At 49.4% G+C, this 57,671-nt stretch carries 48 protein-coding genes (1 of these 48 only partly in view); 20 read left to right on the forward strand and 28 right to left on the reverse strand.

Features of this window, described 5'->3' with window-relative positions; genetic code table 11:
* The 4 genes from P2W84_RS02590 to P2W84_RS02605 form a co-directional block, all read left to right on the forward strand.
* Window positions 1-1,717 (forward strand): plastocyanin/azurin family copper-binding protein (locus tag P2W84_RS02590; protein WP_276088540.1); only part of this gene is annotated, 1,717 nt, incomplete at its 5' end.
* Between the two features lie 42 nt (window positions 1,718-1,759).
* Window positions 1,760-3,304: an MFS transporter gene (locus P2W84_RS02595; protein ID WP_276088541.1), complete on the forward strand. Its 1,545-nt coding sequence runs from the start codon at window positions 1,760-1,762 to the stop codon at window positions 3,302-3,304.
* 12 nt (window positions 3,305-3,316) lie between these two features.
* Window positions 3,317-4,180 (forward strand): sugar phosphate isomerase/epimerase family protein, encoded by an 864-nt coding sequence (locus P2W84_RS02600; protein ID WP_276088542.1) that lies wholly within the window; start codon window positions 3,317-3,319, stop codon window positions 4,178-4,180.
* A 14-nt stretch (window positions 4,181-4,194) separates the two neighbouring features.
* A complete protein-coding gene (locus tag P2W84_RS02605) occupies window positions 4,195-5,307 on the forward strand; it encodes a Gfo/Idh/MocA family oxidoreductase (RefSeq protein ID WP_276088543.1) in 1,113 nt (370 codons plus the stop codon).
* Between the two features lie 37 nt (window positions 5,308-5,344).
* Here P2W84_RS02605 and P2W84_RS02610 read toward each other — a convergent pair whose 3' ends face one another.
* Window positions 5,345-8,158: a family 78 glycoside hydrolase catalytic domain gene (locus P2W84_RS02610; RefSeq protein WP_276088544.1), complete on the reverse strand. Its 2,814-nt coding sequence runs from the start codon at window positions 8,156-8,158 to the stop codon at window positions 5,345-5,347.
* A gap of 142 nt (window positions 8,159-8,300) precedes the next feature.
* Between P2W84_RS02610 and P2W84_RS02615 the strand changes: the two genes are divergently transcribed.
* Window positions 8,301-8,747 carry a 3-hydroxyacyl-ACP dehydratase FabZ family protein gene (locus P2W84_RS02615; protein WP_276088545.1) on the forward strand — a complete coding sequence of 149 codons (447 nt, stop codon included), beginning with the start codon at window positions 8,301-8,303 and terminating at the stop codon, window positions 8,745-8,747.
* 10 nt (window positions 8,748-8,757) lie between these two features.
* Here P2W84_RS02615 and P2W84_RS02620 read toward each other — a convergent pair whose 3' ends face one another.
* The 3 genes from P2W84_RS02620 to P2W84_RS02630 form a co-directional block, all read right to left on the reverse strand.
* A complete protein-coding gene (locus P2W84_RS02620; RefSeq protein WP_276088546.1) occupies window positions 8,758-9,639 on the reverse strand; it encodes an exopolyphosphatase in 882 nt (293 codons plus the stop codon).
* Window positions 9,640-11,694, reverse strand: coding sequence for a polyphosphate kinase 1 (gene ppk1 / locus P2W84_RS02625; RefSeq protein WP_276088547.1), 2,055 nt, complete (start codon window positions 11,692-11,694; stop codon window positions 9,640-9,642).
* Window positions 11,695-11,777: 83 nt separating this feature from the next.
* Entirely contained in the window at window positions 11,778-12,182 is a 405-nt protein-coding gene (locus tag P2W84_RS02630; protein WP_276088548.1) for a hypothetical protein, read from the reverse strand.
* Window positions 12,183-12,321: 139 nt separating this feature from the next.
* Between P2W84_RS02630 and P2W84_RS02635 the strand changes: the two genes are divergently transcribed.
* Together P2W84_RS02635 and P2W84_RS02640 are read left to right on the forward strand one after the other, a co-directional pair.
* On the forward strand, window positions 12,322-12,813 hold the full coding sequence (locus tag P2W84_RS02635; RefSeq protein ID WP_276088549.1) for a YajQ family cyclic di-GMP-binding protein: 492 nt from the start codon (window positions 12,322-12,324) through the stop codon (window positions 12,811-12,813).
* Complete coding sequence (locus P2W84_RS02640; RefSeq protein ID WP_276088550.1) at window positions 12,813-13,256, forward strand: GNAT family N-acetyltransferase; 444 nt, start codon at window positions 12,813-12,815, stop codon at window positions 13,254-13,256. Before P2W84_RS02635 ends, P2W84_RS02640 begins: the two co-directional genes overlap by 1 nt.
* On the opposite strand, the gene P2W84_RS02645 is transcribed toward P2W84_RS02640, so the two are convergent.
* On the reverse strand, window positions 13,253-14,563 hold the full coding sequence (locus tag P2W84_RS02645) for a nicotinamide mononucleotide adenylyltransferase (RefSeq protein ID WP_276088551.1): 1,311 nt from the start codon (window positions 14,561-14,563) through the stop codon (window positions 13,253-13,255). The two genes, P2W84_RS02640 and P2W84_RS02645, sit on opposite strands and share 4 nt — an antisense overlap.
* A gap of 68 nt (window positions 14,564-14,631) precedes the next feature.
* On the opposite strand from P2W84_RS02645, the gene P2W84_RS02650 reads away from it, so the two are divergent.
* Entirely contained in the window at window positions 14,632-16,353 is a 1,722-nt protein-coding gene (locus P2W84_RS02650; RefSeq protein WP_276088552.1) for an ABC transporter ATP-binding protein, read from the forward strand.
* Here the strand turns inward: P2W84_RS02650 and P2W84_RS02655 are convergent.
* On the reverse strand, window positions 16,347-17,258 hold the full coding sequence (locus P2W84_RS02655; RefSeq protein WP_276088553.1) for a mechanosensitive ion channel domain-containing protein: 912 nt from the start codon (window positions 17,256-17,258) through the stop codon (window positions 16,347-16,349). The two genes, P2W84_RS02650 and P2W84_RS02655, sit on opposite strands and share 7 nt — an antisense overlap.
* 68 nt (window positions 17,259-17,326) lie before the next feature.
* Between P2W84_RS02655 and rnr the strand changes: the two genes are divergently transcribed.
* Complete coding sequence (gene rnr, locus P2W84_RS02660) at window positions 17,327-19,459, forward strand: ribonuclease R (protein WP_276088554.1); 2,133 nt, start codon at window positions 17,327-17,329, stop codon at window positions 19,457-19,459.
* Window positions 19,460-19,516: 57 nt separating this feature from the next.
* Window positions 19,517-20,482 (forward strand): polyprenyl synthetase family protein, encoded by a 966-nt coding sequence (locus P2W84_RS02665; protein WP_276088555.1) that lies wholly within the window; start codon window positions 19,517-19,519, stop codon window positions 20,480-20,482.
* Between the two features lie 59 nt (window positions 20,483-20,541).
* On the opposite strand, the gene rpmA is transcribed toward P2W84_RS02665, so the two are convergent.
* From rpmA to P2W84_RS02685, 4 genes are all read right to left on the reverse strand, one after another.
* Window positions 20,542-20,961 (reverse strand): 50S ribosomal protein L27, encoded by a 420-nt coding sequence (gene rpmA / locus P2W84_RS02670; RefSeq protein ID WP_276088556.1) that lies wholly within the window; start codon window positions 20,959-20,961, stop codon window positions 20,542-20,544.
* 52 nt (window positions 20,962-21,013) lie between these two features.
* Window positions 21,014-21,325, reverse strand: coding sequence for a 50S ribosomal protein L21 (gene rplU, locus P2W84_RS02675; protein WP_276088557.1), 312 nt, complete (start codon window positions 21,323-21,325; stop codon window positions 21,014-21,016).
* Window positions 21,326-21,415: 90 nt separating this feature from the next.
* On the reverse strand, window positions 21,416-21,925 hold the full coding sequence (locus P2W84_RS02680) for a hypothetical protein (protein ID WP_276088558.1): 510 nt from the start codon (window positions 21,923-21,925) through the stop codon (window positions 21,416-21,418).
* 9 nt (window positions 21,926-21,934) lie between these two features.
* Window positions 21,935-23,335: a dicarboxylate/amino acid:cation symporter gene (locus tag P2W84_RS02685; protein ID WP_276088559.1), complete on the reverse strand. Its 1,401-nt coding sequence runs from the start codon at window positions 23,333-23,335 to the stop codon at window positions 21,935-21,937.
* An 88-nt stretch (window positions 23,336-23,423) separates the two neighbouring features.
* On the opposite strand from P2W84_RS02685, the gene P2W84_RS02690 reads away from it, so the two are divergent.
* Window positions 23,424-23,921, forward strand: a complete 498-nt coding sequence (locus tag P2W84_RS02690; RefSeq protein ID WP_276088560.1) for a sigma-70 family RNA polymerase sigma factor — start codon at window positions 23,424-23,426, stop codon at window positions 23,919-23,921.
* Complete coding sequence (locus P2W84_RS02695; RefSeq protein ID WP_276088561.1) at window positions 23,908-24,504, forward strand: hypothetical protein; 597 nt, start codon at window positions 23,908-23,910, stop codon at window positions 24,502-24,504. The genes P2W84_RS02690 and P2W84_RS02695 overlap by 14 nt, the downstream gene beginning before the upstream one ends.
* Window positions 24,505-24,588: 84 nt before the next feature.
* On the opposite strand, the gene P2W84_RS02700 is transcribed toward P2W84_RS02695, so the two are convergent.
* Window positions 24,589-25,023: a hypothetical protein gene (locus tag P2W84_RS02700; protein WP_276088562.1), complete on the reverse strand. Its 435-nt coding sequence runs from the start codon at window positions 25,021-25,023 to the stop codon at window positions 24,589-24,591.
* 180 nt (window positions 25,024-25,203) lie between these two features.
* On the opposite strand from P2W84_RS02700, the gene P2W84_RS02705 reads away from it, so the two are divergent.
* Both P2W84_RS02705 and P2W84_RS02710 read left to right on the forward strand, forming a co-directional pair.
* A complete protein-coding gene (locus P2W84_RS02705) occupies window positions 25,204-28,071 on the forward strand; it encodes a sensor histidine kinase (protein ID WP_276088563.1) in 2,868 nt (955 codons plus the stop codon).
* Window positions 28,064-28,696 (forward strand): response regulator transcription factor, encoded by a 633-nt coding sequence (locus P2W84_RS02710; protein ID WP_276088564.1) that lies wholly within the window; start codon window positions 28,064-28,066, stop codon window positions 28,694-28,696. Before P2W84_RS02705 ends, P2W84_RS02710 begins: the two co-directional genes overlap by 8 nt.
* 2 nt (window positions 28,697-28,698) lie before the next feature.
* On the opposite strand, the gene P2W84_RS02715 is transcribed toward P2W84_RS02710, so the two are convergent.
* The 6 genes from P2W84_RS02715 to P2W84_RS02740 form a co-directional block, all read right to left on the reverse strand.
* Window positions 28,699-29,322, reverse strand: a complete 624-nt coding sequence (locus P2W84_RS02715; RefSeq protein WP_276088565.1) for a hypothetical protein — start codon at window positions 29,320-29,322, stop codon at window positions 28,699-28,701.
* A gap of 23 nt (window positions 29,323-29,345) precedes the next feature.
* The gene (locus P2W84_RS02720; protein WP_276088566.1) at window positions 29,346-31,247 is read right to left on the reverse strand and encodes a family 20 glycosylhydrolase; all 1,902 of its coding nucleotides are present in this window, start codon (window positions 31,245-31,247) and stop codon (window positions 29,346-29,348) included.
* Window positions 31,248-31,380: 133 nt separating this feature from the next.
* Entirely contained in the window at window positions 31,381-32,343 is a 963-nt protein-coding gene (gene trxB / locus P2W84_RS02725) for a thioredoxin-disulfide reductase (protein ID WP_276088567.1), read from the reverse strand.
* Window positions 32,344-32,453: 110 nt separating this feature from the next.
* A complete protein-coding gene (locus tag P2W84_RS02730) occupies window positions 32,454-34,082 on the reverse strand; it encodes a carboxyl transferase domain-containing protein (protein WP_276088568.1) in 1,629 nt (542 codons plus the stop codon).
* A 104-nt stretch (window positions 34,083-34,186) separates the two neighbouring features.
* Entirely contained in the window at window positions 34,187-35,437 is a 1,251-nt protein-coding gene (fabF, locus tag P2W84_RS02735; RefSeq protein ID WP_276088569.1) for a beta-ketoacyl-ACP synthase II, read from the reverse strand.
* Between the two features lie 65 nt (window positions 35,438-35,502).
* A complete protein-coding gene (locus tag P2W84_RS02740; RefSeq protein ID WP_276088570.1) occupies window positions 35,503-36,537 on the reverse strand; it encodes a LacI family DNA-binding transcriptional regulator in 1,035 nt (344 codons plus the stop codon).
* A 94-nt stretch (window positions 36,538-36,631) separates the two neighbouring features.
* On the opposite strand from P2W84_RS02740, the gene P2W84_RS02745 reads away from it, so the two are divergent.
* Both P2W84_RS02745 and xylA read left to right on the forward strand, forming a co-directional pair.
* A complete protein-coding gene (locus P2W84_RS02745; RefSeq protein ID WP_276088571.1) occupies window positions 36,632-38,107 on the forward strand; it encodes an FGGY family carbohydrate kinase in 1,476 nt (491 codons plus the stop codon).
* Window positions 38,108-38,139: 32 nt separating this feature from the next.
* The gene (gene xylA / locus P2W84_RS02750) at window positions 38,140-39,465 is read left to right on the forward strand and encodes a xylose isomerase (RefSeq protein WP_276088572.1); all 1,326 of its coding nucleotides are present in this window, start codon (window positions 38,140-38,142) and stop codon (window positions 39,463-39,465) included.
* A gap of 66 nt (window positions 39,466-39,531) precedes the next feature.
* Here xylA and P2W84_RS02755 read toward each other — a convergent pair whose 3' ends face one another.
* The gene (locus tag P2W84_RS02755) at window positions 39,532-39,960 is read right to left on the reverse strand and encodes an acyl-CoA thioesterase (protein WP_276088573.1); all 429 of its coding nucleotides are present in this window, start codon (window positions 39,958-39,960) and stop codon (window positions 39,532-39,534) included.
* Window positions 39,961-40,042: 82 nt separating this feature from the next.
* Between P2W84_RS02755 and P2W84_RS02760 the strand changes: the two genes are divergently transcribed.
* Window positions 40,043-40,840, forward strand: a complete 798-nt coding sequence (locus tag P2W84_RS02760) for a DUF1080 domain-containing protein (RefSeq protein ID WP_276088574.1) — start codon at window positions 40,043-40,045, stop codon at window positions 40,838-40,840.
* Window positions 40,841-40,922: 82 nt separating this feature from the next.
* Here the strand turns inward: P2W84_RS02760 and trxA are convergent, their stop codons facing one another.
* The 10 genes from trxA to P2W84_RS02810 all read right to left on the reverse strand — a co-directional run bounded on the left by trxA (window position 40,923) and on the right by P2W84_RS02810 (window position 54,618).
* Window positions 40,923-41,219, reverse strand: a complete 297-nt coding sequence (gene trxA, locus P2W84_RS02765) for a thioredoxin (RefSeq protein ID WP_276088575.1) — start codon at window positions 41,217-41,219, stop codon at window positions 40,923-40,925.
* Between the two features lie 103 nt (window positions 41,220-41,322).
* The gene (locus tag P2W84_RS02770; RefSeq protein ID WP_276088576.1) at window positions 41,323-41,799 is read right to left on the reverse strand and encodes an OsmC family protein; all 477 of its coding nucleotides are present in this window, start codon (window positions 41,797-41,799) and stop codon (window positions 41,323-41,325) included.
* A 34-nt stretch (window positions 41,800-41,833) separates the two neighbouring features.
* Entirely contained in the window at window positions 41,834-43,942 is a 2,109-nt protein-coding gene (locus P2W84_RS02775; protein WP_276088577.1) for a glycoside hydrolase domain-containing protein, read from the reverse strand.
* A 247-nt stretch (window positions 43,943-44,189) separates the two neighbouring features.
* Window positions 44,190-45,446 carry a putative sulfate exporter family transporter gene (locus tag P2W84_RS02780; protein WP_276088578.1) on the reverse strand — a complete coding sequence of 419 codons (1,257 nt, stop codon included), beginning with the start codon at window positions 45,444-45,446 and terminating at the stop codon, window positions 44,190-44,192.
* Window positions 45,447-45,498: 52 nt separating this feature from the next.
* Window positions 45,499-46,947: an NAD(P)/FAD-dependent oxidoreductase gene (locus P2W84_RS02785; RefSeq protein ID WP_276088579.1), complete on the reverse strand. Its 1,449-nt coding sequence runs from the start codon at window positions 46,945-46,947 to the stop codon at window positions 45,499-45,501.
* A gap of 10 nt (window positions 46,948-46,957) precedes the next feature.
* Entirely contained in the window at window positions 46,958-47,173 is a 216-nt protein-coding gene (locus P2W84_RS02790; RefSeq protein WP_276088580.1) for a DUF1731 domain-containing protein, read from the reverse strand.
* Between the two features lie 4 nt (window positions 47,174-47,177).
* Window positions 47,178-48,728 carry a hypothetical protein gene (locus P2W84_RS02795; protein ID WP_276088581.1) on the reverse strand — a complete coding sequence of 517 codons (1,551 nt, stop codon included), beginning with the start codon at window positions 48,726-48,728 and terminating at the stop codon, window positions 47,178-47,180.
* A gap of 26 nt (window positions 48,729-48,754) precedes the next feature.
* A complete protein-coding gene (locus P2W84_RS02800; protein ID WP_276088582.1) occupies window positions 48,755-50,119 on the reverse strand; it encodes a DoxX family protein in 1,365 nt (454 codons plus the stop codon).
* Window positions 50,120-50,124: 5 nt separating this feature from the next.
* Window positions 50,125-51,450, reverse strand: coding sequence for a RagB/SusD family nutrient uptake outer membrane protein (locus P2W84_RS02805; RefSeq protein ID WP_276088583.1), 1,326 nt, complete (start codon window positions 51,448-51,450; stop codon window positions 50,125-50,127).
* A 51-nt stretch (window positions 51,451-51,501) separates the two neighbouring features.
* On the reverse strand, window positions 51,502-54,618 hold the full coding sequence (locus P2W84_RS02810) for a TonB-dependent receptor (RefSeq protein WP_276088584.1): 3,117 nt from the start codon (window positions 54,616-54,618) through the stop codon (window positions 51,502-51,504).
* 420 nt (window positions 54,619-55,038) lie between these two features.
* Between P2W84_RS02810 and P2W84_RS02815 the strand changes: the two genes are divergently transcribed.
* The 3 genes from P2W84_RS02815 to P2W84_RS02825 form a co-directional block, all read left to right on the forward strand.
* Window positions 55,039-56,037 carry a glycoside hydrolase family 43 protein gene (locus P2W84_RS02815; RefSeq protein ID WP_276088585.1) on the forward strand — a complete coding sequence of 333 codons (999 nt, stop codon included), beginning with the start codon at window positions 55,039-55,041 and terminating at the stop codon, window positions 56,035-56,037.
* 6 nt (window positions 56,038-56,043) lie between these two features.
* Window positions 56,044-56,625, forward strand: coding sequence for a sigma-70 family RNA polymerase sigma factor (locus tag P2W84_RS02820; RefSeq protein ID WP_276088586.1), 582 nt, complete (start codon window positions 56,044-56,046; stop codon window positions 56,623-56,625).
* Between the two features lie 62 nt (window positions 56,626-56,687).
* A protein-coding gene (locus P2W84_RS02825; RefSeq protein WP_276088587.1) for a FecR family protein crosses the window boundary here: on the forward strand, window positions 56,688-57,671 show its 5' portion. It continues 213 nt past the right edge of the window; 984 of the gene's 1,197 nt are visible here — the first part of the coding sequence; the start codon lies at window positions 56,688-56,690; its stop codon lies off the right edge, out of view.

Below are 57,671 nucleotides of genomic sequence, written 5' to 3' on the forward strand. Positions count from 1 at the left end.
GCCTTCCAGCCTGCACTACGGGTTTGACAACAAGATCTGGGGAACGGTGGGCTACTCCGGTTACCATGGCAGCGTGAAGTTCAACCAAGGGGCCTACCGCTTTGACGTGGACGGTAAAAATATCGAGTTCATGGGGGCAACCTCCAACAATACCTGGGGCCTGGGCTTCTCGGAAAACAATGATGTGTTCCTCTCTACGGCCAACAATACCCATAGTGCTTACCTGGGCATTCCTTATCCTTACCTGGAAAGGATAGCGCAGCCTGCATCCAGGGCTATAGATAAGATCGACGGCCACTATGCGATGCATGTGGTCACCAAGAACCTGCGCCAGGTAGACGTGTTCAACGGGTTCACTGCCGCTGCCGGACACAACCTCTACACGGCCCGTAATTTCCCTAAAAGGTACTGGAACAGGATAGCCTTTGTCAACGAACCGACCGGAAGGGTGGTACATGAGGCCATCCTGGAACCAAAGGGATCGGGTTTTGAAGAGAAGGACGGCTGGAACTTTGTGGCCAGTGCCGACGAGTGGTTCGGACCTGTACACAGCGAGGTGGGACCGGATGGGGCGGTATGGATGCTCGACTGGTACAACTTCATCATCCAGCACAACCCTACTCCTGCCGGATTCGAGAACGGTAAGGGCAATGCCTACATCAACCCGCTCAGGGACAGGACACACGGACGCATCTACAGGATCGTCTATAAAAACGCAAAACCCCAGCAGATCAAATCGCTGGACCGCAAAAGCAATGCCTCGCTGATCGGCGGGCTGAAAAGCGACAACATGTTCTGGCGCACAACCGCGCAGCGCCTGATCGTGGAGAATAAGGACAGATCCATCGCCCCGCAGCTGTATGCCCTGATCAGGGACAAAAATACCGATGAGATCGGCATCAACGCACCGGCTGTCCACGCCCTGTGGACGCTGCACGGCCTGGGCCTGCTCGACGGATCAAATACCGAAGCCTTTAATGTGGCAGTGGAAGCACTGTCCCATCCTGCTGCTGGTGTGCGTAAGGCGGCACTCCAGGTATTGCCCGACAACTCGGCATCACTGGCCGCCTTACAAAAAGCAGGACTGCTGAACGACCCCAGCCTCAACACCCGACTGGCCGCTATCCTCAAAAGCGCAGACCTGCCCGCTTCTGCAGAAATGGGTGCTGAGCTGAAAGCGGCAGCGGCCATGAGCCAGAACAGCAATGACCGCTGGATCGCTGAAGCGCTCAAGGTGGCACTGGCCAGGCATGCCCAGGCTGCAGATGCACATGCCGGACACACAGGTCAGGGAAAGACAGGCGAAGGCTCCTCCAGCCCGCAGGCTGAAGGAAAGGCCGACCAGGTCATCACCATTACCCCTGTCGTGAATGCCATGAAGTTTGACCTGAAAGCCTTTACGGTAAAGGCGGGTACTACCGTGGAAGTCGTCTTTAAGAACATCGACTTCATGCAGCACAACCTGCTCATCCTGCAAAAGGGAAGCATGGATAAGGTCGGAGCTGCCGCAGACCAGATGGCCCAGGACCCTAAGGGTGCAGAAAAACAGTATGTGCCCAAAATGCCCGAGGTACTCTTCTATACCCCTTTGGTAAATCCAGAGGAAAGCTTTAAATTGAAGTTTAAAGTGCCTGCGGTAACCGGTGATTACCCTTTCATCTGTTCATTCCCCGGCCATTGGAGACTCATGAATGGCGTAATGAAAGTTACCAAATAGCATAACAAATAACCAATATAAACTGTAAACCAAGTATTTGTAATGTCACCAACAACAAATGAAACACAGGGAGCCCAGGCTCCCGACATGAAGCTGTTTTATGCCTGCTTCATTTCCCTGGTCACAACAGCCTTCGGGTTTATCCTGAGGGCGCTTATCCTGCCGCAGTGGGGTGTCGACTTCAATTTAACGCAGACCCAGCTGGGCGAGATCGCCGGGGTAGGCCTCTGGCCTTTTGCCATCAGTATTGTGCTGTTCAGCCTGGTCATCGACAAGATCGGCTACAAAACAGCCATGATATTTGCCGTGTTCTGCCATATCACCTCAGCCATCCTGACCATATTCGCTGATGGCTACTGGATGCTGTATCTGGGCTCCTTTATTGTAGCCATTGGCAATGGTACCGTAGAGGCGGTAGCAAATCCGGTAGTGGCAACTATGTTCCCGAAACAAAAGATCAAATGGCTGAGTATCCTTCATGCAGGCTGGGCCGGTGGCCTGGTACTGGGCGGCATTATGGCGCTTATGCTGGGAGTAGATACCCGCTGGGAATATAAGATCGCCCTGATCCTGATCCCTACCCTGTTGTATGGCATCATGAGCCTGGGCCGTAAGTTCCCGGTGAATGAGCGGGTACAGGCAGGAGTGTCCTATAAGGAGATGCTTCAGGAAGTAGGTGCCGGCGGTGCGCTGATCATCGTTGCGCTGATCATTTTCCAGTTGGGTGCCGTGTTCGGATGGTCTACTTCCGCCAATGTGATCATTACACTGGTCATTACCGCCGGCTTCGGCTTTTATACCCGCAGCTTTGGACGGCCGCTGTTCATTATTTTACTGCTCATCATGATCCCGCTGGCGACGACAGAACTGGGTACCGACAGCTGGATCACCGACCTGATGACACCCGAAATGAATAAGATCGGCCTCCAGGCAGGATGGGTATTGGTCTATACCTCCGCCATTATGTTCGTCCTGCGCTTCTTTGCGGGCCCTCTGGTGCATAAAATCTCTTCACTTGGCCTGCTGGCCCTTTGTTCGGGAATCGCGGTTATAGGGCTTTATATGCTGTCGGCTTCTACCGGGGTGATGATCCTGCTGGCGGCCACCATTTACGGCCTCGGTAAATCCTTTTTCTGGCCTACGATGCTGGGCCTGGTATCAGAACAGTTTCCCAAAGGGGGCGCATTGACGCTGAACATTACGGGGGGCCTGGGCATGATCGCCGCTGGTGTGATCGGCGCAGGTATACTGGGCTTTATCCAGGATAAATCGGTCGACCAGAAAATCGCACAATACGATGCGGCAAACCATACGGCCATCCACAGCACTTATGTGACTGAGAAAAAGACCAGCCTGTTCGGCGATTATGAAGGCCTTGACCAGACCAAGCTGGCTACAGCCAGCCCTGCAGAACAGGAGACAGTGACCAGTATCCGGGAAACAGCAAAAAAGGAGGCCCTACGCTACATCGTGGTGTTCCCGCTGATCATGCTGGTCAGTTATCTGCTGCTGAGCCTCTATTTTAAATCGAGAGGGGGCTACAAAGTAGTCTTGCTGGACAACCGGGCGCCTGTCGACGAACTTTAAAAACGAAACGATATGGCTTTACAAGTGACTTATGGGGCCAGCACCTGGCTGTGGACCTCGCCCTTCCAGACTTCGTCTGCTATAGAACTTTTTCCTAAGATAAAGGCTATGGGCTTTGATGCAGTGGAAATTGCCGTGGAAGATCCCGGGCTGATCGACGGACCTGCCGTGGCTGAAGCTTTGCGCAGCAACGGCCTTCAGGCCGTAATCTGCGGAGCCTTTGGCCCTACCCGCGACCTTACGCATGAGGATGCTGCCATACGTGAAAACTGTTTCAGGTATATTGAGGCATGTCTTGACCTCTGCGTGCTGTGGAATATCAAGATCTTTGCAGGCCCAATGTATTCTGCCGTGGGCAAGGCCCGCATGGTGCCGCCTGAGCAGCGCGAAGCCGAATGGCAGATGGCCGTAGCCAACCTGCGCCTGGTCTGCGAAATGGCGGAAAGCCGCGGAGTACGGCTGGCGATAGAGCCACTGAACCGCTTTGAATCTGACCTGGTGAACACGGCGGCAGATGTATTGCGGCTGGTGAACGACATCGGGCACCCGGCAGCAGGCATTTTGCTGGACGGCTTTCATATGAATATCGAGGAACGCGATCTGGAGGCAGCCGTAAGGCTGGCGGGTGGCAAGCTGCTGCATGTGCAGGTTTCCGAGAACTACCGGGGGTCACCTGGCACCGGGCTGACACGCTGGGATGCGCTGAAGGCAGGGCTGGAAGCGATAGGTTACCAGGGTATTGTGGCCATTGAAAGCTTTACGCCGGAAGTACAGGAACTGGCCGAAGCGGTCTGCATCTGGCGGCCTTTTCACGACAGCCAGGACGGTTTCGCCGCCGACGGGCTAAAATTTTTAAAAGACTATTTCAACCGATAACCAATTTATTACAAATGGAGAACAAAAAAATCAATGTAGCGATCATCGGACTTGGTTTTGGGGCAGAGTTTATCCCCATCTATCAACAGCATCCAAATGCAAATATGTATGCGATCTGCCAGCGCGATGTAGAAAAACTGAATGCGGTGGGTGATGCTTTTGGCATTGAAAAACGCTACTCAGACTATGACGAGTTGCTGAAAGACCCTGAGGTCGATGCCGTGCACATCAATACGCCCATACAAAACCACGCGGAACAGTCGATCAAGGCCCTGAAGGCAGGAAAACATGTGGCCTGTACGGTACCGATGGCAACCTCAGTGGAAGACTGCCGGAAGATCGTGGAACTGGTGAAGGAAACCGGACTGACCTACATGATGATGGAAACAGTGATCTACAGCCGGGAGTACTTGTTTGTGAAGGAACTTTATGACAAAGGCGAACTGGGTAAGCTGCAGTTCCTGCGTGCCTCGCATCAGCAGGAAATGGCGGGCTGGCCTGGCTATTGGGAAGGTCTGCCTCCGATGCACTATGCCACCCATTGTGTGGGACCGGTACTGGCGCTGGCGGGTAAGGATGCACAATATGTGTCCTGCTTCGGTTCGGGTACCATCGATGAACACCTGATCCCTAAATATAATTCTCCATTTGCCATTGAGAGCTGCCACATCAAATTTAAGGATTCCGATCTTTCTGCGGAGGTAACCAGATCGCTGTTCAATACGGCGAGGCAATACCGGGAGAGTTTTGATGTCTATGGTTCTAAAAAGAGCTTTGAGTGGACATTGATCGAGCATGAGGATATGGTAATCCATACCGGCGAAGTACCGGAACGGGTAAAGGTGCCGGATTACGCGCACCTGCTGCCAGAGGAGATCGGGCACTTTACCACAGGTGGCGTGTATGATGCCGGTGACAACCAGCACTTGTCCTTTATCCAGGGGTCTGGTCATGGTGGTTCTCATCCGCACCTGGTACACGAATTTATTTCAGCACTCGTGCAGGGACGCGAGCCCTTCCCGAATGCGCGGCAGTCGGCAAATATTACCTGCGTAGGTATCCTGGCACATGAGAGTGCTATGGAAGGTGGCAGAAAGATCGACCTTCCGGATTTTACATTGTCTTAATTTTTTTGAATATTAGTTTTGGTTGGACGGGTGCACCTTAATTGGCTGCACCCGTCCTGATTTTATAGGTTCCCGAACTGAGGCTGTAGAGGTGATAACCATCTCTCGTGCCTGTTTGCGCGATCGTTTTGCCTTTATCATTAATATTTTTGCTTTCCTCTGGTCTTAGCTGTAGCGTGGCGGTACAATTTGGTGGCACAGTGAGGTCAATGCTCAGCCGGCCTTTGCTGCGTTCCCAACGGGTTTTAATGAGCCCGGCGGGTGAACGGAAGCTGGCTTCGGCCCAGGGCATCTGAGCGGCGCTCAGCAGTGGCGGACGCACCATGAAATGCTGGAATCCAGGATGCTCCGGGTCTTTCCGGATACCGCCGATGCCGTCGATATACCAGGCCCCCGGATAAAGATAAGAACTGTGCAGCAGGGAGTGGCCTGGCAAGTCCTTTTCCCACATTTCCCAGATCGTAGTGGCGTCACTGGCCTTCATATACCCCCAGCCTGGATAAGTGGTCTGCGAGGTCATACTGTAGATCAGATCGTCACGACCAAGGTTACGCAACAATTTGAACAGCAGCGCGCCACCTGTAATCCCAACATGTATGTGGCCTTTTCTGCGGATAAGTATCTCGTTTTCGAGGCGTTGCATTACCTGATTGCGCAGCCTGTCCGGTGGTACCTCGGCCAATAGCGCCGCTGCGAGGTTGCCCATTGAACCATCGGCATAACTGGTATCTTGCGCGTTGAAGAATTTAGTATTGATGGCAGCCTTTGCAGTTGCTGCCTGCTGCTGCCATTTTTCCGCCTCTGCATCCCTGCCGATGGTACGGGCAATTTTTGCAGCAGTGAGCAGGTTGAATACCCGGTAACTGTTGTTCAGGCAGACCGTTTCAGGCTTATCATTGTTCATCCCTTCGGCAGTAGCATTGGGCCAAAGCCAGTCGCCAAGAAAATCCCAGGAGCCGCCATAGCGCTGCAGCAGATTGTCTTTGGTATTCAGGTCCAGGAAGGACAGCCAGCCTTTCACCAGTTCAAAATTTTCTTCGAGTACCCGGCGGTCGCCTTCCTGCTGATAAATGTACCAGGGCAGGGTAACGACAATGCCGCCCCAGGCTGGCCCGCCTCCGCCCATATAAGTTGGGGCGCTATGCGGCACGATCCCATTGTTAAGGATGCGTCCGCTTTGTACAGCCTTGCGAGCGAAATCTGCATTGTAGAGGTTGCCCACCACCGATTCGGTTCCCTGATTATCCCGCCAGTCCTGCATCCATTTGGTGTAAAAAGCGGCGGTCTTGTAATTGAACATGCCGGTTTCGCAGGTAGCATGGGCATCTCCGCCATAACCCAGTCGTTCCCTTTGCGGACAGTCTACGATGTAACCGCCGATGGAGAGGTTCTGATAGGTCCATTTGACCCGGTCATAGATCCAGTTCTGCAGGGGATCGGCACACACGAAGCTGGCTGCGTCCTCGTAATTGGTACGTACCATCCAGCCTTTGATATCATTAAGGGATGGTTTATAGCTGAGTCCCCTGATGGTGATCCAACGGCCCGAGCTGTAATTGAACCGGTTGCGGAAGGTGCCTGTCCCGGTCGGACCGAGGATGTAGGCGCTGTGCAGGCTGAAGGTCATATCGTCCAGCTGTCTTTCTGAATACTGGAATTCGATCTTATCGCCCGGGCTGCCTTTTAGCGCGATCTGGGTGAAACCCGCAAAGTTGACACCCATATCTACGCGGTAGGAACCGTCGGGACGTCTGTCACTGATCGCTACGGGTCTGATCTCTTCGAATAAACGGTTTGGCTCAACCATTTGTGCCGAAAGTTTCAGGTCAGGCCGGAAGACCACAGCTGGCTGCCAGCTGCTCTCGTCACAGTCTGCGGTGTTCCAATTGGAAAGTTCCTTACCGGCATCGTACAATTCGCCGCCCATGCGTGCGAAATCCCAGGTACCGATGAGCTGGCTTGGGCTGTGGTGCGTTTTCCAGCTTTCGTCTGTTTTAAGCAACAGGTCTGGCTTGTCTTTTCCGGCACCATACAGGGCAGCCTGAGCAATGGCCATTGGCGTGTTGGGCCGGTCTGCCCGGATGTAAGGGCTGAAAATGGACCAGGAGGTTCCCAGCCAGATACCAATGGCATTCTTCCCGGGCTTAAGTAATGATGCGATATCGTAGGCAATATACCTGGCCCTCTTGGTATGGTCGCTGACCGCGGGGGACAGTACATCCGGCGTTACTTTTTTTCCATTCACATAAAGTTCATGGTAGCCAATGGATGCCAGAAAAAAGGTTGCTTTTACAGGCTTGCTCACCAGGGAAAAAGTCTTGCGCAGCCAGGGATCGATGATGTTGCAGTCTGGTCTGGAGGGATCGAAGACCTGCGCGGTACCGATCCAGCTGGCCTGCCAGTCGGACTGGCTGAGTAAACCTGTAGTCCAGAATGCTGTCGCGGATGGTCTGGAGACCTGGCCTTTTTCATCTTTGACCCTGACCGTCCAGTAATAGCTTTTGTCGGACTGCAATGCTTTTCCCTTGTAGAGGACCTGCTGCATCTGGTCTGAACCGACCCAGCCGGAATCCCATATATCAGGTCTGGTTTTCAGGAGCGCGGCCGAGGATGCGATACTGATGCGGTAGGCAGTCTGCCGCTGGCCCCTGGCGAGGCTGTCGGTAGTCCGGAGTGTCCAGCTGAGCCTTGGGCTAATTTCGTCGATGCCCGTAGGATTCTCCAGGTATTCACAGCGAAGTTCCTGCGGCAGTAGCTTGCTGATCGTGTTCGCTGCACTCTGGGCATTGCTCTGAGCCGCGTTTAGTGTTAAAAAAAGAAAAAAGAAGAAAAAGTAAGCGCGTTTCATCATCAGGGTTGGTTTATTTTGGTTTAATTTGTGTGCGCGCAGGGTTGGTCTGCTACAGGAGATGATAGGACTCCCAAGCGAACAAAACTGCCTTGTGCTCACTAAGCTAAGCAAAAAGAATTTAGCCCGGCCAATATTTTTTAACATGACTAGACAAGATATATTATCACACCTGCCCTATGCAAAGCCTTTCCTCTTTGTAGACGAGCTGCTGGAAATTAATGAAAACGGCGCCAAAGGCACATATACCTTTGACCCGGAACTGGATTTCTATAAGGGCCACTTTAAGGACAATCCGGTAACGCCAGGGGTGATCCTGACAGAAACTATGGCGCAGACCGGTTTGGTCTGCCTAGGTATTTATCTTTCAGGAAGCGCAGAGGGTGGTCTGCCGGGACATGTCATGCTGACTTCTATTGCGATAGATTTTATGAAACCGGTATTCCCCGGAGAAAAGATCGTCGTAGAGGCCGAGAAAGTTTACTTCAGGTTCAAGAAGCTGAACGTCAATGTCAGGATGCTGAACGCAGCCGGAGAAGTAGTATGCAAGGGCAACATCTCGGGTATGGTGACCCAGCGTATGAATACCTGAAAAAGTACGTCTAACTAAGATTTTCTTCAATCAGCAGGTTGATGATACCATCAACCATACCCACCTTAGGCACATAGACCTGCTTGATCCCGGTCCATTTCATCAGGGTAATGAAAATCTCCGCGGCGGGGATGATCACATCTGCCCTGTCAGGATTCAGTCCGTAAATGCTGATCCTTTCCTTCAGTGAATAACTGTTCAGTTCATTGTACAGGCTCTTCAGTTTCAGGAAGGAAAGCGGCAGTCCCTCCTTTTCGCCCGACATGCGGAAGAGCTTGTTGATATTTCCCCCGGTACCGATACCGACGACGTTACGCAGCGATTTGGTCTGAGCCTTTACCCAATCCCTCATTTCTTCCCATGTCTCATCCTTATCCTGATTGTCCAGGATGCGGATAGTACCGATGTTAAAGGACCTGGAAGCCACGGGTTGACGGTTGACAAAAACGGAGAGTTCGGTACTTCCTCCACCTACATCAATGTACAGGTAACTTTTATCCGGGTCGAGGTTATTTTCAATGTGATTGGAATAGATGATATTGGCCTCACGCTGACCCTCAATGATCTCCAGATCGATATCCGCTTCTTCCCTGATCCGCTCCGCGATTTGCTTTCCGTTCGCAGAGTCCCGCAAGGCAGAAGTGGCACAGGCCAGGTATGCAGATACATGATAGACATCCATGAGGTGCCTGAAAGCGATCATGGATTTCACCAGTTCTCCGGCTTTGCGTTCAGAAATATAATGATCAAGGAAGGCGTCGTCGCCCAGACGCAGGGGTACGCGGACGAGGGTATTTTTCTTGAATGTATAACCTTCTTCGGTATGGGTGATGTCTGCAATGAGCAGTCTGACTGCGTTGGAACCGATGTCTATGGCGGCGTATCTTAACATTTACTGATGCTTGTTCTTGAGGTAATTATAGGTCTGCACCTGGGCCCTTATCTTTGTCTTGAGCCTGTTTGTGTGGTATTTATTGTTGTTTTGCTTGTTGATATCGCGGGCTTTCACATTGTCCTGCAGCTGGAACTCGATAATATCCCGGATTTCCTGACAGACTTCTGCATCCAGCACCGGAAAACCTACTTCGACCCGGTGGTCGAGGTTGCGGGTCATGAGGTCAGCAGAGGACAGATACATTTCTTCATGCTCATTGTTACAGAAAATGAATACACGGGCATGTTCCAGGAATTTATCAATGATACTGATGACGGTGATGTTCTCGCTGAATCCCTTTACCCCGGGCACCAATGTACAGATACCCCTGACAATAAGTTTGATGATAACACCGGCATTACTGGCATCATACAGCTTTTGAACTACACCCTCGTCGGCGAGACTATTGACTTTAAGGATCATATAGGCTGGCTTACCTTGTCTGGCGAATTTTATTTCGCGGTCGATGAGTGCATAAATACGTGGCCTGGCGTCGACAGGCGAGACAATAAGATGCTTGAAGTCTTTGGCTATGGTGCGCTTGCTGAGTGCGTCGAAAAGCTTGCGCAGATCATGCGTGATCTCCTTTCTGGCCGTAAAGATGCTATGATCGCAATAAATCCGGGCTGTCTTTTCGTTGAAGTTGCCTGTAGCGAGATTGGCGTAATAAACAGGCCTTCCCTTTTCTATACGGGTAACCAGGCAGATCTTGGAATGCACCTTATAGTCACTAAGCCCATAATTGACATCCACCCCCTCTTCCTGTAAACGGCTGGTCCAGTAGATATTGGCCTGTTCGTCGAAACGGGCTTTCAACTCGACCAGGCAGCTGACACGTTTACCGTTCTTCGCAGCATTGATGAGTGCGTTGATGACTTTGGAGTTTTCGGCCAGCCGGTAAAGGGTAATGCTGATCTCTGTAACCTTGGGGTCGATGGCCGCCTCACGGAGAAAAAGTATGATATAATCATAGCTCTGATAAGGCAGGTTAATCACGAAATCCCTGGACTTTAATTTATTGATGATGCTCTCGGTACGGTGTAATCCGGATACCTTGAGTGGGATATTGGGTGCATATTCCAGGTTTTTAGAACCCACATTGGGAAATTTGATAAAATCACCGAATTTATGATAACGGTTACCGGGAATGAGGCTCTCTGCTTCTATCTTCAGCTTGGACACCAATATGTTAAGCATTTCAAAAGGCATTTCGGTATCGTAAAGCAAACGCATAGGTTTGCCTTTTTTCCGCTTGTCAAGACTGCTTTTCAGCTCGTCTATAAACTTATCGCTGACATTCTTGTCAATATCCAGTTCTGCATCACGGGTAAGCTGTATCGAATAGGCAGAAAGCTCATCGTAACTGAAGACATAAAAAATATCGTCCAGACAGTATTTGATGATATCTTCAACCAGTATAATGAATTTCAGGTCATTGGTCTCTGGCAGTACCAGAAAACGCGGCAGGTCCGGAGGAAGCTCAATAAGTGCATATTTCAGGTTTTTCCCGGAAGATTTTCTGGACAGGCGCACAAAGAAATAAAGGTAGCGATCTTTGAGTTCAGGAAACGGTCTGTCCAGGTCGAGCATAATGGGCACCAGGGTAGATAAGATTGCATCCCTGAAATGATTACGAACGAACTCTCCCCTGGATACGTTAAGTTGAGTATCGTTCAGAATAAAAATCCTGTTTTGCGCCAGTTCGTTGATCAGCGTAGCCTGAAAAAGCTGCTCAAACTTACGTTCCTGCCGGACAACGACATTTTTGATCTCATTAAGTACCTTTTTTGGATTGAAACCCAGTAAAGCCTTTGATTTGTCGTTGAGATTGGCAAGGCGGCTCATCGTGGCTACCCTTACCCGGTAAAATTCTTCCAGATTTGAAGAAAAGATCGACAGAAACCTGATCCGTTCGATCAGTGGCACGGTCTCATCCGCAGCTTCCTGCAAAACCCGTTCGTTGAAATACAACCAACTGATTTCCCTGTTCAGAAACGGCACCTTTTTCTTCATTGACCAATGCTAATTTAATTTTCAAAACTGCGCATTCTATTGTTAATTCATTGTTAATTATCAATAACGACCGCAATTTTTTATTAATCTTCAGCTTTCCTGGAAGTAGTATCAGGTTTTGCAGAAGCAGGCCTGGCTATAACTTTTGCCGGGGTTAACTTGGCTTTTACTGCTGCAGTCTTTCTTGTCACGGATTTGGTCGATGCAGCAGGTTTGGCGGCAGCTGCACCCTTAGCCTGGCTTTCGGTTGCCGGTGCTTTTTTGCCAGGCACTTTGCCATTACCTTCCTGCCGTGCTTTCCCAAGCTTCTTGGAGAGCTTTTTAGCGATAAACTTACCCGCGATCTCTACGTCTTTGGCAATACGGCCGGCATCGTGGCCCAAATTGACAACGGCTTCTAAAATCTTGTCAGTCAGTCCTTTTTCCAGTTCTTTCCTGGCAGCTTTTTTTTGTGCTTTTTGCTGGTCCTTTGGTTTAGGGGATTTCATATTGCTATTTTTAAATGTTTTATGGTCAGACAAGATACTGACAGATTTATCTGCCATTTTTTAATTAATTTTGTTTTTTGTATGCCCTGAATAAACGTTTACTTAAAATTAATCCATTTTTCACAATAAAGCTATAATCATGCCCAGTTTCGACATCGTCAGCAAGGTTGATGCGCAGACATTTGACAATGCGATGAACAATGCAAAGAAAGAAATCCTGAACCGATACGATTTCAATAATTCCAAAAGTACTATAGACCACGATAAAAAGACGAACACTATAGTGATCGTTACAGAAGACGATATGCGGCTGAAGGCCATCACGGATGCCATTATTTCAAAGATGTTTAAGCAGAACCTGGATGCGGCCAGTCTGGACTTTGGCAAGGAGCAGTATGCTTCAGGTAATATGATCCGTAAGGAAGTCCGGGTAAAGGAAGGGATCGACAAAGAGACCGCGAAAAAGATCGTTGCCAGAATCAAGGACAGCAAACTGAAGGTGCAGGCATCCATCATGGAAGAGCAAGTCCGGGTGCAGGGCAAGAGTATCGACGACCTTCAGGCTGTGATCGCACTTTGCCGGAAGGAAGATTTTGGTCAGCCGCTACAGTACATTAACATGCGCAACTAATGGAAATCGCAGAAAATGGCTTTATATTTTCGGATAATAAAGCCCTGCTTGATGTAGCAGCGATACATGACTATCTTGCTAACCAATCCTATTGGGCGGAAGGCATTCCCCTGGAAACCGTGCAGCGCTCCGTAGACAATTCCCTGTGTTTCGGCATTTACCGCGATGGGAAACAGATTGGATTTGCACGCTGGATCACGGACAAGGCAACTTTCGGTTATCTTGCCGATGTCTATGTGCTGGAGGCTTACCGTGGGCAGGGTCTTTCGAAGAAACTGCTTTCCCTTATGCTTTTTCATCCGGAGCTGCAAGGACTGAGACGCTATATGCTGGCTACTCAGGATGCACATGGTCTGTATGCCCAGTTCGGTTTTAAGCCAATACCAAATCCCGACAGGCTGATGGGCATTGCCGTACCCGATATCTATAAGAAAAAGGCTTAGACCGTCTTTACATCATCTTCGCTGTAATCCCGGATATCCGTAATATAACCATTGATGATCAGGAAGTCAAACAGCGGCCTGGCGTCAGCTGTAACGGGCATATTGGAAGTGGTGATTACTTCACTGGTCTTCTTGTCCAGAAAGGGATATGCAAACAACTTCACATTTTTACTGAACATATCACTTACATAATTGAGTAACTGACTGGTATAGTTTTCACCGAAATTACTGGAATTGAACACAAATTTCAGGTTGTTGATATTTGTAGACATACCCACACTCTTGGGCTTGCAGCGGTCCAGGTATTTGGCCAGCTTGTTGTGCCTGGCGAAGTTGGATACAATCACATGATTGCCTGTCCTGCACATCTCCTCTGCCCGCTTTGCGGCGGCCCTCAGATCATTGTCATGCAGTTCGTCCCCTTCTGACAGTACATTGGACATCAGTACCTCGATCAGTACGCTGAGGTTTTCCTGCCGCACGTTTTCTGTACGTACAAACTGGTCCACGGCCTTGTTAAGCATGCTGAAGTTGGGCTGGGACTTTTGCGCATACTTCGTGCGCAGGATCATAATGTCCTTTTTGTACAGCAGGTCTTTAGGCAGGCAGGGCTGACCTTCCGGATCGAAAATGGCAGCGTCCGAAAAATCCTTGGCAATGAGATAAAGGTTAAGCAGGATGTTGTCAGCATTTTTGAACGCGGGACCACTCACTGAAATAAGATCGATCTCCACTGAACCGATAGTAAGGTTATCGGCCAGCGATTCGATCATCGTCCTGCGGTCATTATGATAATAAAAGGCCGCATATACGAGATTCACACCAATGATACCAAGCACATTCTGCTGCAATGCGCCATCAGTATCCAGCAGCCGGACATGAAAAATGATCTGACTGGCCTCGCCATCAGGTTCGGTCTGAAACTTCAGTCCGATCCAGCCGTGCGGATCGTTGGATTTATTGTAATTAAGGGTAGTTACGGTATCCGCAAAGGCAAAGAAGGTGCGATCATCATATTTGGTACCACTGAGACGCTCGTTGAGCAGGTCGTACTCATGGTTAAGCATTTTCTGGAGCCTTGACTTACTGACATACCTGCCCGATTCTTCCGCTCCGTAAATGGCATCACTGAAAGTCATGTCATAGGCTGACATCGTCTTGGCTACTGTTCCTGAGGCCGCACCAGCTGTGAAAAAGTTACGGGCGACTTCCTGTCCCGCCCCGATCTCTGCAAAGGTACCGTAGATCTTTGGGTCAAGATTGATCTTCAGGGCCTTACGTCTGGTATCCAGAATTTCTCTTTCCATTGTACAAAAATAGCACAATCGGCGGCTCCGGACGACTATTTTACCTATCTTAACGCAAAAATAACCTGATGCAGTTTATCCTGTGTAAGGATTTTGTACAGATGCTGAAAATCGAAAACCTTCAGGTAGATTTCCAAAGTGAAGCAGGAGCCTGGCTAACTGCCGTCGCCGGGGTTGAACTGACCGTAAAGCGCGGCACTGTACTGGGCATCGTTGGTGAGTCTGGCTCCGGAAAGTCAGTCACTGCCTTTTCGGTCATGCGTCTGCACGACCATTCAGTGACAAAGATCAGCGGGCAAATACTGTTTGAGGACATCGACTTGCTTTCCCTCAGTGAAGCGCAGATCCGCAAATACCGGGGCAACCAGATCGCGATGATTTTCCAGGAACCTATGACCTCACTAAACCCTGTGTTTACCTGTGGTGACCAGGTTTGTGAGGCCATTATGCTGCACCAGAACGTGGATCGGAAAACAGCGAAACAAAAGACACTGGCTTTATTTGAAGAAGTAATGTTGCCCAGACCTGAACTGGTCTATGACAGTTATCCGCACCAGGTTTCCGGAGGACAGAAACAACGGGTCATGATCGCTATGGCGCTCAGCTGTAACCCATCCCTGCTGATCGCGGACGAACCCACGACAGCACTGGATGTTACGGTGCAAAAGACAGTGCTTGAATTGCTCCTGAAGTTAAAAACCGAAAGGAATATGGCGATGATCTTTATTTCCCATGACCTGGGCGTAATCAGTGACATTGCGGACGATGTAGCAGTAATGTACGAGGGCACCATCGCAGAGCAGGGTCCTGTGCGGCAGCTCCTTAGCAATCCAAAACACCCTTATACGCAGGGCCTGCTGGCTTGCAGGCCAGACCCGGGGCGCTCACTGAAAATGCTTCCGGTAGTAGAAGATTTTCTGGCTGGAAGGAAAACACTGCACGTAAACACACAAGAACAAATTACCATCCGCAGAGAAGCCTTATACAGCCAGCCCCCTTTACTGGAAGTAAAAGGTCTCTGCACCTGGTATCCGGTCAGGAAAGGCTTATTTGGTTCCGTTTCAGGCTATGTGAAGGCAGTCGATGGCATTAGCTTCGAGGTGCGTCCAGGTGAGACACTGGGCCTGGTTGGCGAGTCCGGATGCGGAAAGACTACGCTGGGCCGCAGCATCCTGCGGCTGATAGAACCGACTTCGGGGAGCGTCATATTCAATGGCCGGGAAGTAACCTCGTTGGGCCGGTCTGAGTTGAGGGGGCTCAGACGCGACATGCAAATCATCTTCCAGGACCCGTATTCGTCTTTGAACCCAAGGCTTACGATAGGCAAGGCATTGATGGAACCACTGCAGGTGCATGGCCTGATGAAGGGCGATCGCGAGCGGAAGCAATACGTACTGGAGTTGATGGGCCGCGTTGGTCTCAGCTCCCGGCATATAGACCGGTATCCCCACGAATTTTCAGGGGGCCAGCGGCAGCGCATCGTCATTGCCCGGGCACTGGCCCTTCAACCAAGGTTTATCATTTGTGATGAATCTGTTTCTGCACTGGACGTCTCGGTACAAGCCCAGGTGCTGAACTTGCTGCGTGAGTTACAACAGGAATTTGGCCTTACCTATATCTTCATTTCTCATGATCTGGCCGTAGTGAAACATATTTCCGACCGGATGATCGTAATGAACCAGGGACGTATCGAGGAGGAAGGTTTTCCTGAAGACATTTATGAGCGGCCGGGAACTGCTTATACCCGGCGGCTGATCGACTCCATCCCCGGCAGAGGCATTGGTCACTGACGCTGCATCGCATCCTTTACAGCTTCTTCATTTCCCTTCAGCCTGGCCGATAACCTGATCAGCGCAGTATTGATCGCCCTTCTGATCTGTCTTTCCTTCAGTTTGTCGTAATGCTTCAGCAATACCATAACTTTAAAGATTACCGCATCTTTGTTGATGGCAATGGTCTTAACGGTAAGTCCGCCGGGTACCACATTGTCCGCAAAACCAGAGATAACTTTGTCGAGGTGCTTTTCCAGATATTCAGGAGTATAACCATTTTCAAGGGCCATATCAAATTCGATACTCAGCTTTTTGGTGTTCTGTTTCGACTGGTTGATGATGACCGAACTAAAGGCCAGTGAATTGGGAATGATTACCATATCACTGTCTTCATTCTGCAGGATCATATTGATCAGCGTAATATCCAGTATCTTTCCTTCGTGGTCCCCTATCCTGATATGGTCGCCCAGTGACAGCCGGTCGGAAAACATGATGATAAGGCCGTTGATCATGTTATTGATGTAGTCCTTAAAAGTAACCGCGATAGCCGCAGCGACAATAGACACGCTGAAGATAAATTCCTGTGGCTTAATAGCCAGCAGGGTAGTCAGTGCAAATACCGCGACCGCTGTATTCAGTATGGAAACAATGCGGTTAATGCCCAGAATAAAGTTGTCCTTAATATTCTTCTTAAAACGGTGCTTACGGATATACCAATAGATAATGATCAGCCGGAGCACCGAGAAGGCCAGACTTGGGCCCAGAAAAACAGCAAGCGCCCTGGCTGCAGTTTCTATTCTGGGATAATCCATGTAAAACTGTGGCCTGTTGAGGTAAAAATAAACCAGCAGCAGGTAGACAACCGCTTTAACGAGGATCATGAGCAGCTCCCTGCCAGTATTTCGTTCTCTGTCTTCTATCATGGCAATAATACCAAATATAACAATCTATGGCTTCAATTTGTTACCTTCGGTGTGATCAAGACCGTATTATGGCAAAGAATAAATCGTCTCATCTGGAACTTGTTTTAATTCAATTAATTAGTGATGTATTGGAAAAAAGCAAGCAGGAAGCACTTAATTACAAACAGGTTTCATCCAGGCTCAATATAAATGACCCCGCAGGCCGGGAAACGATACTGGAGCTCCTGAGGGAACAGGCACGCAAGGGCATTTTCCTTGAGCCCCAGAAGGGTAAGTTTAAGCTAAAGGACCTCAAAACCTTTGTAACCGGAAAGGTAGACATGACTGCTGATGGCTCGGCCTTTGTCATTCCCGACGATGAATTTGAGAAAGACATTTTCGTCTCGGCAAGGAAGCTGCATACGGCCCTGAACGGCGATCATGTTAAGGTATACATTTTCGCCAAAAAGAGCGGACGGAAGAATGAAGGCGAAGTAGTAGAGATCCTGAGCAGGGCAAAAATGGATTTCATCGGTGTGATCCGTATTTCGGAACGTTTTGCCTTTGTAAATGTAGACGACAAAAAAATGCTGCATGATATCTTCGTACCACTGACCGACCTTGGAGGTGCAAGGAACGGGCAAAAGGTGAAGGTGAGCATTTCGGAGTGGCCGGAAGGTGCAAAGAATCCTATCGGCACCATTACCGCTGTGCTGGGTGAGCAGGGTGAGAACAATACGGAAATGAATGCCATCCTGGCTCAATACGGCTTTCCCCTGGCATTTCCTGCGGAGGTAGAAGCCGAGGCGGATGCAATCCGGGAGGAAATCCTACCACAGGACCTGAAAGGCCGGAAAGACTTTCGTGACACGGTTACATTCACTATAGATCCTGCGGATGCCAAGGATTTTGACGATGCCATTTCGTTTAAAAAATTGTCCAACGGAAATTATGAGATCGGTGTCCATATTGCTGATGTTTCGCATTATGTAACCCCTGGCAGTGCGCTGGACAAAGAGGCTTATGACAGGGCCACTTCGGTATACCTGGTAGACCGGGTGATCCCGATGCTGCCGGAGCGGCTGAGCAATGGTGTCTGTTCCCTTCGTCCGAACGAGGATAAGCTTTGTTTTGCAGCTGTCTTTGAATTGGATGAAGGCGCAAATATGATCAGCGAATGGTTCGGGCGTACGGTGATCCACTCTGACCGCAGGTTCAGCTATGAAGAGGCACAGGAAGTCATTGAGGCCCGTTCAGGAAGTTATGCCGATGAACTGCTGAAATTGAACGAACTGGCCCATATCCTGCGTGAGCGCAAGTTTAAGAATGGTGCGATCAGCTTTGAAAGTACGGAAGTAAAATTTAAACTGGATGATAACGGAAAGCCCCTGGGTGTTTATGTAAAGGAACGCAAGGACGCGCATAAACTGATTGAAGATTTTATGCTGCTGGCCAACCGCCGGGTGGCGGAGTTCGTCGCGAAAAAAGGTAAGGGAAAGAAGAAGTATACCTTTGTATACCGTTCGCATGATGCACCCAATATGGAAGCATTGAGCAGTTTTGCGTTGTTTGCGGCAAGATTTGGTTATAAGATCAATACCAAATCAGATAAGGAAATCGCCAAATCGCTCAATTACCTGATGGAAGACGTAGAAGGGAAGAAAGAACAGAACGTGCTTACTCAGCTGGCTATCCGTTCCATGGCCAAAGCCATCTATACCACCAAGAAATCCAGCCATTACGGACTCGCATTTGATTACTACACGCACTTCACTTCCCCCATTCGCCGCTATCCCGATGTAATGGTACACCGGCTGCTGGCAGCCTATCTCCATAACGAGAAATCGGCAAATGAGGAAGCTTACGAAGCCGCCGCTTCCCATTCATCCACCATGGAAAAAAGAGCAGCAGATGCAGAACGTGCATCCATAAAATATAAGCAGGCTGAATACCTGGAGGAAAACGTCGGTCAGGTATTTACAGGTATTATTTCTGGTGTTACCGAATGGGGTATGTATGTGGAAATCATAGAAAATAAATGCGAGGGTATGGTCAGGCTCAGAGATATCGCCGACGATTTCTACGTACTCGATGAGAAGAACTATTGCATCATCGGGCAGCGTAAGAAGAAGAAATACCAATTGGGGGACGAAGTAAAGATCAGGGTCAAAAAGGTAGACCTTGCCAAACGCCAGATTGATTTTTCCCTGGTGCAGGAATGATCCGGACAATACCTCACAGCACATATAAGACCAGACAACATACCACAACAGAATAGCATGCACGCGCCGTCAGAACTACTGAAGTATATCGAAAAAGCCATTGAATCCACCAAATACCCCCAATATCCACGTAACTTATACGAACCGATCAGTTACATCATGAATCTCGGCGGCAAGCGCCTGAGGCCGATCATGCTCCTCATGTCTGCTGAGCTTTTTGGCTGCGATCCGGAAAAGGCTGTTCCTGCCGCCATGGCCATTGAGACCTTTCATAATTTTACACTGATCCATGATGATATTATGGACAATGCACCACTCAGAAGAGGACGCCAGACTGTTCATGAAAAATGGAACAGCAATACTGCAATCCTTAGTGGGGATGTGATGATGGTAGAGGCCAATAAACACATTACCAACGTACACATTTCTGTCCTGAAACCGGCGTTAGACACCTTTAATGCTACCGCCCAGGGTGTTTGTGAAGGACAGCAGCTTGATATGGACTTTGAGGCCCGGGATGACGTCAGTATCCCGGAATACATCAATATGATCAGGCTTAAAACAGCGGTGCTGGTAGGTGGGGCGATGAAGCTTGGTGCTATCGTTGCCAATGCAACCGAACAGGAAGCAGAACTCATTTACCGTTTCGGAGAGGATCTGGGCATTGCCTTTCAGTTGCAGGACGATATTCTGGACGTTTATGGCGATCCTAAAAAGTTCGGAAAACAAGTAGGAGGAGATATCATCTCGGATAAAAAGACATTTTTGAGGCTGAAATTGCAGGAACTGGCCGGTAATACTGATTTAACAGCCCTCGATCTGAACGTTAATCTTAGCCCGGAAGAAAAAATACGATCTGTTACAGTCCTGTATAATCAATATATGGTAAGGGAACAGGCAGAGACACTGATGAAATCATACCTTGATTCAGCTTTTGCGGCACTGGGACAGATCAATGTACCGGCAGCGCGCAAACATGAACTGACCATACTCGCGAACGAACTGATGAACCGGGAAAGTTAAACCTATATATAAAAAAAGGCCCCTGATTGATATCATCAGGGGCCTTTTTTTTTCCGGAATTACTCAGCAGATGGTGCTTCTTCTGCAGCAGTTGCTTCAGCTTTAGCCGCTTTCTTAGCAACAGTCTTTTTAGCTGGCGCCTTTTCTTCAGTAACCTCAGCAACAACCTCGGCTTTAGCAGCTTTCTTTGCAGGAGCAGCCTTTTCAACCACTTCCTTAACAACAGCAGCAGGCACTACAGAAACATAAGATTTGTTGTCTGTTTTCTTCTTGAATATTACTGTACCGTCAACCAGCGCAAACAGGGTATGATCCTTACCGATACCCACACCTTTGTCCGGATGATGTTTTGTGCCACGCTGACGCACCAGGATATTACCAGCAATGGCTTCCTGTCCGCCAAAAATTTTGATACCTAAACGCTTGCTGTGCGACTCACGTCCGTTCTTCGAACTACCGGCTCCTTTCTTATGTGCCATTTTCTTTTATTTTTATATTACCCGACAGACAGGCAATCTTGTGAACAATTGATTATAAACTAATACCAGAGATCTGAATTTTTGTAAATTGCTGACGGTGACCGTTTTTCTTCTTGTAACCTTTTCTGCGTTTCTTTTTGAAAACGATTACTTTGTCACCTTTCAAATGAGACACGATCTTAGCCGAAACTTTAGCACCGTTCAATGCAGGAGCACCTACAGAGATCTTACCGCCATCATCAACCAACAATACATTGTCAAATTCAATACTAGCGCCTTCATCTCCCTGTAAACGGTGTACAAAAAGATGCTGGTCTTTTGCAACTTTGAATTGCTGTCCTGCTATATTTACTATTGCGTACATTGTTAAATAGTTATTTGTATAAAAGTTTATTTTTTAACGAGGTGCAAATATAGAATTATTTTCTTATAAAAAAGAAGCTACGCTATTATATTATTTACCAGAGTAACGTTCCTCTGCATCATTGATCGATTGCGCAACCAGTTTTTGCATCTGAAAAGCAACATCTCTCAGCTTTGGTATTTCGTTATAGTCCGACATAAAGATCACTTTCTTACTTTTGCGCTTGTAGTTGAACTGAATCTCGTAACGCAGAATCCTACCGGATCGGACATCCTCATCCTGGTTAGCGATCACCTCCGGAAAATTCCATAACCCGAGTTCATTTGCTTTACTGTGCAGATAGATGATGTCGTTGCTCCTGAGCTTCACATTGGTTTTGATCAGCGAATCTCTTTCATCCAGATACTGATAGTTCCCGGTGGCCGAATCATAAAAATTGTCCAGCTTTGCCCCTACTCCCCACCGGTATTGAAGCGATACGAATTCACTGGACTTAAATGGCGCGTTTTTGATCATCGGCGTATAGTAGATCACGCAGTAAATAATAAACGGTACCGCTATGGTCAGCGCAAGAAAGATCTTTTTCCCTTTATTCGTCATATGTTGTTTTTAACTTTGGTCTCTCAATTCATCCGGTCCCGTCAGTTCACCTTCCCACTTGCTCACCACCGCTGTGGCCAGGCTATTACCGATCACATTAGTTGCTGAACGTCCCATATCGAGCAACGGATCGATACCGATTAACAAGGCCAGACCGGCCTCAGGTATATTAAAAGTCGCGATCGTACCGGCAATTACCACCAGTGAGGCCCTCGGCACACCTGCAATCCCCTTACTGGTGAGCATCAGGATAAGCAGCATCGTGATCTGCTGCTCAAACCCCAGATGAATACCGTAAGACTGCGCGATAAATAAAGAGGCAAAGGTCATATAAAGCATGGAACCATCCAGGTTAAAGGAATAGCCAAGCGGCAATACAAAACTTACTATTTTGTTCTTACAGCCAAAACGTTCCAGTTGTTGCATCGTTTTCGGATACGCCGCCTCACTGCTGGCAGTACTAAAGGCCAGTACAGCAGGTTCCTTCATCCGGCTGACCAGGTTCAATACACGTTTACCCAGGATAAAGAAGCCGATAAGAATCAGGAGCCCCCACAACAGCAACATGGTGAAATAGAATTCACCGATAAACAAAGCATAAGTGGAAAGTACCCCAAGACCTTGCTTGGCGACTATAGCTGACATTGCACCGAAGACGGCGAATGGTGCAAAGTTCATAACATAACCCGTCATTTTCAGGATAACGTGGGCTACCGAATCGAAAAAATGGATCACCACCTCACCCTTTTCCCCTATAGCAGCCGTAGCAATACCAAAAAACAGGGAAAACACAACAATCTGCAATATCTCGTTGGTAGCCATGGCTTCTGCCATACTTTTGGGAAAAATATGGGAAATGAAGTCTTTTAACGATAAGGCTGTCTGCTTAATGCCGGTATCGAAGGTATCCGCAGGAAGCGGCAGGTGCATATGCTCACCGGGCCTGAAAATATTGACCATGATCAGCCCAAGTACCAGGGAAAGCAGTGAAGCACTGACAAACCAGAGCATAGTCTTGCCTCCGATACGGCCAACAGCTTTAATATCACCTACTTTAGCCACTCCTACAACCAATGTGGAAAATACAAGGGGCGCCACGATCATCTTGATCAGCCTCAGGAAAATATCGCTGAGCAACGTAAGCGGTTCCAGCCTTTTTTCCCGCAGCATTTCGCTCTCTTTCCTGAGCTGCAAAGCAGACGAAAGCTCTGTTTTCAATTCCCTGTAAACCGAAGTAGTGGTGTCAGTCAGCTGCTCAAGTTTCAGGTCAGCCGATGCAATCCTTGCATTAGCTGCTGCAATACTGTCATTCTGTACACCGATGACCACTACGTTCAGGTAATAGCCAAGCAGTACACCCAGTACAAGGGCCAGAAAAATAAAGAACGTTAAACGGTTATTCTTAAGCATACAGGGTGTAAAACTACAATATTTTTTTGCACTTTCGCAGTAACAAATTGGCATCTTCTGCCCTCTAAAACCATAATAACCTTACATTTTGGAAAAAAAGGACCAGTTATTCAAACAAATTTTCGAAAGCAACTCCAAAAAGATATTCCATTTGTGCTATGGCTACACCGGTGACGAGGATGCGGCAAATGACCTTTTACAGGAAACTTTTCTGAAAGTCTGGCAGAACCTAGACAAATTCCGCAACAAATCCCTCATTTCCACCTGGATATACAGGATTGCAGTCAATACCTGTCTCACCTATCTCCGATCGGAAAAACGTCAGGCGAAAGATGAACTGACAGATAATATCATTGAAAACCGGCCAGAGGAGTTTTCAGAAAAAAATGAGCAGATCGCTTTACTTTATAAGTGCATCTCAAAACTAGAAGAAAACGATCGTCTGATCATTACCATGGTACTTGATGAGTTACCATACACAGAGATTGCCGACATTTCAGGTATCAGCGAAGGCAACCTTCGCGTAAAAATTCACCGCATTAAGCAAAAATTAACAGAATTATATAATCAGCATGCAAGAATTTGATCACATACAATCGCTTTGGCAATCGCACTCCGTAGAAGTAAAGATATCTTCTGAGGAAATGCTCGCCCAGGCAAAGAAAGAGGTCGCTGCTGTCCGCAACAGGTCATTGCTGAACATCTGCGGCATGGTTCTGTCGTTCGTTGCCTTTGTCACACTCCTCTTTGTTTTCCAGTCAGGCTCATGGGCAACAAACACAGGGCTTATCGTTATTATCGTTTCTGTAGCCGTTTCGACCCTGATCCTATACCAGGACTACCGAATCATTGCGAACAGTGATTTCACCGTTCATCCTGCCGAGTTCCTGCTAAAACTTAAAGCTTATCAGCTCAACAAGTTCAGAATTTACAACCGCTTATACTGGCTCTACGCACTGGCACTTTCGTTAGGCTCAATACTCTATTTTTATGACACGCTTTCTACCCTGAATATTTTACTTCAGATAGCCATCAGTGTCTTCACCGTTTTCTGGATGGTGCTCTGTGCAACTGTATTGCGCAGGTCCTATATCAAGCGGGAGAAGGAACGCATTGACCTGCTGATTGAAAAGATCGAAAGGATCAGCGGGCAACTGAAAGGCCAGTAAAAAGGCTGTCCCGTAATTCAGGACAGCCCCAATTATTAACTAACCCGTCAATCCATCCGGATCTTTCAGGGTATGCTTTTTGGCTCAGGCAGAAAACTTACTGATCTGTGTGATCTTCCAACGTCCTTTCCTGTCCTTCTCAATGGTCACAAAATGCTGCTGCACAAATTCGGGAAAACTGAAATCGATACGGGCAGTAACCGTATCGTCACTTGCTGAAAGTATCTTATAGTCTGCCTTGCAGTTCATCTCCACACCTCCCGAACGCTTATAGAAGGCAACAAGATCATTTTTACTCTGGGTAATGACCTGGGCACCCCGGTTCAGCCGGATGACTGCCCCGGGATTAAGTACTGCATTAAGTAAGCCGGCATCCCCGAATTTGTTTGCATTGACGAAGGCCTCAATCACATTGTTCGCAGATGTATTCACCTTAGCCAGCGGCTGGCTTTCCCCGGCCAGCAGGCCCGGTGCCGACAGATAAAGTACGACAGCGGCCATAAATATTTTCCTTTTCATAATGGTTATAATTTCAGGTACGTAACATGAGGTAAATTTACCCGGCCACATCTGAGCTTTCTTCCCCCCTGCCGGGGTATATTTCCGGAAATGCCCAATATCCCCTTCAAAGGGTTATTTTTAGTCGTATCTTAATCAATATATTTACCCGGTTAACGTAACTGTAGCCTGTGCTGTATTGTGAAAAATATCTTAAAATATCGTATCGTGGTAATGCTCTGTCTGGTCACCGGCGCAGGTATGGCACAGCGTTACGACTTCCAGCAATACGACATACGGCATGGACTGGTACAGTCACAAATTACTTCAATCACCCAGGATATCAACGGAAGGTTATGGACCACGGCACTGGGTGGGTTAAGTATGTTCGACGGAAAGGATTTCCGCAACTTTACCAGGACAGACGGGCTGGTGAGCAATTTCGCCATGGCCGTAAAAACAGACTGGAAAGGTAATATATATGTCGGAACCTCATCCGGACTCAGTGTATATGATGGTAAAGATTTTCACAACAGCCACAAGCAAGCCTGGATCTCCAGACTCGTGACAGACGGAAAAGGCAGCATATATACACTTTATCGCAAAAAGCTGACACGGCTATCAGGGACAAGGCCGCTTCCGGCATCAGGGTTGCCGGAAGGCCAGATCACCGCTACTTGCACAGGTCCGTCGGGCAACCTTTGGATCGCGATAGCCGGGAAAGGATTGTATGAACTGGCACAAAGCCGTTGGAAACCCCCGGCTTTGAATATCCTGATCAACAACCTGAAGGTTACCCGGTTCCTGATCGACCGCATCCATCACCATCGAATCTGGTTGGTCACCCCTGACGGACTGTACCTGGTCACAGATAAAAAGCTGTCAATGCAGGTACCCGGACCGACGCGGGGAATATCTGCTATCGCCCAGACGGCCGAGGGTGCGATATGGCTGGGAACGCGCAACGGCGCCTGGCGTTTGAATGAACACGAGGCTGTTCACTTTACTTCACGCAATGGGTTTACGGATAACATGGTCAATGACATCTTTTGCGATACAGACGACAACGTCTGGCTGGGTACAGACGGTGCCGGCCTGTACAAGTTTAATGATCCGGGTTATCTTATTTACGATCAGACACAAGGCCTCGGAAATCAGATCGTAATGGCCTTGTCCGAGGGACATACGCCAGGATCGGTATGGCTGGGGACTTCAGCGGGCTTGTACGAATACCGGCCTGGTAAACCTGTACGCAGCGTCCATATCCCAGGTACCGTCCCCCATACCAACCCTGTCAATATCCTGTTAAAAGACCATAAAGACAATATCTGGGTCGGAACTCCGGGAGATGGCCTGTGGAAATCCGACGGATATAAGATCAACCGTATCGACAGGGGATGGCCGCAGATGGCCTACAATGGAATCATTGAAGATATGCTGGGCAATATCTGGCTGGCTACAGATATCGGCTGTCTCGTTTTCGATCCCCGATCGGGCAAATACCGCCACATTTCCAGGAACTTTGATGGCGCGCTTCTCGAAGCAGGACGCGACTCTGTCATCTTTGCAAGTTCAGAAGGCATTGACCTGATCACAGGCATGAAAAAACACAACCCGCTTCGAATAAAAGCTTTGGAAGGATCCGGTATTATGTGCATGCTTAAACATAACGGGAAAATCCTTTTCGGCACTACCGATTACGGAATTGTCATCTGGGACAAGGCTACCGGGAAGACCGGCACCGTAAACACAAAAAAAGGACTGAGTTCGGACCATGTCTATAGCCTTATGGACGACGGAACGGGAACGATATGGGCAGGAACAGGTCGGGGTATTGACCGGCTGGATGCAGGGAGTTACCAGGTACGGCAGGATACCCGCTCTCCGCTATTGGAATGCAACCAGAATGCTATCCTGCGGGAAAACGGAAAAATATGGATCGGCACTACACTCGGTGCAGTCGTTTATACCGGAAGACAACTACCTGCGAAACCCACAAGACCAAGGATATTCATAGATTCGGTAACCCTTTCGGGAAAGCGCATCAGAGATACCATTTCCCTTTCCATACCTTACAGCGAACAGCAGCTCGCCATCAGTTTCACCGGCGTATACTTGTCCGGCACAGAAGATCTCCGCTACCAGTATAGCCTGGCGGGGGCAGACGATAAGTTCAGCGTCCCGTCTTCGGGAAAAACGGTCAGCTTCACAGCACTGCCGGCAGGTAAATATCATTTCCAGGTAAGAGCCCTGACCGGCGAAGGAACATACTCCGCAACTGCCGGATATACCTTTGAGATCGCACCCCCCTATTATCAGACGACACCATTCCGGTTGCTGCTGCTCTTGCTGGCACTTCTGGTCATCGGGGCTTCGGTCTATGTGATCATTTCACTGAAGGAGCGCCGGCGCCGGTTGAGGCTAAAGATCAAGCTGGAAGAACAGTTCAATATACGTAAACAGACCGCCGAAGATTTTCATGATGACCTGGGCAACAAGCTCACCAGGATCACTGTGCTGTCAGAAGTACTGACCAGCATGATCGGACCGGAGGAAACTGAAAAAAGAAGAATCCTGGAAAAAATCAACACGAATATCGGCGAGCTCTATTCGGGAACCAGGGATATGCTTTGGTCACTCAACCCAAAGAACGATACACTTTCGCAGTTGCTCAGCCACATTGCCGGATTCGGAGATGAGCTCTTCAACGATACAACGATTTGTTTCTCTTCCAGGATCTCAGTTACAGGGAACTCCAGGCTTTCACTTTCCATGAGCCGGAATATCCTGATGATCCTCAAGGAAGCCATGCACAATGCACTGAAACATGCCCGGCCGCAAATGGTTTTATATACCGCAGGTATGTCCGGAGACACCCTGCTGATCACCTTGCAGGATGACGGCCAGGGCTTCGACACCGAAAAATCCCGCGATGGACACGGCATCAATAATATGCGTATCAGAGCCTCGCGTATCGGGGCCAGGTTACAGATCAGCTCCGGTAAAAATGGTACCAGCCTGAGCCTGGCCATTCAATTTTCCACCCGCTCACAACAGCAAAATGCATAACCATACCACAGCACGCATTGTGATCATCGAAGATGATGAAACCATCAGGGAAAGCTATGCCTACCTGATCAGCCATAATTCTCCTCATCAGGTGATCAGCACCTATCCGTCCTTTGACAGGGCAAAGCAAAAGATACAGAAAGATATGCCCGATGTCATCATCCTCGACATCCGGTTGCCGGGCACCAGCGGGACCGATGCACTTCCACAGCTCAGGAAGCTGCTTCCTTCAGCATATATCATCATGCTCACCGTCTTTGAAAATGAAGAAGTGATCCTGGAAGCGCTGGCCAACGGCGCCTCAGGCTATTTTACGAAAAATACACCCTCATCCAGGGTCATCGCGGCCATAGATGAAGTACTCAATGGCGGAGGGCCTATGAGCCCGGAAGTTTCGAGAAAAGTGATCCGGTCCATGCAAAAAAATTCCGATTCACCGCTTACCAGACGCGAGACACAGATACTGGACCTTGTAGCAAAGGGAAAAGACCGGAACCGGATCTCAGAGGAGCTGTTTATCAACGTTGAGACTGTAAAAACGCATATCAAACACATTTATACCAAACTAAACGTAAATTCCAGAGCAGATGCCATTACCGTCGCCAGGAAGCAAAAGCTGATCTGAAATCAGGGCATTTTTACCCTGGCGACCGAGAAGTCATTCCCGTTCAGTCTGTATTGCACAGTAACCTTCTCCCCCGCTTTCTCCGTACTGTCCTTTGGGTTCACTAAGGGAAAGCTTCTGAACAATTCCCCATCTTTCAGGGTATAGCTGTCACCACCTGCATAATTCTTCTTCAGGTTGCCAAGGCCGGGAAAAGTGATTTTATTGAAACCTCCTCCTGAATATTCATAAACATTCAGGTCAGACTTATTCTTATCGCTCTGCAATTGTAAATAAATTTCCGGGTTGCCGTCATTGTCCAGATCCATATTCCAGGCATCCGTAAGCACACCCTCGCGTTCTGCGGAAAGCGAACGGTAATTGTTCTTTAGCGTATCAGACATCAGGATCAGGTAGCCCCCGATACTGTCCACTCCTTTTCCCCAGCTCAGCACTTCGAAACTGATCCCCGGCCTGATCTCTATATTCCTGTAGAATGAAAAAGGGGCAGAAGGCTTTTCCGTGCCCGCAGACACCGCCTGCTTACCCGCTTCTGACGGTTCTTTTTCGTTACTGCCACAGGATCCGGATAGTACTACTACAGATAACGCCATGGTTTGCCAGATGAACTTTTTAAACCCTTTCATATTGTCAGTCAGCTATTTTGTCTTTATTTAGTTTTTACATCGGGCGCTCCGTTATTAAGGATGGTTTCCGTTACCACACTCCTCCTGCCCCCGGGCGTAATTACCATCGTTTTCAGCAATAGTTTCTGACCCTTGGCCACACTCACCCTGACCGGACCATTCACCATCGCAGCATTTTCAGAAGGCCTGGTACCATCAAGCGTATAAAATACCCTGGCACCCCGAAGCGGGGCTTTCAGCTCAATACTAAAATCTTCACCGTTCATGACTTTTTGTTCCAGGCCGGCAGGAACCGGCACCCAGTAGTTAATCCCTGCTTTATCCAGGCGCGCCAGGTGTAAAGGCAACCGGTCTTCAGAGAAATTCTTCAGGTCCTTGCGTGTAACCGGAGTCCAGGCGATCTCAGACAAGGCAAACATCCTTGGAAACAAGAAATACTCTGCTTTTACCGGTGTCTGGATGTATTCCGTCCAGATATTTGCCTGCACCCCGATCACATATTTTTTCTGATCAGCGCTCAGCTCTTCAGGAACCGGGTCATAGGCATACACCTTAGTATAATTAGAAAAACCACCGATATTGGTCGGCTCATCTGCAGACTGCGATTGTGCATGGTCGAAATACAAACCTGCCGGTCCGGGGGTCATAATCACATCATGGTTCTGCTTTGCAGCCGCAATTCCTCCCTCAGTTCCCCTCCAGGACATCACCGTTGCATTTGGCGCCAACCCTCCCTCCAGTATTTCATCCCAGCCAATGATTGAACGGCCCTTCCCATTGATGTATTTTTCCATACGCTGAATAAAGTAACTCTGCAATTCATGCATATCCTTTAATCCCAGTTTCCTGATCAGATCCTGGCAGAAAGTACTCTTTTCCCAATAGGCCTTCGGACTTTCATCTCCGCCAACATGAATGTACTTTGAGGGGAACAAAGCAATCACCTCGTCAAGTACATTCTCCAGAAACTTAAAGGTATGCTCAGAAGGCACAAATACATCATCAAAGACACCCCAGGTCTGCTGTACCAGCTTTCCCTTACGCGTTCCCGCCCAGGGTGTTTTCGCATCGACAAAGGTATCCTGGTCAGGAAAGCAGCTCAATTCCGGGTAAGCGGCAATTGCAGCAGAAGCATGGCCGGGCATCTCGATTTCCGGTACTACGTTTACAAATCTGGCAGCCGCGTAAGCAACTACTTCCTTCACCTCATCCTGCGTGTAATATCCTTTGTATACCACATTGTCATTACCCACTCCCGGATGGTGACCAATAATCGTCCCGTTACGGGAAGCACCTGTTGTAGTCAGCTTAGGATATTTTTTAATTTCGATACGCCAGCCCTGGTCATCGGTCAGATGCCAGTGAAAAGTATTCAGTTTATATTGGGCAAGCATATCAATGTACTTCTTGATAAAGGCCACCGGAAACATATTCCGGCATACATCCAGGTGCAATCCCCGATATTTAAAGCGTGGATAATCATTGATCTCTGCTCCGCTCAGCAGCAATTGTCCGTTCTGCTTTTCCGGCAGCATCTGGATAAAAGACTGCACCGCATAAAAGAGGCCGGCACCTTTTCCAGTCAGCATAATCTTTTTGTCATTCACCGAAATACGGTATCCCTCTGCAGGCAACTGCTCAGCTCCTGAGGAACTCAGCACAATGGCCTTCTCAGAGGTCCCGGCCTTCTTCGCCTCCCTTAAAGAAAAACCGCCCTTGCTGACTACAGATGCATTCAGCAGATCAGCTATTGCGGCATTAGCCGGATCTGCGGAAACCAGCACTACAGTTTTATCTAATTTAAAGGTTCCGGGCTTCCTGCTCACCGATACCGGGGCCGGGATAATACCCAGATTGGCATCAGCCTGGGCTAAAACACCCGTAGCCAGGCATATACATAATGAAAACGTGAAGATTCTCTTCATATCTTATTCTGAATACTTGGTTTGTTCCATACGTTATTAACGTCCCAATATAAAAATATCGCATCAAACGGCAAAAAAAAGCGGGCCTGAAGGCCCGCTTTCCACTGCAAATTATTAAAAGTTCAATGATCATTCAGGAGAGCACATTAACGTGATCTTCCTTAGCGGCCAGGTAGCGTTCTGCATCCAGCGCTGCCATACAGCCTGATCCGGCAGCAGTAATCGCCTGCCTGTAGTAATGGTCCTGTACGTCACCACAGGCAAAAACACCTTCGATATTGGTCTTTGTAGATCCAGGCACCGTTTTCAGATAACCAGTCTCGTCCATATCCAGCCAGCCCTGGAAAATATCCGTATTGGGCTTATGGCCGATCGCCACGAAGAAACCTTCTACCGGAATATCTGTTTCCACACCCGTCTGATTGTTCAGTGCGCGGATACCCGTTACATTCTTACCGTTGCCCAGTATCTCCTTCGCCTCAGTATTATAGATCACTTCGATGTTGGGCGTATTCAGTACACGGTGTACCATCGCCTTCGAAGCCCTGAACTCGTCCCTGCGCACCAGCATATAGACCTTTCTGCAAAGCTTGGCCAGGTAAGTCGCCTCCTCGGCTGCAGTATCGCCTGCACCTACGATCGCCACATCCTGTCCCTTAAAGAAGAAACCGTCGCATACCGCACAGGCAGAAACGCCGAAGCCATTGTACTGCTGCTCACTTGGCAGTCCCAGCCATTTGGCGGTCGCACCCGTAGAAATGATCACCGTATCAGCAGTAATCGTCTTGATCTCGTCCACCACTACTTTATGCGGCAATGAAGAAAAATCCACCGAGCTCACATAGCCAAAGCGTACATCCGTCCCGAACCGCTCCGCCTGCTTACGGAAGTCTTCCATCATCTCAGGGCCGGTAATGCCCCCGGGATATCCGGGAAAATTATCTACTTCTGTAGTCTGCGTCAGTTGCCCTCCGGGCTGCATACCCGTATACATAACCGGCTTCAGGTCGGCACGTGCCGCATAAATTGCAGCCGTATAACCAGCAGGACCGGAACCTATGATCAAACACTGAACGTGTTCTGTTTCTTGTGACATATCTTAATTTATTATACAGCAAATTTACGCTTTATCTGCAAACCTTACAACCAGGGCACACCCTTCAGCCATAATTGTGATACAGCGATTATAAACGCTGCGGGCCGGCGTCAGGTCTGGATCACACCAACATTAAAAGGCTTCTTCACAGGCGACTGGTTGGCTGCCTGTATCCCCATCGAGATCACCTTACGCGTCTCCAGCGGGTCAATTATCCCATCCACCCACAGCCTGGATGCAGCGTAATACGGGGTAGTCTGGTGGTCATAGCTTTCCGTGATTTCCTTCAGCAAGGCGGCCTCCTGGTCAGGTGCAGGTGCCGCACCCGAAGACTTCACTGAAGCCTGCTGTATCTGCAGCAATACCTTTGCCGCCTGCGCCCCGCCCATTACCGCGATCTTTGCACTCGGCCAGGCATAAATAAGCCTCGGATCATATGCCTTACCGCACATCGCATAGTTGCCCGCCCCGTATGAATTACCGATAACGATCGTAAACTTCGGCACCACCGAATTGGCTACAGCATTCACCATTTTTGCCCCATCCTTGATGATACCGCCCTGTTCTGACCGGCTCCCGACCATAAAGCCGGTCACATCCTGTAAAAACACGAGTGGTATCTTTTTCTGGTTACAGTTCATGATGAAGCGGGCCGCCTTATCTGCGCTATCGGAATAAATTACACCGCCAAACTGCATCTCCCCTTTCTTAGACCTGACCACCTTGCGCTGGTTGGCCACGATGCCCACAGCCCAGCCATCAACGCGGCCCAGGCCACAGATCAGGCTCTGGCCGTAACCCTGTTTATATTCCTCAAAATCAGAACCATCCAGCAGCCTCAATATAATATCCATAGTATCAAAGGGCTTTTCACGGCTGTCGGGCAATATGCCGTAAATTTCTTCCTGCTCCAGCCTGGGCAATACCGCTTTTATGCGATCAAATCCCGCCTGCTCCGGTGCCCCCAGTTTGCTCATGATGTTCCTGATACTGTCCAGGCAATCCTGATCACTAGCGTGTTTATAATCTGTCACTCCCGAAATTTCGCAATGCGTCGTAGCCCCGCCCAAAGTCTCGTTGTCCACGTCCTCACCTATCGCCGATTTCACCAGGTAAGACCCTGCAAGAAAAACAGAACCCGTGCCGTCGACGATCATCGCCTCATCGCTCATGATCGGCAGGTATGCGCCTCCCGCCACACAAGAACCCATAATGGCTGCAATCTGCACAATTCCCTCCGAAGACATTACCGCATTGTTCCTGAATATCCGGCCAAAATGTTCCTTGTCCGGAAAAATCTCGTCCTGCAGCGGGAGGTAAACCCCGGCACTGTCCACCAGATAGATTACCGGGAGCCTGTTCTCCAAGGCAATCTCCTGGGCCCGTAAGTTCTTTTTGGCCGTCATGGGAAACCAGGCACCCGCCTTTACCGTCGCATCATTGGCCACGATCATGCACTGCCGCCCGGATACATACCCGATACCACATACTACCCCCGCCGAGGGGCATCCGCCATGTTCTGCATACATGCCATCAGCAGCAAAAGCCCCTACTTCCAGAAAATCACTGTCCTTGTCAATCAGGTAAGCAATGCGCTCGCGTGCCAGCATCTTCCCTCTTTCCTTTTGCCGGGCTGCACTCTTTTCACCGCCGCCTGCATATATCTTTTTCAGCCTCGTCTTCAGTTCATAGACCGACTGCTTATTGAAATCTTCGTTTTTATTGAATGCTAAGTCCATCGCCTGAAGTTAAGGCAATTTTCTAACGCAACAAATTCCGATACAGGCTTCGGTACAAAAAAGGGCGCCGAAGCGCCCTAATAAAAACATTTCCAGCCTTAATGCTAAGGTGTATATTTTTTGAATATGGAAGTTGCCGTATGTCCCCCAAAGCCAAAGGTATTGTTCAGCACATAATTCACAGGCGTTTGCAGCGATTCACCCAGTACGATATCCAACCCTTCCGGAATCCCGGGGTCCAGTTCTTTCGTATTGATCGTGGCCGGGATCATGTCATTTTTTGCCGAAAGCACACTGATCACGCTTTCAATCGCACCCGCACCGCCCAGCAGGTGGCCGGTCATCGACTTCGTTGCACTGATCTTTACCGGCAAATCACCAAATATCTTCTTTATTCCGTTCAGCTCACCAATATCGCCCAGTCCGGTCGATGTCGCATGTGCATTGATATAGTCAATCTTATCAGCTTCGATACCCGCATCTTTCAATGCCCTGCGGATACCCAGAGAAGCCCCCAGGCCATCGGGAGGAGTACCTGTCAGGTGATAGGCATCCGCAGCCATACCACCACCTACCATTTCCGCATAAATCTGCGCTCCGCGGGCCACAGCATGCTCATATTCTTCCAGGATCAACGCGCCGGCACCCTCGCCGATCACGAAACCATCCCTTGTCGGATCAAAAGGCCGGGAAGCACCTTCAGGATCATCGTTTCGCTTAGAAAGTGCCTGAGCAGCATTAAAACCGCCTACAGAAGCCTCTGTGATCGCCGCTTCCGAGCCTCCTGCCACCATAATGGTCGCCTTGCCCATGCGGATCGTATCAAACGCACTGATAATCGCCGTATTTGATGATGCGCAGGCGGAAACCGTTGCATAGTTAGGACCATGTAGCTTGTGCCGGATCGAAATAACTCCTGCGGCAATGTCGACGATCATCTTGGGAATAAAATATGGACTGAACCTTGGCGTTCCGTCACCCGAATGAAATTCCCTCAGTTGCTGTTCAAACGTTCCGATCCCACCGTTACCCGACGCCCAGATCACCCCAACCTCGTAGCGTTCCTCCTCAGGCATCTGCGCAAAGTCAAGTCCGGCATCTTTAATGGCCTGGTCACTTGCCGCAATGGCATATTGTGTATACAGGTCGTATTTCTTCAGTTCTTTTTTATCAATATATGCTTCGGGGTCAAAGCCTCTTACTTCTGCCGCAAAATTAGTTTTAAACTTAGTGGCATCAAATTTCGTGATCGCACCTACACCACTTTTTCCGGCTACGATGTTCGTCCAAAATTCCGCTACCGTGTTCCCCAAGGGGGTCACGGCACCAAGACCTGTCACTACTACTCTTTTCATATCTGATGAATTTATCCTTTACAAATCCGCAATAGCTATGCGGGCCACAAAAGTAGTTGTTTTTTTCAGAACTTATGCCTGCTGCTTGATTCCCTGATAATCAGCTGAGGTTTTATCGTGATGGTCTTAGGTCCCGACGCTGTTGCATCCAGCTTTGCTTCCCTGAAATAAAGCCTCGCAATGGCATTTCCCATCTCCACACTATGCTGGTCTATCGTAGTAATCGAAGGATTGGTGATTTCTGTAAATGCCTCATTGGAATAACCGCATATCCCCAGCTGGTCCGGCACCGTCAGACCGAGTTCCGTAGCCACCTGCAATACGCCCAGGGCAGAAAAATCAGAGGTCGACGCGAATATGGCATCCGGCGGGTCAGACAGGGCCAGCAGTTCACGCGTCGCTTCCGCGCTCAGTTCCTGGGTCCAGGCATTGACTTTCATCAGCTCTGGCCGCACTTCAATACCATGCTCAGCTAAAGCCTGCAGGTAGCCCTCCTTGCGCTGCCTGAAGATATTCAGGTTTTGCGGCCCTTCCAGGAGTGCTATCCGCCGGTATCCTTGTTCAACGAGATGAGAAACCGCCTCCACAGATGCCTGTCTGTTATCATTTAATACCTTCAGCGTATCCAGCTCATCTGCCACCCGGTCAAACTGGATCAGCCTTATCCCGTTTTTCTGGATGTTCCTGATATGCTCATCATCTTCAAACTCTGCAGCTACAGACATGACGATGCAGTTCACCTGCTGGTTGATCAGCGTATTCACACATTCCACCTCACGCTTATAAGATTCATTCGACTGGCAGATCACCAGGTTATACCCGTTCTCATAAGTAATCTCCTCAAGTCCCGCAATAATGTCCGCAAAGAAATTCTGGTTAATCCTGGGCACAATTACGCCAATCGTACGGTTAGAACCTCTTCTCAGGTTTGAGGCCAAACTGTTCGGCTGATAGTTCATTTCCCTGGCCGTATCCAGGATCAGCTTTCTGGTCGCCTCACTTACCTTACTGGTATTACTTAAGGCCCTGGATACAGACGACGCATTCAGATTGAGCTTCCGGGCTATGTCATAAATCGTTGTCCTTTTCTGGTTCTTCATATTAGTAGCTGTAAATATGTGAAAATAATTATTATGCAATCGATTGCTTATTGTAATTATTTATTTAAATTCGTCTGAACAAATATGAACTTGAATGCTGCTACTAGGAATTGATGTTGGTACATCATCTATTAAAATCTCCATTGTCGACGCTGCCAGCGGCGCGCTGAAGGCCACTTGTACTTATCCCGAAAAGGAATCAGAGATCATTGTACACCAGCCTGGCTGGGCTGAGCAATCGCCTGACATGTGGTGGGCCCACGTGCAGCAGGCCATCAGTCAGTGTAATGCAAAAAAGGCTTATGATCCACAGGACATTACCGCTATCGGCATAGCCTATCAGATGCACGGGCTTGTCATGGTCAACAAAGACCAGAACAGCCTGCGTAACAGCATCATCTGGTGTGACAGCAGAGCTGTATCCATTGGTGATCAGGCTTTTGAGGCCATCGGCAGAGAACGTGCACTAGCTCACCTGCTCAACTCACCCGGCAATTTTACGGCATCCAAACTGGCATGGGTGAAGGCAAATGAACCTGAAACCTATTCAAAGGCAGATAAGATCATGCTCCCCGGCGATTATATTGCCCTGAAACTTACCGGCGAGGCGAGCACCAGTGCCTCCGCACTTTCTGAGGGAGTTTTCTGGGATTTTCAAAGCAAGGACCTTTCTGAAGATGTGATGGGCTACTATGGTTTCGACCGCTCGCTCATTCCCGGTATCAGGCCGGTATTTTCCATACACGGTCATGTCACTCAGCAGTCTGCTGCCCTTCTGGGCCTGAAAGCAGGCATACCTGTGAGTTATAAGGCAGGTGACCAGCCCAACAATGCGCTTTCGCTCAACGTAACCGAGCCCGGTGAGGTAGCCGCTACCGCAGGAACGTCCGGTGTCATCTACGGCGTCACCGATCACCTGCTTTGTGACCAGGCGTCCAGGGTCAACACCTTCGCTCACGTCAACTATACTGCGGAAGATCCGCGTCTTGGCGTACTGCTCTGCATCAACGGCACCGGAAGTATGTACCGCTGGGCAAAATCACAATTTGGCGGCAATATGGAATACGACACGATCAACCAGCTCAGCGCCACTTCGCCTGCCGGCAGCAAAGGTCTGCGTGTACTGCCATTCGGCAATGGTGCGGAACGTATGCTGAACAATAAGATTGCAGGCGCACATTTCCATAATATAGACCTCAACCTGCACCATACTGCAGATCTCTTCCGTGCTGTTCAGGAAGGCATTGCCTTTTCCTTCCGGTACGGTCTGGACATCCTGCGCGAAAACGGCATGCAGCCCGGCATCATCAGGGCAGGGCGTTCCAACCTGTTCCTCAGCGAGGTATTTACCCGCTCCTTCGTGAACATTACCGGCGTACCGGTAGAACTGCATAACAATGACGGCAGTTACGGTGCAGCCATCGGTGCAGGTATCGGCGCAGGCATTTACAAGCATGCAGGAGAAGCCTTCACCAATAAAAAACCCCTGGGTATCATCGAGCCTGATGGTACCGACCTTGAAACCGCTTACCAGGAATGGAAGCAGTTGCTTGAAAAGATATTGAACTAATTAAATCATACCATTCACCAAAACCTATTATCATGACTTTACACTCCGAAAACGAATTCTTTAAAGGCATCGGCCAGATCAAATATGAAGGCCCTCAGACCGACAATCCCTTAGCTTTCCGCTGGTATGATCCTGCAAGAGTAGTTGCCGGAAAAACCCTGAAAGACCACCTGCGTTTTGCCGGCGCTTACTGGCATTCGTTCTGCGGCAACGGCGCAGATCCGTTCGGCGCACCTACTCACATCTTTCCCTGGGACAAAAAAAGCGATGCAGTAGAACGCGCAAAAGACAAAATGGACGCTGCGTTTGAGTTCCTGACCAAAATGGATATTCCCTACTATTGCTTCCACGATGTAGATGTTGTAGACTATACCAATGACATCAGCGAAAATGACCGCAGACTGCAGGCCCTTACCGAATATGCAAAGCAAAAGCAACAGGCAACAGGCATAAAACTCCTCTGGGGTACAGCAAACCTGTTCTCACATCCCCGTTATATGAACGGTGCTTCCACCAATCCTGACTTTCATGTGCTTGCCCACGGCGCGGCGCAGGTAAAGGCTGCTTTGGATGCGACCATTGCCCTGGGTGGTGAAGGATATGTATTCTGGGGCGGACGCGAGGGTTACATGAGCCTGCTCAACACCGACATGAAACGCGAACAGGAGCATCTGGCCAGGTTCCTGCACGCCTCAAAGGATTATGCCCGCAAAAATGGTTTCAAAGGCACTTTTTACATAGAGCCAAAACCATGCGAACCAACAAAACATCAGTATGACTACGATGCAGCCACCGTGCTTGGTTTCCTGCGTCAGTACGACTTGCTGAACGATTTCAAACTGAACCTGGAAGTAAACCATGCCACCCTGGCGGGCCACACTTTCCAGCACGAGCTGCAAGTGGCTGCCGATGCCGGCATGCTGGGATCCATCGATGCCAACCGCGGCGACTCGCAAAACGGATGGGACACCGATCAGTTCCCGACCAATCTCAACGAGCTGGTAGAATCCATGCTGATCATCCTTGAAGCAGGCGGCTTCAAAACTGGCGGCATCAATTTCGACGCCAAGATCCGCAGGAATTCAACCGATCCCGCAGATCTGTTCCACGCACATATCGGCGGTATGGACAACTTTGCCCGGGCGCTCATCATCGCAGATAACATCCTGAAGAAGTCTGAATACAAAAAGATCCGTGCTGACCGCTACGCGTCATATGACGCCGGTGCCGGTAAAGATTTCGAATCGGGTAAACTGAGCCTGGAAGACCTCAGGGACTTCGCTATCGCGAACGGAGAACCTAAGACCATTTCCGGTCGCCAGGAATACCTGGAGAACCTCATCAACTGGTATATCTGATCGGACGGTTCAGGTTTTGATCAGACATTTTCCGATAAGGAGCAGATCATAGGGTCTGCTCCTTTTTTATTCGCCATCCTGCAACTGCATTGCCGCAAAAGCATCCGAAATAACCTGCGGCACCGGACGGACCAGCTTCCTGAGTTTCGTATCGATCCAGGCGCCCTCCACGGTAAGTCTCGCCTTAATCTTCCCGCGCTCATCCTTAAACTCATGTACAATCGTCCATTTCGAGCGGTCTTCGCTCACCTGCGTAAATTCGAAATCTATATACACCACATCCCCCGGCCGGATCTCCCGCATAAAAACACATTCCTCCCGGAAAAGCACCGGTGCAAAATGCTCCCGCTCCATCACTTCCAGGGTTACCCCGTAACGGTGCAGCACATTGATGCGGTGCTGGGAAGCCAGGTCGTAATAACTGCTGTGCCGCATATGAAAATTCGGGTCCAGGTCAGACCAGCGCAGGATAATGGGTTCAGCCTGTAGTTTCATATCCAAATATAGCTACAGCCTTTTGATTAATGCACTGAATACCCTACCTTTAAAGCCAGATTAAACTAAATTTTACCACGAAATGAACTTGAATAAGTTATTAATGACCACAGCGCTTACCGCCAGTGGTCTTATCCTGGCCAATGTACAAGCCAGTGCCCAGGAAAAGACCAAACCCGAAGACACTGAAGTCTATTCACCGGTACCGAAGGTAGTACAGGCTAAAGCCGTAACCACCCCCGCCCCCTCAGATGCCATTGTGCTGTTCGACGGCAAGGACTTAAGCCAATGGGTAAGTGTCGAGAACCGTGACCAGCCTGCAAAATGGACCCTGGGCAAAGGTGTGTTCACCGTCAACAAAAAAACCGGCGGCGGCAATATCGAGACCAAACAATCCTTTCTGAACTATCAACTGCATATCGAATGGCAGGTACCTGCAAATGTCACCGGCAAAGGTCAGGGCCGCGGTAACAGCGGATTATTTCTGGCTTCTATCGGCAAAGGCGATGCAGGTTACGAACTGCAGATCCTCGATTCTTACCAGAATGACACCTATACCAACGGACAGGCCGCCAGTATCTACAAGCAGTTTGTACCCCTGGCTAACCCGACCAATAAACCAGGAGAATGGAACTCTTACGATATCGTCTGGACCGCCCCTACCTTCAATGCCGACAACAGCGTCAAGACGCCTGCAAAAGTAACCGTATTGTTCAACGGTGTACTGGTACAGAACAATGTTGAATTGAAAGGTCCAACCCAATATATCGGTGAACCGGCCTATCGTCAGGCACATGGAGCCTCACCTATCAAGCTGCAATCTCATGGCGACCCAAGCGAGCCGGTGAGCTTCCGCAACATCTGGGTAAGGGAATTATAATCCTGCCGTCCATATGCGGCGTCATTTCAGGCAATACCGGAATGACGCCGCAATTATTCAGGCCAACAGGGTGTACACCTGACTACAAAACACCTTCGACAATACTTTTCAGCTGACTTGCCTGAATTACACCGCTCTGCCGCCACTTTATCGCTCCATTCTTAAATAAGATCAGCGTAGGTACGCCCTGAATATTATATTGCCGGGAAACCTGCGGGTTTTTATCCACATCCACTTTCAAAATAGTTGCCGTTTCACCGATCATCCCCTTTAGTTGCTGAAGGATCGGTGCCATCATTTTACAGGGTCCGCACCATTCTGCCGAAAAATCTACCAAAACCGGTTTATCTGAACTGATGATCTCCTTAAAAGTTGCCATAATACTATGCTATTTACATTCGTGACTGATTTGCGGTATCTTACCGTACCGGTTCATACTCCATCTGCACTGCCGCAACTATCCTGCCAGGTAAAAGAGACCACTAGCTCTTTTCAATCAGGCACTGTGCTTCATGCCGCACCGGAAAATTACAGGAATTGGCGATAAAGCACATCTTATTCGCCTGTTCATGCAGCGCAATCGCCCTTTCAATATCCTCAGCACGATTGATGGTCACAATGGGGTTCAGCACCACCTCCGTAAAATGGCCGCTACCATCATCCTTTTCCGTCATCCGCCCGATCGCAGTATCCTTATAATCCAGCACGATGATCCCATTTTGCGAGCACAGGTGCAGGTACCAGAGCATATGGCAGGATGAAAGTGAAGACACCAGCAGGTCTTCCGGGTTATACCTGCCCTTATCGCCCATGAAAGCCGAATCTGAAGAGCCCAGGATATCCGGTTTATGGCTCACTGAAATCACATAACTTCTGTCATAAGAACGGTAGTCCATGGTGCCCGAGCCTTTGTTGCCGGTCCATACCAAATTTGTCTGATACTGATGTGCCTTAGTCATAACGCGCTATACTTGATTACTCCAATATAACGAATCAATGCTTCTTCTCCAAATCCGTCATCCATAATTCCCCTGGTATAAACGGACGGTCGGATGCCACAAATTCCAGCGTACCGCCATTCATGATCTCCTCCTGCCTCAGCCAGTTTCGCTCCAGCTTCTTACCGTTCAACCTGACCTCTTTAATGTAAATGTTCCGGTCAGAGAAGTCCTTCACTGTAACTTTCAGCTTCTTTCCGCCCTGCCAGTTGAACTCCAGCGACTCAAACAAGGGCACGTTCAGGTAGTAGACCGGCCAGCCTACACAAGCCGGGGAAATGCCGGCTGCGGTCAGGACAAACCAGGACGACATTGCACCCGCGTCGTCGTCCATCGTGCGCACATAAGCCTTCGGTTCATTCTTGTATATCCTGTCTACAAAGGGGTCTATACCCCTGCTGTTGTCGTTAAAATAATACTGCACGACCGTATCTACCGCATAGTTGTGCATCAGTTTCTGCGATTTCCAGGCCTCAGCAGTAGGGTTATACATCCCCGGCACCTGAAGATCGGGCTCATTTGCATGGTTATACAGGTCATTTTTAAAGAAATAATCCAGTTGTGACAAATAGGTTTGCTCACCCCCGGTGAGTGCGATCAGCCCCTTGATGTCGAAGGGCACAAACCAGCGGTACTGCCAGATCGTTCCCTGATATAATTTACGGGCCTGCATACGGTCCACATCACTTTTGCCGATATCCTTAAAATCCTTGTTCCAGTAATTCTTATATTCCAGCGCCTTTGCCAGGTATTTTGCGCTTAGTTCTTTTTTACCCAGCAAGCCCAGTATCTCTGACAAGGCCCAGGTATCATAAGAGGATTCCAGTGCTTTGTCCGGCTGGCCGAAATCCAGCCTGTCCACCTCTTTGATCAGTGAGTCCACAATCGATGCTGCATCGATCTTATAGCCTTTTCGCATCGCATCCAGCACAACCACTACGGCATGCTCCGTCCTTACGGTTGGCGTAGGCTCTGTTTTCGTCGCATAGTCCTTCTTGCCATATTTATACAGGTTGGCTACAGAATAGGCAATATCCCCGTAACGCTCCGGATAGGCCACAGATAACAATGGCAGTTGTGTACGGTAATTGTCCCATATGGCCCAGCCGTTATAGATCATACCCTGATATCTTTGCAGGCTCCCGTCAATCGCACGATATACACCATCCGGCTCTGACACCTGATAAGGTGACTGAATAGCCCTGTAGAGCAATGAATAAAACAGTTTTTCCCGTTCAGGATCCCCTTTTACCCTGATCCGTCCGAGGTGTCCGGCCCAACCCTTTTCACTTTGTGTCCTCAGTTCCTCATAATTCATTTTGCTTAGGTTCTGCCTCGCATAGGCGATACTGGTCGATGAAAAACTCACCCGGACCTCGACCTCATCCACATGATTATCCTTCTCCGTCCCATCTCCTACCCTCGCGATCAAGCGGTGATCCGAGGTTTTCTCCCAGGTTACCGGCCTGCTGAACTCGAGATAATAATACAATTTGTAAACTCCCGCATGGCAGGTCGTCTTTGAACTGATCGAACCGCTCAGCGACACACCGGAAGTACTGTGTTCTTCCCCGACAAATCCTCCGTTGAAGGAATACCCCAGGTCCAGTGTAAAGCCCTTCGCTCCTTTCGGAAAACGGTAGCGGTGCCGGCCTTCATTCTGATAAACTGCCATTTCCGCACTGATGCCGTTCCCAAAACTGGCTCCGTAATAGCCAGGTCCGGCATTCTGCTTCACCCTGATCAGGGTAGCATTGTCATCTGTCTTGCCCAGAAAAGGTTTGATAAATAAATTTCCGCCACTTCCCATACACCCTACGCCTTCAAATCGGTTGTGCGTAAAACCTATAAATTCCCTGGCATTGTATTCATAGCCTGTGTGCGTATTGGGATAAGTCTGCGGCCCGATACTCAGCATACTAAATGGATAACTTGCGGCAGGAGACATTTGTCCGTGGTCACCCGAACTACCCAGAAAGACATTCACTTTAGCATTCAGGCTTCGGTCAACCATAGCAGGTTGCCCGATCATGGCAGGACGTTGTGCAAATACGGTCGCGTAGCTGAGCCCTATACAAGTGGCAAGCAGAAACTTTAACTTCATGTGGGTGTGGATTGGTGTATAAATCTAAAACTCCCGCAAGTTAAACAGATAAAACTTAGCATCCCAAAAGACGTGTCCTTTGGTTGATAAGACGATATCCAATGGCCGTTACCATTGAGTCCATGTTCCGACCGTGTTGAGTCCACGTTGAGTCCACGTTTTTACGGAAAAAACGTGGACTCGACATGCAGTTGAGACGCTAGAAATATGCTGGCAGTACGAACTGTGGTTTACTTATGTATGAAGGTCAGCTGAACAGGATAAAGGCGATGATCAGCGTGACGACAATATTGAACCCCTGGGCGATCAGAAATGCGTAAAGCGGCTTTTTGCTGTTGGAGCCGAACAGGTCCCTGAAATTGGTTTCCAGGCCGATGCTGGTAAAGGCAAGTGCAAACCAGAGCCCTTGCAGGCTCTTCAGACTGCCTTTTACAGAACCAATGGTTTCCGGCGAGACGAAAAACGAAAACAACAGCGAAGCACCTATAAAACCAAGTACAAATTTTGGGAAACGTTCCCAGATCACCTTCAACGTAGGGCGGTTTTCTTTATCCTTACCGGCGGGATGCTGGGTATAGGTCCAGTACACGGATATCACAAAGGCGGCGATGCCGAGCAACACGTTCTGCGAGAACTTCACGATGGTACTGATCTTCAGGGCCTCTTCGCCAACCAGGCTGCCCGAAGCCACGACAGCTCCTGTCGTATCGATACTACCGCCCAGCCAGGCACCGGTAACGGCCTGCGGGAAATTGAAATAACTGGCGATGTAGGGCATAAAGACCATCATCGGGATAGCGGTAATGAGCACCATGGAAATCACATAGGAAAGCTTTTTGGAATCCCCCTTGATGGCACCGGAAGTAGCGATCGCTGCGGAAACCCCGCAGATGGATACGGCGCTGGAGATCATCATGGTCAGCTCCTCGTCGACTTTCATTTTTTTGCAGAGCCAGAAGGCAAAGTACCAGACGGAAAGTACGACAACAAGCGCCTGGATCAGTCCGAGCGAGCCGGCCTTGAGGATATCCGAAAAGATGACGCCGGTACCCAAAAGGACGAGTCCGATCTTCACGTAGAGCTCCGTAGAAAGTGCGGATTTGAACCAGTCCGGAAGTTCCAGCAGGTTTCCGATCAGCAGACCGATGACCAGGCTGAAGATAACAGCCTCCAATCCGTAATACTTAATCTGACTATTGCCGGCAATGATCAGCGCTATAATGGTAAGTATATAGACGATGGGAAAGGCTTTGAGGTGAGCAGTCAGCGGTTTACCGGTAAGCAGTGCGCCGAGCAAGGCCACGACGATAACGAAGATGAACTGCAGACCGATGATCTGCAGGTTGGTCGCGGCGAATACGTTTGCAGAGAGTTCCGAAGTGTTGCTCCATTCGAATTTTGGTGCAGGCAGGAGGATACCCCCGAGTGACAGTACAATGATCAGGGCACCGAGGATAACGACGACCCAGTCTTCATGAAGGCTAATTTTCTTTTGTTCTGACATGATTTGGTTTGATTTGTGGTTTTATTTGTTCTTCTTCTGGATGTAGCGGGGCTCAGCTAGTGAACCCGTTAAGTTTAATGGAGAAAATATCGTTAAGCGCCCGCTTTGCCGCATGATATCCGCACATGCCGTGTACACCACCGCCAGGAGGCGTAGATGACGAACAGATGTACAATCCCTTTGCGGAAGTACGGTAAGGCGAGCTGCGCAATGCCGGCCGGGTAAAGAGCTGACCGATATCAATAACGCCGCCGTTAATGTCTCCGCCGATGTAATTGGGGTTGTGCTCCTGCATCTGAGAAGTATTCATCGTATGACGGCCAATGATCTGGTCCCGGAAGCCCGGGGCAAAACGCGCTACCTGCTTTTCAATGATTTCGGTCATGTCCCTTGTGGAACCGTTGGGCACGTGGCAATAAGCCCAGGCGGTATGCTTTCCTTCCGGGGCGCGGCTGTCGTCGAACAGGCTTTGCTGGGCCAGCAGCACGAATGGTTGCTCCGCATGCCTGCCTTCCCAGCACTGCTGTTCAGAAAGTTTGATTTCTTCAAAGGTGTTACCAATATGTACCGTACCTGCTCTGCGGGCCTCGGGAGCTGTAAAAGGAATCGGACCGTCGAGCGCCCAGTCTATTTTGAAGACGCCCATGCCGTAACGGTATTTTTCCAGTTGCCATTTGTAAATGGATGAGAACCTATGGCCTGCGATCTGCAGCAATTGCCGTGGGGTTACATCAAAAAGTACGGCCTTTGCAGAAGGAAGCTGATCCAGTGATCTGACATAAAAGCCGGTGTCGATCCGGCCGCCCAGGGCGATGAAATAAGAGGCCAGTGCGTTCGCGATCTCTTTGGAACCACCTGCGGGTATCGGCCAGCCTTTCAGGTGAGCGGCTGACATCAGCACCAGCCCGATGGCCGAAGTGGTCAGGTTGGTCAGGGGCTGTATGGAATGCGCGGCCATCCCTGCCCAAAGCCCTTTCGCCGCCTGCGTATTGAAGCGCCGGGCGAGAAAGCTTGCCGAGGTCAGGGCATCGAGCCCGAAGCGCGCCAGCTTTAAGGGATGTTTCGGAAAACTGAGCGGGCCCAGCACATCGGCGGCGATGTCCGGCCAGTCGTTAACGAGCGGCCGCATGAGCTTCAGGTAGGCCTGTTCATCCTTGCCAAGGGCGCTGGCGGTCTCTTCCAGCGAACTGCCGAGCGACGCAGCGGTACCGTCATCGAAGGGATGTGCGGCGGCAATTTCTGGATAGATATAGCTTAGCCCGTGGTCGGCCAGCGGAAGGGTCTGAAAAAAAGGTGAGCCCAGGGCAAGGGGATGTATCGCAGAACAAATGTCATGAATGAAGCCGGGCAGGGTCAGTTCCGCGGAACGCAGTCCTCCGCCCAGGCTGTCCTTTCCTTCGATCAGCAGCACGGAAAGTCCTTCCTGTTGCATCGTAATGGCAGCTGCCAGGCCATTGGGCCCGGAACCGATAACAATCGCGTCATACGCTGTTGTGCTCATGCTTTGTTTTTTACGGTACCGGAAATCTTGGAACTGCCGTTACCGGCAGTAAATCATCCAGTGCATGGTGAAGATAGGGATATTTGAACTGAAATCCGTTCTGTTGCAAAAATGTTGAAATGACGCTCCTTCCGGAGAGAACGAGTTCAGCTTCCGTGCCGATAAAGACGGTATTGGTAGCGCCTGCCCTGAGGAGGATGATTTTTTCCTTTTTTTCTTCGACCATAATCCTAATAAGCCCTGACTTTACTTTGCCTGCCTTCGACCAGCGGATATCTTTTATCTGAACAGTCGAGGACCACATAAATGGAGTCGCGGAATTCGTTGATACCCTGCAGGACGATCCGGCCAGCGCTTGGCCTGCTGTAGTGCAGCACCTGCGTCTCATCCTGATGGTTTTTATTTTTATTCTGCAGGTACAGGATTTTATTGACCGTATCCGCATTATAAAAGAAATACCTGCGTTCTCCGGCCATTCCGCCTACTTCCCAGCGAGTCACTCCGAGGTCGCGGTTCTTTTTGAGTTTGGAAAGCCGGTCGGAGTCCTGGGTATTGACCTGGTTGAGCTGGTTATTCTTCTTGTCGTTTTTGACCCTTAGTGGTGAGTAACCGATCATGCGGTCAGCAATGGCACCGCGGTTGGTCCTGTAGCTTAGGGATGACCAGCCCTCAAAAGTTGCGTCCTGCCAGCGAACGGAGTCCTGGGGACTGTAAGTAACGATCTTACCATTGAGCCTGAACTCGGTAACGTTATAATAGCCCTTTGTTCCGGCCAGACCAGGGGTACTGGGAATGTTGTAATTGTTGCCGAAGAAAAAGCCATAAGCCCAGAGTGCCGCGGCAACGGGGACGAAGAGGAAATTGAAGGCCCACTTGATACCGAAAACCAGCTTTTTCTCCCAGCCTTCAGTAAATACAGGATTGTACCGGTAAGGCTGGATATCCCGTTCCCTGACCAGCAGGTTCCAGATCTTGGGCAGATCATACCAGACCACAAAAATACCGATAATGGCGAAATAAGCTGCCGGTACCGCTACTCCTGCATCATAGGCATGGTTGGCAATACAGATGTTGAAGGTAACCACCGCAGCGAAGGCCGCACCCAGTGGCGAGGTTTTGCGATTGAGCAGCAGCAGGCCGGGAACGATCTCAGCGAAGCCCAGGAAAACTGTGTACCAGAAGGATACGCCGACGTGAGACCAGTACAGCTTTTTTTCCGCCATGTCTATGAAAGGTGTATTGAGCATGCCTACCGTAGGAAAAACCATTTGCATCGGAAAGGCCTTTTTCAGTCCCCAGCCTACCATCCCGTAGGCCAGGCGATAACGGGCCAGTACGCGTATCCAGTAATAAAGTTTACTGTATTGGGTAGATTTTTTATCCAGGGCTGTCCAGATGAGCCCGCCCACTACGGCAATACCGAAGGTGAGGATAAGGTTAATGTAGTTGAGCAGGCCGAAAACACCTTCCTCAGAAAGTATGGTTACGATCTGGGGTGGCCAGAAGGCCACAATGGCCTGAAAATCATGATAGGTGATCTTGGAAAACTTCAGGGAGATCAGGTCCTCGTAGAATTTGGTGTATAAAGGGATACAGAGCAGGAGCATGTACAGAAAGCCGATCCGGAAGGCGATTTTCTGTATCTTCGTCCAGGGCTTGCGGCCATCGGCCTCGCCTGTGGTTGTTTGGGTATAATTGCCGGTATGGCCAGCGTCTTCATGTTGCTGATAATCGCCTTTAAGTCCTGCCGGGATTTCCAGGCTGTTGTCTAATGCTGACATAAGAATAGATTAAATCATCTGATCGGTTAAATTTTAACGGGTCTGCGGCGGCCCTCGAACATCATATATTTCTTATTGATCTTCGCCAGGGTGACGCGGATGGAATCACGGTTCTCGTTGATACCGGAGAGAACGATGGTGGAATCATTGGGCCGCTCATACTTCAATTGCAGCCGCTCGTTGCGGTGGTGGATATTTTTGTTCTGCAGGGACAGCGTATGGTTCAGGGTATCGGCATCATAATAGAAGTAATGACGGCCTGAGTAGCCGGCGAGTTCGTAATTGCGGTCGATGTCCTTTTCATGCACTGCCTCTGCGCTGCTGAAGTCAATTTTCACCGGACGGTTCTGCCGTATCGTAAGCGTAGACCATTTCTCAAAAACGACATCCTGCCAGCGGCGGGGATCAGTTTTTGAATAGGGTATGGTGTCGTTGTTAAGGATAAACTCCCTGACGTTGTAATATCCGAAGGCTTTGTTGAGCCCTGGTGTGTGCGGAACCTTATACGGATCATGAACATAATTATCAAAGGCCTTATAAGCGAACAGCACAGCAAAGAGCACAAACGCAACACGAAGCCCGGCACGCAGATTTTTCAGTTTCTGGCTGGTAAACCGGTAGTGGAAGCGGTTGGCCCTTGCGGGTACCTCCTTCACCAGCAGGTCCCACAACCTGGGCACATCGTAGGCAAACAGGAACGCGGCCATCAGCACAATGAAGGTACTGAGCACCTGCTCCCCGATGTCATAAAAACCATTGGCCACGGCAACATTACCCAGGAAACCAAAGATCAGTCCGACACCGAAGGTGGTGGTGCGCCGGTTGAACAGCAGGAAGGCGGCCAGGATTTCGACAAACCCGAGAAATGATTCGTATTTAGGCGCGATGGCTACAGTCTGGAAATAGATCTTCCAGGCAAAAAAATCCCCGTAATTGGTCAGCAGGTTGCTGAGCGAGGGATATGGCATCTGCAAGGGGAAGAACTTGATGAAACCATACGTAATGAGCACAAAGGCCAGCCGGTAACGTACAAGTACCCGAAGCCAGTAGTATAGTACAGTATATTCTTTACGATGGGCATCGAGCTTTGCCCAGATGGCTGCACCGGCCAGTGCTATTGCTGCAAACAGTGCCCAGTTGAGGAAACTGCCTCCATACCACCCTTCGGTGGATGTTGCGGCAAAGAACTGCGGCTGGTATTTGGTCAGCTCAAACAGGTCGTGAAAGTGGAGGTTCAGCCAATTGATACTGAACAGCTTGTGGTAGAACTTCCAGTCCAGGGGAATGATCTGGATGACCAGGAAGATGAAGAAGAACCGGAAGAGGTGCTTTTCCCAGTCCTTCCATTCGCGGAAGGGCTGGCTGTTGGATTGGGAATGGATTTCACTCATGATGATTATTCTTTTCCGTAACTAGGATTTTGGTTAAGTGACTTGTCCGCCAGGATCTCACCTGCGGGGATCGGGAAGATGTATTTCCTCGGGTCCTTCAGCCCGAATACGGCCTCTGCCCTGCCGGTACGGGTAATATCGAACCAGCGGAAAGGCTCCTGCGCAAACTCGACGCGGCGCTCATTTTCCAGGGCCAGCAGAATTTCGTCCCTGGTCAGGGTATTGGGCAGCGGCGTGACCTCAGCGCGGATCCTGACGACGTTGATATCCTCAATAGCACCGATATAGTCGGGCGCAGCTTTCAGGACACGGGCCTCTGCCCGGTTGAGGTATACCTCTGCAGTGCGTATGAGGTAAGCTGAGGAGGTGTTTGTAGGATAGATACCACCAATGAACTGACCAGCGGCATTCTTCACGGAAAGTATTTTACGGCCACCGCCTACCGCAGGATCGTTGAGCAGGTTATGGATCACCGCTTTAGGTTCAAGGGCGCGGTTACTGGTATTCCACTGTGCATAACCGGCATTGACATCATTGACACTGTAGGAAAGTTCAAGCACTGACTCTGAAGTACCTGCTGCCAGGGCAAAAGGTTTGATAAGCCTGTAGGCGGTATTGCTGATCACGGTGCTGGCGTCGGTTTCAGCCAGTTCGTAGTTTTTGGTGTAGAGATACAGGCGGGACCGGAAAGCGGCTACCGTTGATTTGGTCACACGGTTACGGACCACGGTAGCCGGAAGCAGAGGCTCAGCTTTGTTCAGATCGGCGAGTACCTGTGCATAGACTTCCGCCTGGGTGCTTTGTTTGACACCCAGCTTATCGGCCACTACCCGGGTAGGGCTCAGAAAAATCTGTACATTTCCGAATACGCGGGCCAGGTCAAAATAAGAGACGGCGCGGATGAAATAGGCTTCGCCGAGGAGCTGGTTGCGCAGCGCGTCCGAGAGCTTATTGTCTACTACAGCAGGCACCTTCTCGATAATATGATTGGTCCGGTTGATGGTGTTGTAAAAGTTGCCCCAATAGGTAGACAGGAAGGCGATATCAGAACGCAGATTGTAATTGATGATGTTGAGGTCGGTCTGTGCATTATTAAGCGAACGCACGTCACCGCCGGATTGCAGAATAGTGTTCTGAAAGCCTGCACTGTAGTTCAGGCTGGCCAGGGAACGGTAGGCACCACGTACAGCGGCCTCTGCTGAGGAGCGGTCGTAAATGGTGTTATCATCAGGAATGGTATCATATGGAGTTTCCTCCAGGAATTTCTTGCAGGACCCCAGTAATACCGGTACCAGTAAGAACAGCAGGAATAGTTTATAATGTGTTTTCATGATCTTATGTTTTTGATCTTTTATAAATGGAATAGTGTAGATCGCTGCCTGTTAAAAATTTAAACTTGCGCCAAACTGGATGCCTCTTGGTTGCGGCGGGGTCGCGGTATCCAGACCGTCGAGGTTCTGCCCGGCACTACCGGAACTTTCCGGATCGGCTCCGCTGTATTTGGTGGCAATCCACAGGTTGGTACCCTGCGCATAAACTCGTACTTTATTCAGACCAAGGCTCCTGCTTACTGTTGAGGGCAGCGTGTAGCCCAATGTCAGCGCCTTTAACCTGATGAAAGAACCGTCTTCCAGGTAACGGCTGTTCTGCTCGATGTTGTAATTGTTACCTACGCTGGTCAGCCTTGGGGTATTGGTCATATCGCCGGGCTTTTGCCAGCGGTTCAGCTGGCTGGCCAGGATCGATCTTGAAGCATCACGTGTACCGCCGCCTTCCAGGATATATTTGTTGAAGTTGTAGACCTTGTTCCCGTACTGATACGAAAAGAACACATTCAGGTCAAAACCTTTATAAGAAAAGTTATTGGTGATACCGCCAAAGAAATCGGGGATCAGGTTGCCGAGCAGCATGCGGTCGGCGGTAGTAACGGTGGTACCGACAGTACCATCGGCATGCTGAAAAACGGCATCACCTGTCTGCGGGTCTACATACAGCTGCTTGTAGAGCCAGAAACTGCCGAGCGGGGCGCCTTCCTCGGTACGACGGTATTCCCTGGCTTCAAAGGTGATGGGGCTGACCAGTTTTTCCGCGGTGTTGACATTCCTGGCAAAGTTCAGGTTGGCAGTCCAGTTGAAATTGCTGTTTTTGATGATGTTGCCCGTAACCGACAATTCGATCCCCTTGTTACTGACCTCGCCCGCATTGGCAAGGGTACTGCCATAACCGGTAGATTGCGGCACAGGCAGATAGAGCAGCGCGTCCGTGGTGTATTTATAATAAGCGTCCAGGTTGATATAAAGCCTGTCTTTGAACAAACCCAGGTCGAGGCCGGCATTATACGTGGTGGTACGCTCCCATTTCAGGTCCGGGTTTTCCAGTTGGGCAGGAGCTACACCAGGCTTTGGCCCGCTGGTGAGATTGTCCGGGTAGGCTGCGGTTCCCGACCAGAGACCAAGGGCCGCATAGTCGTTAATGCCGTTCTGATTACCTGCCGAGCCCACACTTAACCTGAGTTTCAGTTCAGAGATATTTTCATTGTCTTTCAGGAAGTCTTCCTGTTTGGCCCGCCATGAGGCCCCGATACCAGGGAAATAACCCCAGCGGTTGTTCGCACCGAACTTGGATGAACCATCTGCGCGGAGCACACCTTCCAGGAAGTATTTATTGTCAAGGCTGTAGTTCACCCTGCCGAAAAACGAGGCGAGTGTGGATTTTGACCTGCGCTGATCGGCGGTACGTACTGATGCGGCGGAAATCTGCTGGAAGGAGTTATTGGGAAAGCCCTGTCCCACCGCCTGCGCGACCTGTATGTCTGTTGTCTGGATACTGTTGCCTAATAACAGGGCCAGGTTATGCCTTTCCCCAAACTGGCGGTTATAGGAAAGTGTCTGCTCGTTCAAAAAGATGGAATTGGTCGTGTGCACGTCCTTACGATATCCAAGTGGGTTTGGCGCACCGCCGATAATGGTCTGGTCATTGAAAAACTCGCGTTCATCGTAGATATTATAGTCGAGACCAACCGAAGTCTTGAATTTGAGCCCTTTTGCAAGCTCAAACTCGGCAAACTGGTTGCCGATATAACGGATGCTGGTCGTAGAAATATTAACGACATCGGTATTGGTCAGGTTGTCAATGTTCTCATATAGCGAGCCTCTGGCCGGAGTGCCGTCTGCGTTGTAAAGCGGCAAATAGGTCGGATGGTGCAAGGCGGCAAGTAGGTGTCCGGCCTGCTGACCGGCTCCGCCCCGGATTTGCTGACGGAAAGTGCGGTAGGCGCCATTACTGGACCCGAGTGTGATCTTATCGCTAAGTTTGCTGTCGAGATTGAGCTTGAAGCTGCCTCTCTGAAAATCTGCAGGCTTCAGGATACCTTCCTGATCGGTAAAGCCCGCCCCGATGGTGTAGCGCATTTTTTCGGCGCCGCCCTGCACACTAAAATCATAATTGCTGACATTTGCAGTACGAAAGACCCGGCTCAGGCGGTCATAGGTCTGCTGATCTTCCGGGTTGCCCCTGCCCGGAACGCCGTTGATCACCTCCGTGACCGGACGAAAGGGCCGGTTTTCATACGTCTGGTTCAGGGCCGGGTTATCCTTTCCGGAATTGATCCACTGTTCGTTGACCAACATGGCGTGCTCGGGACCGGTAGTAAGTTTCCACAACCTGTCTGGATCAGCCTTTTGCCAGCCATGGGAAATTTCCAGGTTGTATTTGGTACCGGAATTGTAACTGCCCCGTTTGGTGCTGACCAGGATAACGCCATTGGCTCCTCTGGAACCATAAATGGCAATCGCACTGGCGTCTTTCAGTACTTCAATACTTTCAATATCGGCCGGATTAATGTCAGCAAGCGGAGAGGTGCGCTTCCCGCCAAGGTCTAAAGTGGAAAGTGAATTGTTGTTCACAAATACGCCGTCTATGACGTACAGGGGTTCATTACTGGCATTGATAGAAGCCGTTCCCCGTACCTGCACCTTTACGCCTTCTCCGGGAGATCCTGAATAGGTACTCACTTGCACACCGGCCGCCTGGCCCTGAAGCTGGGCATCGAAACTGGCTACCGGAATGTCCCTGATCTCGGTGGCGCTGATTTTTGCCACAGACCCGACCAGACTCTTGCGGGTCTGGGTACCATAGCCTACCACGACAACGTCATTGAGCTGGCTGGAAGTTTCCTTAAGTATAACGGTAATCGGGCTTCCGTTCGCGATGACCTCCTTCTTTTCATAGGAAATATGCCTGATGTCAAGGGTATAGGGAAATTTTTGTCCGGTGACAAAGCTGAAATGACCATCGCCGTCAGTCTGTACGGAGTGGGTGGTACCCAGAATGTGTACACTGACACCGGGAATACCCTGTCTGGTCAGGGAATCGATAACCTGGCCTTTCAGCGTGGAGTTAATTAAGGGTTGGGTCTGGGCGGATGATGTATAGGATACTAGCAGTTGCAAGAAGAACAAGGCCGCGAATAAAAGCCTGTCCTTTTTAAAAATTTGCATAACTTTAAAAAGTTTTAATTAATACTGATCTGTTGATTAAACTGGCGGCTTTCAGCAAGGGATTGGCGTTTCTGCTGAGGGCCGGAACAAAGACAGGACTAAGTCCTGTCTTTATTATTTAGAAGGAATGATATACATCAACAATACCTGCAGGTTACCCATTGACGAGTTTGTACGGGGAGCGCTATAGCATACTGGAAATGTAAAATCTGTTTCATCTGATTCTTATTTGTATTGGTTTCACCGCACAAAAATAAAGGCATTTTCAGTAAAAACAAATAAAATCTATCTATTTAGTAGATTTAATTAAATTTGCGCCATGAAAGTACTGCCAATCCGTTTTTTCTTTGAAAGCAGCATATAATTTGATAACTTGTGTAAAATTTACACCAAGGGCCTGGTGCCCAAACCAGAATAAAAATGAAACCTAAACAATTGTTCGTCTGCCTCTCCTTTGCAGGCATTTCATTATTTACACAACAAGATGTTGTCGCTCAGTCTAAACCTGAGGGAAAGAGCGGAAACCCCGTGTTTCCGGGTTGGTATGCTGATCCGGAAGGCGCCATATTTGGTAAGGAATATTGGATATATCCTACCTATTCTGCAAAATATGAAGAGCAGACCTTTATGGATGCTTATAGCTCCGAAGACCTTGTGACCTGGAAGAAGCACCCTAAAGTGCTGGACAAGGCAGACGTCAAATGGGCGCATAAAGCGATGTGGGCGCCGTCCATTATTAAAAAGGACAGTAAGTACTACCTGTTTTTCGGCGCCAACGATATTCAGAATGACAATGAGACAGGCGGTATCGGTATTGCGGTATCCGACAAACCTGAGGGCCCGTTCAAAGACTATCTGGGCAAGCCCCTGATTGACAAGTTCCATAATGGTGCGCAGCCGATTGACCAGTATATATTCAGGGACAAAGACGGGCAGTATTACCTGTACTATGGTGGCTGGAGACATTGCAATGTGGTGAAACTAAGCAAGGACTTTAAGCGTATTGTGCCTTTCCCTGACGGCACTACCTATAAAGAGGTGACGCCAAAAGGTTATGTGGAAGGCCCTTTTATGTTCATCAGGAACGGTAAATATTATTTCATGTGGAGCGAAGGCGGATGGACAGGTCCGGATTATTCCGTGGCCTACGCGATCGCGGATTCGCCTATGGGGCCTTTCGAGCGTATCGACAAAATCCTGAAACAGGATCCTTCGGTTGCGACTGGTGCCGGGCACCATTCGGTAATTCAAAACCCGAAAACAAAGGAATATTTTATTGTATACCACCGCAGGCCGCTCGGCGAGACTAACGGTAACCACAGGGTAACCTGTATCGACAAACTGGAATTTGACGAAAACGGACACATAAAGCCGGTAAAGATCACGTTCGAGGGCGTTGCGGCCAGCCCCATCAGATAATGGCCTATGCCGCATGAGGATTTAAATACATTTAGCGATGCCGACCTGCTGCTTGAAATCGGAAAAGGCAGCAGGTCGGCATTCGATGTAATTTATAACCGCTACTGGAAGGAAGTATACAATGCGGCATTCAAGCGGCTGGATGATGAACAGCAGGCACAGGATATTACCCAGGATGTATTTGTACAGCTCTGGCTGAGGGCGTCGGATGACGCTATCGAAAACCTGTCAGCCTATCTGCGGGTTTCTGCACGGAATGGGGTGTTTAAGTATTTTGAACGGGCCGGAAGGCTCTCATTGCAGCCGTATGCAGGGGAAGAACAGAGCGGCGGGCCGGCTTCCGCTGATTCAGGCATTGCTTACAGGGAGTTTTACGCTGCATTTCAGAAATTGATCGAAAATTTACCCGAACAGCAACGCATCATATTCAGACTACGCTTCGATGAGGACCTTAGCAGCCTGGAAATCGCAGAAAAACTGAACATTTCACCCAAAACTGTTAGAAATCAACTCGGAAAATCACTCGCCACATTAAGAAAGTCGCTTATTCTTATGCAAATCTTGTTCTTTTTGTACCCGGTCAGGTAATTTTTTTTTAAATCGCGTGGGCTAATCTTTTTTTTCAGACTCCTGTATATAGAAAACCCATCATGGAGCAAAAGAAAAAAAGTTATTTCCTGAAAATCCTGGAGAGATACCGTGGCGGTAACGCAAGCCCGGAAGAGATCAGGTTTCTTGAAGCTTATTACAATTTGTATGAGGACCGGGATGACGCGGTGACCGATGCAAATGAGCATGGTTATGCCCTGCTGAAGGACAGGATACACGAAAATATATTGAGCACAATTGGCGGTGAGCGGCAACCGGCGGTAAAACCGGTTCCCAGGATCAACTGGTACAGATATGCAGGTATTGCCGCGGTGCTGTTACTGACACTGTCTTTGGCCATATATTTTTTAAACACTGGGAAGGACCCGCTGCCTGCTACTGCACAGATTGACGAGAACATCAGGCCCGGAGGCAACAAAGCCATCCTGACACTGGCCGGGGGACGCAAGATCGTGCTTGACGACCGAAGGTCCGGCGAAATCGCCCGCCAGGCAGGCATCAGGATTTCCGGCTCCGGAAATGGACAGCTCGTCTATACTGTAACACCGGAAAACATGGAAAACGAAGGGCCTGTACCGGAACATGCGGTCAGTACGCCTAACGGTGGGCAGTATCAGGTTGTTCTTCCTGACGGAACCAGTGTGTTTTTAAATTCAGCCTCTACCCTCACCTTTCCTGCAGTGTTCCGGGGCAGTGAACGTGTGGTCGGACTCCGCGGCGAAGCTTATTTTGAGGTCAGCAAAGACCCTTCACATCCTTTCCGAGTGAAATCCGGGACCCAGACTGTAGAAGTAATGGGCACCCATTTCAACATTAATGCTTACGAGGATGAACCTTCAATGCGTACTACACTTGTCGAAGGCGCGGTTAAGGTATATGCCGGAACCGGGTCCCTGGTCCTGGCCCCGGGCCAGCAGGCTTCGGTAAGCCGATCGGAAAAAAATATACTCGTGCGGCGGAATGCAGACCTGGAAAAGGAACTTGCCTGGAAGAACGGCCTCTTCTCCTTTGAGGGAGACCACATT

The sequence above is a fragment of the Pedobacter sp. JY14-1 genome (assembly GCF_029269825.1).
Classification (GTDB): domain Bacteria; phylum Bacteroidota; class Bacteroidia; order Sphingobacteriales; family Sphingobacteriaceae; genus Pedobacter.

What these genes read in the sequence shown, in the direction of transcription:
- P2W84_RS02595 (WP_276088541.1), top strand. Translation starts at nt 1,760, where the DNA reads ATGTCACCAACAACAAATGAAACACAGGGAGCCCAGGCTCCCGACATG.
- P2W84_RS02600 (WP_276088542.1), top strand. Translation starts at nt 3,317, where the DNA reads ATGGCTTTACAAGTGACTTATGGGGCCAGCACCTGGCTGTGGACCTCG.
- P2W84_RS02605 (WP_276088543.1), top strand. Translation starts at nt 4,195, where the DNA reads ATGGAGAACAAAAAAATCAATGTAGCGATCATCGGACTTGGTTTTGGG.
- P2W84_RS02610 (WP_276088544.1), bottom strand. Translation starts at nt 8,158, where the DNA reads ATGATGAAACGCGCTTACTTTTTCTTCTTTTTTCTTTTTTTAACACTA.
- P2W84_RS02615 (WP_276088545.1), top strand. Translation starts at nt 8,301, where the DNA reads ATGACTAGACAAGATATATTATCACACCTGCCCTATGCAAAGCCTTTC.
- P2W84_RS02620 (WP_276088546.1), bottom strand. Translation starts at nt 9,639, where the DNA reads ATGTTAAGATACGCCGCCATAGACATCGGTTCCAACGCAGTCAGACTG.
- ppk1 (WP_276088547.1), bottom strand. Translation starts at nt 11,694, where the DNA reads ATGAAGAAAAAGGTGCCGTTTCTGAACAGGGAAATCAGTTGGTTGTAT.
- P2W84_RS02630 (WP_276088548.1), bottom strand. Translation starts at nt 12,182, where the DNA reads ATGAAATCCCCTAAACCAAAGGACCAGCAAAAAGCACAAAAAAAAGCT.
- P2W84_RS02635 (WP_276088549.1), top strand. Translation starts at nt 12,322, where the DNA reads ATGCCCAGTTTCGACATCGTCAGCAAGGTTGATGCGCAGACATTTGAC.
- P2W84_RS02640 (WP_276088550.1), top strand. Translation starts at nt 12,813, where the DNA reads ATGGAAATCGCAGAAAATGGCTTTATATTTTCGGATAATAAAGCCCTG.
- P2W84_RS02645 (WP_276088551.1), bottom strand. Translation starts at nt 14,563, where the DNA reads ATGGAAAGAGAAATTCTGGATACCAGACGTAAGGCCCTGAAGATCAAT.
- P2W84_RS02650 (WP_276088552.1), top strand. Translation starts at nt 14,632, where the DNA reads ATGCAGTTTATCCTGTGTAAGGATTTTGTACAGATGCTGAAAATCGAA.
- P2W84_RS02655 (WP_276088553.1), bottom strand. Translation starts at nt 17,258, where the DNA reads ATGATAGAAGACAGAGAACGAAATACTGGCAGGGAGCTGCTCATGATC.
- rnr (WP_276088554.1), top strand. Translation starts at nt 17,327, where the DNA reads ATGGCAAAGAATAAATCGTCTCATCTGGAACTTGTTTTAATTCAATTA.
- P2W84_RS02665 (WP_276088555.1), top strand. Translation starts at nt 19,517, where the DNA reads ATGCACGCGCCGTCAGAACTACTGAAGTATATCGAAAAAGCCATTGAA.
- rpmA (WP_276088556.1), bottom strand. Translation starts at nt 20,961, where the DNA reads ATGGCACATAAGAAAGGAGCCGGTAGTTCGAAGAACGGACGTGAGTCG.
- rplU (WP_276088557.1), bottom strand. Translation starts at nt 21,325, where the DNA reads ATGTACGCAATAGTAAATATAGCAGGACAGCAATTCAAAGTTGCAAAA.
- P2W84_RS02680 (WP_276088558.1), bottom strand. Translation starts at nt 21,925, where the DNA reads ATGACGAATAAAGGGAAAAAGATCTTTCTTGCGCTGACCATAGCGGTA.
- P2W84_RS02685 (WP_276088559.1), bottom strand. Translation starts at nt 23,335, where the DNA reads ATGCTTAAGAATAACCGTTTAACGTTCTTTATTTTTCTGGCCCTTGTA.
- P2W84_RS02695 (WP_276088561.1), top strand. Translation starts at nt 23,908, where the DNA reads ATGCAAGAATTTGATCACATACAATCGCTTTGGCAATCGCACTCCGTA.
- P2W84_RS02700 (WP_276088562.1), bottom strand. Translation starts at nt 25,023, where the DNA reads ATGAAAAGGAAAATATTTATGGCCGCTGTCGTACTTTATCTGTCGGCA.
- P2W84_RS02710 (WP_276088564.1), top strand. Translation starts at nt 28,064, where the DNA reads ATGCATAACCATACCACAGCACGCATTGTGATCATCGAAGATGATGAA.
- P2W84_RS02715 (WP_276088565.1), bottom strand. Translation starts at nt 29,322, where the DNA reads ATGAAAGGGTTTAAAAAGTTCATCTGGCAAACCATGGCGTTATCTGTA.
- P2W84_RS02720 (WP_276088566.1), bottom strand. Translation starts at nt 31,247, where the DNA reads ATGAAGAGAATCTTCACGTTTTCATTATGTATATGCCTGGCTACGGGT.
- trxB (WP_276088567.1), bottom strand. Translation starts at nt 32,343, where the DNA reads ATGTCACAAGAAACAGAACACGTTCAGTGTTTGATCATAGGTTCCGGT.
- P2W84_RS02730 (WP_276088568.1), bottom strand. Translation starts at nt 34,082, where the DNA reads ATGGACTTAGCATTCAATAAAAACGAAGATTTCAATAAGCAGTCGGTC.
- fabF (WP_276088569.1), bottom strand. Translation starts at nt 35,437, where the DNA reads ATGAAAAGAGTAGTAGTGACAGGTCTTGGTGCCGTGACCCCCTTGGGG.
- P2W84_RS02740 (WP_276088570.1), bottom strand. Translation starts at nt 36,537, where the DNA reads ATGAAGAACCAGAAAAGGACAACGATTTATGACATAGCCCGGAAGCTC.
- P2W84_RS02745 (WP_276088571.1), top strand. Translation starts at nt 36,632, where the DNA reads ATGCTGCTACTAGGAATTGATGTTGGTACATCATCTATTAAAATCTCC.
- xylA (WP_276088572.1), top strand. Translation starts at nt 38,140, where the DNA reads ATGACTTTACACTCCGAAAACGAATTCTTTAAAGGCATCGGCCAGATC.
- P2W84_RS02755 (WP_276088573.1), bottom strand. Translation starts at nt 39,960, where the DNA reads ATGAAACTACAGGCTGAACCCATTATCCTGCGCTGGTCTGACCTGGAC.
- P2W84_RS02760 (WP_276088574.1), top strand. Translation starts at nt 40,043, where the DNA reads ATGAACTTGAATAAGTTATTAATGACCACAGCGCTTACCGCCAGTGGT.
- trxA (WP_276088575.1), bottom strand. Translation starts at nt 41,219, where the DNA reads ATGGCAACTTTTAAGGAGATCATCAGTTCAGATAAACCGGTTTTGGTA.
- P2W84_RS02770 (WP_276088576.1), bottom strand. Translation starts at nt 41,799, where the DNA reads ATGACTAAGGCACATCAGTATCAGACAAATTTGGTATGGACCGGCAAC.
- P2W84_RS02775 (WP_276088577.1), bottom strand. Translation starts at nt 43,942, where the DNA reads ATGAAGTTAAAGTTTCTGCTTGCCACTTGTATAGGGCTCAGCTACGCG.
- P2W84_RS02780 (WP_276088578.1), bottom strand. Translation starts at nt 45,446, where the DNA reads ATGTCAGAACAAAAGAAAATTAGCCTTCATGAAGACTGGGTCGTCGTT.
- P2W84_RS02785 (WP_276088579.1), bottom strand. Translation starts at nt 46,947, where the DNA reads ATGAGCACAACAGCGTATGACGCGATTGTTATCGGTTCCGGGCCCAAT.
- P2W84_RS02790 (WP_276088580.1), bottom strand. Translation starts at nt 47,173, where the DNA reads ATGGTCGAAGAAAAAAAGGAAAAAATCATCCTCCTCAGGGCAGGCGCT.
- P2W84_RS02795 (WP_276088581.1), bottom strand. Translation starts at nt 48,728, where the DNA reads ATGTCAGCATTAGACAACAGCCTGGAAATCCCGGCAGGACTTAAAGGC.
- P2W84_RS02800 (WP_276088582.1), bottom strand. Translation starts at nt 50,119, where the DNA reads ATGAGTGAAATCCATTCCCAATCCAACAGCCAGCCCTTCCGCGAATGG.
- P2W84_RS02805 (WP_276088583.1), bottom strand. Translation starts at nt 51,450, where the DNA reads ATGAAAACACATTATAAACTATTCCTGCTGTTCTTACTGGTACCGGTA.
- P2W84_RS02810 (WP_276088584.1), bottom strand. Translation starts at nt 54,618, where the DNA reads ATGCAAATTTTTAAAAAGGACAGGCTTTTATTCGCGGCCTTGTTCTTC.
- P2W84_RS02815 (WP_276088585.1), top strand. Translation starts at nt 55,039, where the DNA reads ATGAAACCTAAACAATTGTTCGTCTGCCTCTCCTTTGCAGGCATTTCA.
- P2W84_RS02820 (WP_276088586.1), top strand. Translation starts at nt 56,044, where the DNA reads ATGCCGCATGAGGATTTAAATACATTTAGCGATGCCGACCTGCTGCTT.